A 57671-nucleotide genomic window follows, 5' to 3' on the forward strand; every position below is an offset into this window, starting at 1 on the left:
TTCGCGCTCGGCTTGGCTGGCGGTGTTGCCTTTCATTTCATAGACCAAGGCGGCTTCTAAATCGGCGGCGGTCAGCACTTCGCGAAAAATGACTTGGCCGCCGGCGTCGGTAATCGTGAAGGTAGCTTCGCCGCTGAGCAGGTTAGGCCCGCGCAACGCCAACATAAACAAGTCGGGCACGGACGGAGACGAAAACGGATGCCGACGCCGCACCACCTTCAGCGTGTCCGATTGGGCCGTGACTTTGGCGGCGCGCGCCGTATCGAGAGGCTCGGCTGCAGCCGTGTCGCTGGCCAAGGCGGGTTCCTGCGTCCGGGTTGCTTTAGGATTAGAGCAAGCAATTGGCAGAAGTAACAGCGGAAAAAACCGAAGAAAGCGCATACGCTAACAAGTTGGGTACGACCTGTTTCCTACGTAAGTACCTTGGTTGTCGTTGGGAAAGCGAACGGTGACAGTCCCGCTTACAAATATCCGTGCTGCCACACCAGCATGGCAATAAAAGCGGCGCTTAGGCACAGCGACGATACTTGATTCATGCGCATGGTATGGTCAAAATCAGCGGCGGCCGGGTCGTGCCACGCCTGCATGGCCCACCGCCCAAACAGCAGCGTGATCGGCCCGGTAGCGACCAGAAAGATCAGCAGGTTGCGCAGCTCGTCTCGGAAAGTGTACACTATTGCCAGCAACGCAGCCCCAAACAATAGTCCTACGGCCGCAAATACAAACGTGCCACGAATGCCCAATACCAAGCTCAGAGTACGATCGCCGCGTTTTCTATCTTCTTGATGCTGATATACTTGCGTAAGAGGGTAGGAGCCGCACAGAAACAGCGTGCTCACCAAAGCCAAGAGCAGATTATCGGTGGACAGCACTTCGGTAAGCCGCACGCCGGCCCCAATCTGCGTCATGACAAATGTGAAAGCGCCCTGAAATATCACCACAACCACGGTGCTCAGGAGCGGGTATTTCTTCAACCGGATGCCTTCGTAGCTGTAGGCTTTCGAAACCAGCAAATACACCGCCACCATCGCCGCGAAAAGCGGCGAAAGCCACCACGCCCCCACAATTGCCAGCGCATCGAACACCCACACCAAGTGTAGCAATTCTTGCGATACCTTGGGCGGTCGGCGCAGGCCGCCAATGCTGCCTTCATCGCGGTCGTAATAGGAGTTATAACCGTTGGAAGCGGGGTACGCCAGCAGGTGCAACACCACAAATACGCCCACCACCCGGCCCACATGCAGCGGCTCGCGCACAGCACTCAGGCCAAACCAGAAGATCGGCATCAGGTACACCGAAAAAGGAATGCGCAACAGGGGCAGCGCGCGACGATAGCCGGAAAGGATCATAAGCAAGCAGGAAGGCGCGTCGCCCGCGCCCGGCGTTGGCGGGCAAGGTACGGAACGAATTGGCCTAACGGCGCGCGCGCAAAGCGAGTTACGCAGACCTTGCTATTTTGGCCAGCCCACCAGATAAGTTACCTGCGAGCCCGTCCAGTGCCGCACTTTGCCGGTTTGCCACTGAAACGTCTGCTCCGGGTCGGCCCGGCGAGCCAAGGCCAGTAACTGCTCCGGCGAATACATCCGCAGAATGGATACGGTGCCGTCCCAGATCGTGCACAGCGGAATGAGCGGGATGATGTAGGTAAAGAACAGTCGACTCAGCCGAAAGGGCTTCATAAATGGCGTCGCCAGCAATTGCAGCACCGGCAGCACCGTCCAGGCCAGCAGGATTTCGTGCCAGTGCTTGCCGGCGCCTTCAAACGCCCCAAAACCGGCCCGTTTGCGCACCGCATCGGAGAGCATGGCTTCGGCTGCTGCGGGCTCAAAATGGTGAAAGGCCGAAAAGATGGTTCGAAAGCCGGTAAGCGACTCTGGCACCGCCAGCGCATTAACGGGCGTCGGCTCGTAGCCGATGATGCCCCAAGTGCGATGACGAATGTCCTGCCAGGCGGCGGGCTGCGGATACAGGTCGGTTAGGGTCACGCGCACCTTCGCCATGCCCGGCAGCCTGCGAAGGTCTTTTACCACTTCCTCGGTGCCGCCCCCCGCGCCGGCGCCTAACTCGATAATGCGTTGTTGATCAGTCTGTTGTAGGGCCTTGTGCAGCAGCGGCACAACGGGCTCGTAAATGTCCAGGTTACTGATCATGAAGCGCAGGTAGTCCATCATGCCCGCGCGGATGACAGTTGGAAACCACGGCAAATCTTCGAATTCGAATAGTTGGGCACGGAAGCGCATAGGCATAAGTCGATTTCGAGAGGGCGGAACAGCGAGCGCATCTACTACGGCCCGGCTGGCTATTCGGATGGCCGTAGTGCGCTCCAGACACCCAAAATCAGCGATATCTGGGAAGCCAGGCACTGAAATTCAGCAAGTGTATCTGTTGAATATGAAGTATCAGTGAATCAAGCGATTACCCCATGTTTTGCGAACTTTAAAGAAGTAAAATTCTGAGCACTAATGAAAATAGAGGAAGCAAATGCTTGCACGCACTGCAAAACTTTTACAGCTTTGCAGCACAAAGTGCTTTTAAGCAGATGAAGCCAGCCACCGATCCTTTAGCTCAACTCACCGAGATCCGCGCCATCATGGAGCGGTCTTCCCGTTTCATCTCGCTCAGCGGCCTGTCAGGAGTAGGAGCGGGGATAGTGGCTTTGGCCGGTGCCGCAGTGGGGTATTGGCGTTTGCGCACGCAGTACGGCGAAGGCGGCTACGTGCGCCTGTTGGAAGGCGCGCAGCAAGACCGTATCGCGACGTTGCCGTTTCTGCTGGGATTGGCCGCTGCGGTCATCGTAGTAGCTTTGGGAGTGGCAATTTATTTTACGCGCCGCCGGGCCAAGCAGGAAGGCGCGCCTTTGTGGAGCGCCTTGGGGCGACGTTTGGCACTTAGCTTAGCCATTCCGCTGGTGGCGGGGGGGCTGTTTTGCCTTCAACTGTATATGCACGGCGCGGCGGGCTTGGTGGTGCCCGCTATGCTGCTGTTTTATGGCTTGGCGCTTCTCAACGGCAGCAAATACACACTCGACGAAATCCGGTTGCTGGGCCTGACGGAAATAGCCTTGGGCTTGGTGGCAAGCTTGGTGCCCGGCTTAGGATTACTGTTCTTTGCGCTCGGTTTCGGCTTGGGCCACATTGGCTACGGGCTTCTTATGTACAATCGCTACGAGCGCGCCCCTCAATCGCTGTGAAGCACGTAATTCATACCCTCAACAAAGCTTTTGACAACCGCGTCCGACTCGGCGTGATGGCGGTGCTTATGGCCAACGATGCGGTAAGCTTCAACGAGCTCAAAGAAGCCCTCGACCTCACCGACGGCAACTTGGCCAGCCACGTTTCGGCCCTCGAAAAAGTTGGTTATGTGGACGTTAGCAAGCAGTTTGTTGGCAAGAAACCGAACACAACTTATACCGCCTCCAAAGAAGGCAAACAGGCTTTTCAGGAGCATCTAAACGCGCTCGAAAAATTGCTGAAAGGGAATAACTAAATTTTTTTGTGTTTTCACTTTGAAACACAAAGTTCTTTTGAAATATGAAAGTGATGTTGGTTGAATACGATCTTCCATAAATAACAATAAATCAATAAGATATGAACACTGATATTCAGCTGCCCATCACAATTGAAAGAACTGCACAGCGCGCCGTGGCTCCGCGCATTTCGCTCACAACGCTGCAAAAACTCCTGCTCCCAATCGGGGCGATAGCGTTTGACGTGTTGTTCTGGGAACATGCGGCGGGCCTCAATTTGGCGTTGTACACGTTGTTTGTGGTAGGGGGCGTGCTAGCGGGGCAGCCGCTGCACGCCGCGGTGTGGCGTTCTGGCTACTTCTGGTTTGCGCTGAGCGGCACGGTACTGAGCGCCGTGATGGTGGTAGTGTATGCCTCCGGCGCGGCCCAACTAGCGTGCGTAGCTTCGCTAGTTATTCTGTTGGGCTACGTCAACCAGCCGCACTTGAAGCTGGTCGTGTATGCGCTGCTCACGGCCATTGCCAATCTGGGGCATGCGGTGCCGGGGGTGCTGTCGTACCTGCGTCCGCCGCAGAATGTAGGCTCCAAGGCAGCGCGGACGTGGTTTTATGGGCGGCTATTGGTGCTGCCGGTGTTGGTGTTGGGGCTGTTCCATGTGTTGTTCTCGCTAGCCAATCCCAAATACAATGCCTTGTCAGCGAGGGCGTTGCAAATGCTCTCGGATTGGCTAAGCGAGATTTTTGTGCACATCTCGGTGCCGGAGCTGCTGTTCTGCCTACTGGGCTTGGTGCTTACGGCGGGGGCGCTGGTCGTAGTGCCCGTTCACCTCTTCGCCGACCACGAATCGCGCTTCGGAGAGTTTGTGCGGCGGCAGCGCAACCGGGTGGCTTCCTTCGCCGTGCGCCAGCCCGATTTTCGCACTCGTTCGTTTCGCCCCCTCGACCTGCGCAAAGAATACCTGATGGCGCTGGCCGTGCTGGCTTTGGTCAATGGGTTGCTGCTCATGGTCAACGCCATCGACATCAACTGGATCTGGTTTGGCTTTCAACCCGCCCCCAGCTTCGACCTGACGCAGTTTGTGCACGAAGGCACGTACGTGCTCATTCTGAGCATCTTGGTAGCCATGGCCATTGTGCTGTGGTTTTTCCGCCGCAACCTCAATTTCTACCATCCGGGCTTGCGTACGTTGCGCATCGGGGCCACTGTTTGGGTGGTGCAGAATGCGGTGCTGGCCATTTCGGTGGGGCTGCGAAACTACTATTACATTCTCCATACGGGGCTGGCTTACAAGCGCATCGGCGTGTACGGCTTCCTGCTACTAACTCTTTTCGGGCTCGCGACCATCTTGTTCAAGATCTGGCAACAACGGTCGGCGTACGCGCTGGTGCGCCTGAATGCGCTAGCCGCTTACGCGGTGTTGCTTCTGCTGGGCAGCGGCAACTGGGAAATCTGGATTGCGCGCTACAACCTGCAAAACCGCTTTGCCTGCGTCGATATTGGCTTCCTTCTCGACATGCCCGGCCGCGTGTTGCCCGAAGTGGTGGAGCGCCGCGCTGTGCTCAACAAAGTGCCCAAACTCACCTTCGAAGACGGCTACAATGGCTTTATCCCCTTAGAGCCTGAGCAGGCCCAGACCCGGCTCGACGCCACCGTTGCCGAATGGGTTCGCCATTACGAAGCCCACCGTCTGTACGATTGGCAAAGCTGGAATTACGCTGATTATCAGGCTTATCAACAACTCAAACGTCGCTAAAACTATGCTCATGTTAGTAAAAGTCAGCGCCACAGTATTGCTGCTGGTGCTCACGGTAGGCGTGTTGCTCGCGTTGGGTGCGCTACTCGGTTGGCAGCAACACGCCGCCACTTCCTCCGAACGAATCCAGCGGCTGTTGAGTGGCGTTTTGCCCACAGCCGGAGTGTTGCTGAGCTTATTGCTCGCGGCTTTTGTGTGGGTGGCGTTGTTGTGGAGCGCCCAAGGGCCGGAATATGTGCCAATCAGTTGGCAGTAGAATTGTGTACATATTGTGTTTATAAAATATTGATAATCAATTATTTATATATAAAAGTCATATTCGTGTCTAATCCTTCAGGTGCGGTGCCTTGATTACCGTTCGGTTGAGGCACCGCGTCTGTTACTTCACTAAGCGAATACGCACTCCATTGAGATCTATCTCACAGAAAATGAGACGTTTCCTTTTTAAGTTGCTGCTGCCTTTGCCCGTCATTCCGCCCATGTTTCTCTGGACGGCGGCCGCGCTGTTGTTCGTAAGCCTGAACCTGCTGTGGAGGCAGGAAATCTGGCCGCATACGCCCGGCGCCTCGCCCGTGCTCGAGGCTCTGTTGATAACTACGCTCGGCTGCCTCATCCCGCAAGGCATGTCCATCGCGTGGAGATGGCTTGCGGGGCATCCAGGACCCAGATGGATGAAGGCGCTGTTGCAAATCGGACTATTGCCACTGCTTATGGGTGCGGCGTTGCTGGCACTGGGCTGCTTGATTATGGCAGTAGTGGCGTGGTTGCAAGTGCTATAAAAGGGCTTTGCCGTACGGTTGAGCTATCGTGGTTCCAGCATAACAAATGCGGCTTTGGTAGGTATTTTTGAGCATCCTTTTCGGTCCTGATCGCGGGAGATTGTAGCTGAATACAAGCGTATTAAGTGTTTATAGCCGCCGGGCCGCGCCTAACTGGTATATTTGCGGCTCCGTAGCCAGCACCGCTGGCCGGGTTTGGTCCCAACGCGCTCCGAATGTCCGCTCCCAAAACGCCTCAACCAAACGACGCGCCCCGTCCACGGCGCCGCTGGCCCAACATTCTGACGCGTGCCATGTGGGGCGTCTTTGCCATTGGTGTGGGAATATTTTTGCTGTACCCCATTTTGGTAAGCACCAACTTTTTGTTCCTGTTCGGCAAGTCGCCGGGCCTCGACGAGCTGGAAAATCCCAAAGTGGAGCAGGCTTCCGAAGTATACACTTCCGACGGCGTCCTGATTGGCAAGTATTTCCGCGAAAACCGCTCGCCGGTGGCGCTCAGCAAAATGTCGCCGCTGCTAATCAAAGCGCTCATCGCTACCGAGGACGTGCGCTATTATAAGCATGCTGGCATCGACCCAACTGCCTTATTAGCAACATTTTACTACACGGCTCGCGGTGAAAAGCGCGGGGGCAGCACCATCACGCAGCAGCTGGCCAAAAACCTCTACAAAACCCGCCGCGGCGACCGCGGCGTACTGGGCCACATTCCGCTGGTAAATGTGATCGTGAGCAAAACCAAAGAGTGGCTCACGGCCGTGGAACTAGAGCGTCGCTACACCAAGGAGGAAATTCTGCGGATGTATCTCAACACCGTCGAGTACGGCTCCAACGCATTCGGCATTAAGGTAGCGGCCAAGACGTTTTTCAGCACCTCGCCCGATAGCCTCAAGCCCGAAGAAGCTGCCATGCTCATTGGCGTGCTTAACAATCCTACGGCTTTCAATCCGCGCTTTCATCCGGAAGCGGCCCTGAAACGCCGGAATGTGGTACTCGAACGGATGGGGCAAGCTAACGTTCTGAAAGCGAAGGCAGTAGATTCTTTGCAGAAAATGCCCATCGCGCTTCGTTACCAAGTCGAGAAGCACGTCGATGGACCGGATACGTATTTCCGCGGGGCCATTAGCTCTTTCGTAAACGACTGGTGTGAGCGCAACGGCTATGACATGTACCGCGACGGCCTGAAAATCTATACCAGCATCGACTCGCGGATGCAGCAGTACGCCGAAGAATCGGTGCAGCAGCGTATGAAACGGCTACAGCAAGAGTTTGACGCGTCGGTGCGTAACCGCGGCACCAAGCCTTGGATTGATGAAGACGGCAAGGAAATCCCCGACTTTATCGAAACCCAGATCAAGCGTACCGAGCAGTATAAAGAACTGGCGGAGCGCTACAAGGGCCAGCCAGCCCGCCTCGATTCGGCCCTGCACGCCAAGCACCCCATGAAGGTGTTTACGTGGAAGGGCGACGGCGATACAACTTTGGTTCTGTCGCCCCTCGATTCGCTGGCGTACTACAAGCGCTTCCTGCACGCGGGCATGATGACCATGGACCCGTACACGGGCTACATAAAAGCTTGGGTAGGAGGGCTTAACCACCGCTTCTTCCAGTACGACCATGTGCGGCAGGGCAAACGCCAGGCGGGCTCCACCTTCAAGCCCTTCGTGTACCTGACGGCTCTCGACAACGGCTATTCGCCCTGCGATCGCATCCGCGACGAGCGCGTGACCATTAAATACGTCGAAAATGGCCAGCCCATGGAGTGGAAGCCCGACAACGTAACGCGCGAATACACCGGCATCAACATGACGTTGCGCCACGCCATGGCCCGCTCCGTCAACTCCGTGACGGCGCAGCTTACCGAGCTCGTGGGCTGGGACAAAGTGGCCGATTACGCGCACAAAGTTGGCATCCGCAGCAAGCTTTTGCCCGTGCCCAGCATCGGCTTGGGCTCGGCCGGCGACGTGAGCGTATATGAAATGGTTGATGCCTACAGCACGTTTGCCAACAATGGTTTCCGGACGGAGCCGTTACTCGTAACGCGCATTGAAGATCGTAACGGTAACGTAATCAAGCAGTTCGATCCAAAGCAAAAGCGCGTCATCTCACCCGAAACGGCTTGGCTAATGACCTACATGCTGCGCGGCGGTATGGAAGAACCCGGCGGTACATCGCAGGCGCTTTGGGACTACAAACTCTGGAAGAATAACAACCAGATTGGTGGCAAAACGGGTACCACTTCCAACTACTCCGATGGTTGGTACATGGGCGTCACCAAGGACCTTGTAACCGGGGTGTGGGTAGGAGGGGAGGACCGCTCGATTCACTTTTTCCGTTCGCAGCAAGGCGAAGGCGGGCGCATGGCGCTGCCGGTGTTTGGGCTCTACATGGAAAAGCTGTACGCCGACGAAACGCTCGGCATTACAATGGGACCGTTTCCCAAATCGCCCGTCAAAATCACCAAAAAGTACGTTTGCTACACCGAAGTACCCCGTCCGCGTCGCGCCGAAGTCGTCGATTCAATCGTGACGGATAACCTGCTGGAGCGGATAAACAGCGGCGCTGTAGCAGTCCCGGATAGCTTGTGAGCTAGAAAGATAATTATTTGGCTACCAAGAGGTTACGGCTATTCGGGTTCCTCTTTATACAGCGCCTCAAGGGCCGGCTTCAAGTGCGGGTATTCGAATGTGAAGCCTTGGCGAAGCACCTTTTCGGCGCTTACCCGCTGCGAAGCCAGCACAATCTCACTCATTTCGCCCATCATCAGCTTGAGGCCAAACGCCGGCACTTTTGGCAAAACCAATGGCCGGTGTAGCACTTCGGCTAATGTTTCAGTGAACTCCTTATTAGTGATGGGGTTAGGCGCGACGGCGTTGTAAACGCCGTGCCACTGAGGTTCTTCCAGCATCTGGATCAGCAAACGGCAGAGGTCGTCGCGGTGAATCCACGACATATATTGCTTACCCGATCCCAGGGGCGCGCCGGCACCTAGTTTGGTAGGACGGGCAATTTGGGGGAGGGCGCCGCCCTCGGTGCTGAGCACAATGCCAATGCGGGCAATGACGGTGCGGATACCCAACTGCTCAATTTGTTGCGCTGCCAACTCCCATTGGTGCGCCACGTCGGCCAAGAAGTCGTCGGCGGGCGCTGGTGCCGTTTCTTCATTTACCAGCCTGTCATCCATGTCTCCGTAAATGCCTATGGCTGAGGCAGAAATGAAAGCAGTTACGTGGTGATCGGCTTTGGCTAGCTCCTGGGCCAGTAAGTTTGTGCCGCCCAAGCGGCTGGCCATGATATCGCGCTTGCGCTCGTCGGTCCATTTGCCTTCCGACACGCTGGACCCGGCTAGGTTGATGATGCAATCAGCGTAGCGCACCGCGGCTTCATCGATCGTGCCTTTGTTAAGATCCCAACGAAAGCTGCGGTAGCGGCCGGTGTTAGGCTGGCGGCTGAGCAAGGCCACTTCGTAGCCCGCATCGATGAGCATGTCGGCAAGGCGGGAGCCAATCAGGCCCGTGCCGCCGGTGATGAGAACTTTTCGAGACATGGTGTGTAGGCCAGTAGCGCTAACTACTGGGCTGGTAGCTGCTTAGGTGGGATAGGAAGTGCAAGCTAACAGCAATCGGCAAATTCCGATGAGCGTTACTTCCCAATTAATCGCAGAAACTCGCTGCGCAGCGTTTGGTCGGAGGCGAAAGCGCCCCCGTATTCGGCGGTGAGCGTACCGCTGCTGGTGTCATTCACGCCGCGGCTCATCACGCATAGGTGGTCGGCTTCGATCAGCACGGCTACGTCTTCGGTGCGCAATGCATTCTTCAGTTCCTCGGCAATCTGGCGCGTAAGCCGTTCTTGCACCTGTGGACGCCGGGCATAATATTGCACTACCCGGTTTAGTTTGGAAAGACCAACTACGTGTTCTCCCGGCAGATACGCAACGTGCGCCTTACCAATGATCGGCACAAAGTGGTGTTCGCAGCACGAAAACAGCGTGATGTCGCGCTCCACGAGCATTTGTTGGTAAGAATACCGGTTGTCGAACAGTTTTACATCGGGCCGGTGCTCGGGATTGAGCCCGCGAAACCACTCCTGCACGTACATTTTGGCCACGCGCCGGGGCGTACCGTTTAGGCTGTCGTCGTTGAGGTCAAGGCCGAGCAAGTCCATGATCTGCCGGAAGTGACCCGCAATGGCGTCGATCTTGGCCTCATCGGGCATATGAAAAGCATCGGAGCGAAGCGGGGTGCGCAAGTCGGCCGACAGGTGGGCATCGGCGACGAGGCCGTCCGCAGCAGAGGCTGCTGGTACGGGGTTATCCATGGTATTCTACAAAATTGCGGTCGGTCTCGTGCAGCGTGACCGACAGCTCCAGGTGAGGCTCTACATGAGCCCGTAGCCGGTTCCAGATCACGACGGCAATGTTTTCGGCCGTGGGGTTGAGGTGGCGAAATTCTTCGGTATCCAGGTTAAGGTTCCGATGATCAAAGGTATCCAGAATCTCGCGTTTGATGAGGTTACTCAGGCGTTTGAGGTCGTACACGTAGCCTGTCTCCGGGTCGATGGGGCCGCGTAGCCGGACCGTCAACTCGTAGTTATGTCCGTGGTAATGAGGATTATTGCACTTGCCAAAAACCTGTTGGTTTCGTTCCTCACTCCAAGCGGGGTTGTGCAGACGGTGGGCGGCGTTGAAGTGTTCTTTGCGGCAAACGGTGATTAGCATAGTCGTGTTTTAACAGGTAACCCAGGCTTTTGTTTGGGTAGGCCAACCTCGATAATAGGCTGATATAAAGAACATTTTGGAAGCGTTTCCGGAGAATTTAGTAGTTAAATTATATAGCTTATGAATTATTAAATAAAAGCATATAATCTTAAAAAAAAACAATCCTGCGAGGTCGGAGATGCGCTGAGTGTCGTTAAATTTGGTGAGTCGGATACAAAAAACGACCCCCACTTTTGAACCTGTAACCACTTTCTTACCAACACATTTCATTGCTTATGAAACGAAGCATACTCCTCTCCCTCCTGTTGATGTTCGTGCTGACGGTGACTGGCTATGCGCAGAAGTCTCCGGTTGATGAAACGGACATGGCTGTTAAAGGCATCCCGCGCAAAGGGCAACGCGTTACCATCCAGCTGGACAGCAAGCGCGTCGACGATTCCTGGTTGAAGCACCTCAACGAAAAGTTTGGCAACAAAGTAAAGGCCGACAAAGGCGTTTACAGCATGGATGGAGTCATCATCGAAGAGATCTCCAAAACGCCGGTGCGCGTGATCAGCAAAGTGGATGCTACGCCGACCGGTACGACCGTTTGGTGGTCGCTCGACCTTGGCAACGCCTACCTGAGCAAAGACGCTACGCCCGTACAGTGGAAATCGGCCGAGGGCTTCTTGAAGGATTTTGCTCGTAAGCTCTACCGCGAAGACTTGGCCATCCAGGTAGCGGAAGCTGAAAAAGCGCTGGTTTCTTCGCAAAACAACCACATGGCCGTAATTGCCAAGTCGGATGCCATCAAGAAGGACATCGAGAAAAACAAAGCAAAGAAGCAGGAGATCCAGCAGCAATTGGCTCAGAACGCAGCCGAATTGCTTCAGTATAACAACCAGATCGACATGAATCTGAAAGAGCAGGAAGCTGCCCGCGCCGACATTGTGAACATGCGCGTGGCTCTGGAAGCTGTGAAAGATCGCATGAACAAGATCGAGTAGTAGATAACTTATTGATTAATTGATATTTATAGAAAAGCCCCGCCAGTATTGGCGGGGCTTTTTGCTTTTGGGCTTCGGGTAGTAAGATTACTGCATAGCGGCTTTGATGCGCCGTTCGGCTTCTTTCTCGTCTTTCCAGCCCATGATATGCACCTCGCCGGAGCGGCCGCGGTGCTGAAACCACAACCGCAGTACTTCTTTGGCGGCCGGGTAACGGCGCGTAAGATCGGCCCACGTAGTGATATCAGGCAGAATGCGCTGGCTGGGTCGGGCGGGCACGGCCAATACGATTTGTTCCATCACGCCTACGTTGTCGAGCAGCACTAGACCCACTGGCTGTACATCCATGACCGTACCGCTGGGTTGGCTTTCGGCCAGTACCAAAATAGGAAGCGGCCTGGCTGCAACTCCCGGAGCAGGTTCGAGGCGTGTTCCCGGAATAAAGCCATAATTGCCGGGGAAGGGGAGGAATTCCACCATTCGATCGGTGCCAGCGCGCTGTACGGGCTTAAACTCTTTGGTTTTGGGGTCGTAAGCCTGCTCCTTGTTGGTGCCGGCCGGCACTTCGATTACGGCCTGCAACAGCTTCTTCTCCGGCGAGAACGTGGGTAGCTCGGCGTAATCGGTCCGGCAACCGATTACGCCGAGGCTACTGAGCACGACAAACACGAATCCACGAAAGTGCATACGTTCAGATAAGCTCCTATTTGCCTAGTTGTTCGTCCAGAATGCGCAACGGATTCAACTGATCGAATCGCACTGTAAAGCGAATGCGGTCGGTGAAATCTTTGCGGCTGCTGGGCAGGCCGTTTTCGTATTGCGAGCCCGCCACTGGGAAATAGAATTGCAGGATGTTTTTGAACACTGGAAACACAAAGCCGGCGTCGTAAAACAGGCGTTGCGAGCGGTCGCGGCCATTTGCCACTACGAAGCGCTCCTTGGCAGCGCCAAAATCCGCAAACACCGATAGGGGCGTCACGGGCAGATCGGCCTGTACATTCAACGTGCTGAGCCAGCGTGAGCTACCCACAGGCAGATAAGCCTTGAAGGCGCCGTCGCGGTCGTCGGTCTGGTGTGTTTGGGCCGTGAAGGCATCCGAAATCTGCTGCCGGTCTAGGAAGAACGTCTGACGCCGGTAATCAGGGCTACCGCTTAGGCCAATGATAAAGGGCTGATCATCAGATTTTTGTAGAAAGCGTCCGCCAAACAAGCGCACTTGCACGCGTTTCTTGGGCGAGTAGAACCGCTGATACGTAGCCGAAGCCCGCAGCAAACTAGCCTCGCGCGATGCAATGTCTTCGGAGAGGCTGGGTGTCAGGTGGTTAAACTCTACGCTCGCATTCCAGGTTTGCAAGGCATTACCGCCCCGCACCTGGTACTCCACTGTCTGAATGCTGGTGGTGGTGCGGGCTTGCTGGAGTTCGTTGGCATCTTGGCTATAAATGGAGGTATTAGCCAGCTTAAGCATATGCTGCGGCGCGTTATAAGCCGATTTGGGCAGCGAAAACGTGATGCTGGGCTCTATCTTCCGGTAGCGCTCGAAGCGCTGTACCAGCACCCCAGTTACGATCTGGCGGGCAAGGCTGGCAGGCAACACGTTGATGTTCAACATGCCAATGCCGTTCAGCTCGTTGCGGTTGAAGCTATACATTGGCATAGCCAAGTAGCTGATACGCTTGATGTTAAGCGGGCTGTTATAAAATGCAGCCCCCAACATAAACTTGTCAGAGGTATTGGCTCCCAGTACCGGCACCCAGTTAATGGTGGCACGGTCCCAGCGCTCCACGCTGCTCAAAGGCTTCAGGCGTAGCGGCCGGGCACCTCGGAACGTGCCGGTCAGGGCGCGGCGGTCGTCGCTACGGTTAAGTTGGGGCGTCAGATACATGGGGTCGATGACAACGGCTGCTACGCCTTCCCGCCGGAAGTCAAGCTGGGTTTCTTCGTCGGTCTCGGAGCGGCCAAGCAGCGGCGTCCATTGCGTTTCCAGCACCTTGCCCTGCGCATCGAGCGTGGCAACCGGCACGGCAAACGGCGCCGGCGAGTCGTTACGGATCAGTACTTTGACCTGCGAATTGGTAACGAGCAAATCGGATACGGCTGCGTTGTAGCGGTTGGTGGTTGCCAGCATGTCTTTGAAAAACCAATCCAGCTGCTGGCCGGTGCTCTGTTCAAATACCGCCTGCATATCCTCGGGATAGGGATGGCGGAACTGCCACTGCTCGTAATAGGCGTGCATCGCGTTGTCGAACTTTTCCTGCCCCAGAAAGCCCGCCAAGTACTTCAGCAGCATGGCCGTTTTGGTATACACGATGTCGGCGTAATTGAACGTGCCATACTCGGCCGACGCGACGCCCGCAACTGGTTGGTCGAGACCGCGGCTGGCGGATGCTTGGTACAGCACCTGATTCAAGGCATTGGCTTCCAGCCCGTCGATACCCAAGGCCGCAGAGGCTTTTGGCGAGCGCAGCAAGCCTTCGTACTGACCGGCCAAAGGGTTGTCGCGTTCCGCGACGCGGGCTTCTACGTAGGAGTTTACGCCTTCGTCCATCCACGGATTATCGCGCTCGTTGCTACCCAAAATGCCGTAAAACCAGTTGTGACCCACTTCGTGGACAATGGCATCGGGCTGGGTCACGGTGATCATGGGATATTCCATCCCCGAACCTGCACTCAAAGCGCCATCCACGGCCGTGGCCGATGAGTAAGGATATTCGCCGACCCATTGCGAGTAGTAGGTGAGGGCGTCGTTGACGTCTTGCAGGCCTTTAATCCAGCGCTGAGCGCCACTGTTGGTGAAAAGTGCCCAAGAGGCCACCTGCTTGCCCGAAGGCAGCGTGACGCCGCTCTTTAGCACGTTGAAGCGCTTATCGGCAAACCAGGCGAAGTCGTGCACCCGATCCTGCACGTAATGCAGGGTTTTGGTTTCGCTGGCCGAAGCCGGAAAAGACAGGTCGGTGCCGAAATCCTGCTGCGTTTTTTTCAGCGCAGTAGCAGCGGCAAGCTGATCAAGCCGTTGTTGCTCGTCGGGGTTTTGCAGCTTACCCGTAGCGCCAACCGTATAATTACTTGGTAATGTGATTCTTACGTCAAAAGAGCCATATTCGGAGAAAAATTCGCCTTGGTCGAGGTAAGGCATCTGGTGCCATCCTTTGCGATCGAATACCGCGGGCTTCGGATACCACTGCGTAACCTGATACGACTGCCCTACGTGCCCCATCCGTGAAAATGAGTCCGGCAGCTTCACCCGAAATGGCGTCGTGATGGTGGCTTTTTCGCCGGCAGCCAAAGGCTTGGGCAATATCAGCTTGGCAATATCCGGATTGTTGGGGTCAAACTCCAGTTTCGCCGTTTGGCCATCTACTTGAAAATCAAGCTGATCGATGAAGCCGCGCTGATCGGGTTTGGCAAACTGAAAATCGAGCTTGCCGTTGCGGAGCTGTTGCTTGGCAAAAGCAGTAGTGTTGTCACGGTAAGCATTGGGCCACAGGTGAAACCAGATGAAGGTCAGCTTGCTGGGCGAGTTGTTGGTGTATTGAAGCTCCTCTTTGCCCGTCAACACATGTTGTTGGTCGTCCAGGGATACATCAATGGAATAATTGACTTGTTGTTGCCAGGGCGTGGCAGCGCTGCGGGTTTGAGCGAGGGTTGCGAGGGGCAAAACCGCTAGCCAGCAGCCAGCAAGTAGTTTTTTCATAAAGGCCAAATAGAGTAAAAGAAAGATCGTGCGGCGAAAGTACGTTTTCGGGCCCGAAAAGCTGCCTGCTCACAACCCCTGTCCGGCGGCACTCGTTACCTCAAGCTCATCACACCCCGAACACTAACCGCATATTCCCATGGAAAAGACAGATGTTCAGCACCAAGTGCACCTCGACTCAACGGCCAGCCTACTTGCCGGCGATTTGCAGGAGGAAAGCACCAAAGCCGGTCTCGATAATATTTTGCAACGTTGGATCGAAGACGTAAAAGAGGCCGATAACCCCGAGCTGCACCAGATTGTAATCGACCTGCAGCAGCTGAAAGCGCACCTTGGCTCAGGCACGTACGATAACCGCCTGATTGGGCAACTGCTTGGTCGCTTAGGGGAAAACACCATCAAATCGGCTGTCTTCGCGACTGGCAACACTCAGCCCCGCGTCGAAAGCTTGGGCGAAGCGCTGCTGAAAGCAGCTAAAGCGATACAAAGCCCCGGTTCTGCACCCGAGGATGATCTGAAAAATTCAAACCAGGCGAGCTAACTGCCTGATAGAGTTGAACTTATTAGACAACAAAAAGCCGACCTTCGCAAGAAGGTCGGCTTTTTGTTGTTCGGAGAGAGTGCAGCTTAGCGCTTCTCTTTGATACGAGCCGCTTTACCCGACAGACCGCGCAGGTAAAACAAACGAGCACGACGTACTTTGCCGCGACGAATTACCTCAATCTTGTCGATGTTTGGCGACAGCATAGGGAAAATCCGCTCAGTACCGATCTGGTTCGATACTTTACGCACGGTGAAAGTTTCGCCGTTTGAATTAGAATTTTTGCGCTGGATCACCACGCCTTGGAACTGCTGAATGCGTTCCTTGTTGCCCTCGCGGATTTTTACGTGGACGTTGATGGTGTCGCCGGCGGCGAATGCTGGGAAGCTGGCGCGGCGCTCCTGGGATTCCTGCTGGATAAAATCGAGTAATACGCTCATGGCTGGAAGAACTAAAAAGGACGGCGCCGCCGCCCGAGGGGTTTCTGGGTAAAAGAGGCGCAAATATAGCGGTCTGTTTTTTACATTGCAAGCGCCGCTGCTCAAATGAGTCATCAAGGGAAGACTTCGATGACAAATCGCTTGCTGAAAACAAGCAGCTATAGCACGTCTTTTCGCTCAACTAATTTGCAAGGTGAGGGATATTGCTTACTCACCGAGCAAGTCGGGGCGGCGCAGCCGGGTACGCTCTAGGGCCTGCTCGTGCCGCCAGACCTCAATTTGCGGAGTATTACCTGATAGAAGAATATCGGGTACTTTTTCGCCTCGCCACTCGGCCGGCCTGGTATAGACGGGAGGCGCAAGCAAATTGTCCTGAAAGGAATCACTTAAAGCCGACTCTTCATTGCCAAGTACGCCCGGCAGCAGTCGCACCACCGCATCCACGAGCACAGCAGCACCAAGTTCGCCGCCACTTAGTACGTAATCGCCGATGCTAATTTCGTGTGTGATGTAGGCCTTGCGAATTCGCTCGTCGATGCCTTTGTAATGACCACAGAGGATTAGCAGATTCTGCGCCAATGACCACCGATTGATCAGCGGCTGACGCAGCGTTTCGCCATCTGGCGTCATGTAGATTACAGCCTCGTATGCGCGTTCGGCCAGTAGCTCATCGAGGCAAGCAGCAATAGGCTCGACGCGCAACACCATGCCGGCGCCGCCACCAAAGACGTAATCATCAATCTGCCCGTGCTTGTTGATGGCGAAACGCCGAAGATCATGTAAATGAATCTCGGCCAAGCCTTTGTCCTGAGCGCGTTTTACAATAGAATGCGCGAACGGACTTATCAACAAATCGGGCTGGCACGTTACGATGTCGATGCGCATGAAAGCTTATGCTTGAGCCGGAGATTCGTCGTCGGGGCCAACGAACTCGTCGGGTTCGTCGCGCTCGCGGGAAGCAGGGCTGAGGTAGATGTCGAGTAAGCCTTCCGGCAAGTTCACGTAGATCTTCTTCTCGTCCTCATCAGCGTGCGAAATCAGTTCGTCCACCACCGGAATCAGTACTTCCTTGCCCTTGTACCGCATGGCCATCAGATCTTGCTGCGGCAACTCGTAGAAAGCTTCGACAATGCCCAACTCGCCAAGTTGTTCATCCACAACCACATAGCCAATCACGTCGTGGAAGTAGAACTGATCTTCGCCCAAAGCCGGCAGTTCTTCCAAGGCCCGATACAGGTTCGCATTGCGCAACGGCTCAGCGGCCTCAATCGTGTCGATGCCCTGAAGCTTAAGCAAGGCCCTGTCGTCCGTCTGAGGCTGCACGCGCTCCACCCCAAACGAAGTTAGCTTGCCTGGAGCAGTAGGCAGTTCCAAGAACACAGACTTCATCTTGCGGTAAGTGTCCAGCTCATCCACGTCCAGAAACGCGACCATAAGGCCTTTCAGGCCGTGTGGCTTCACAATGGAGCCGAGCAGATAGCAGTCGTCGAGTGTCATGACAAGAGAATGATTTAGGAAATGCAGGAGAGGATACAGGGAAAAACGAGAAAGAGTTTAGAAGGTGCTCGATCAGAAAAAATCTGAGCGAAACATCTCCTAAACTCTTTACCTCAAACCTTCGAAGCGAAATTAAGCGCCGGCTTCTTCGGTCGTAGCGTCGGCTGTAGCAGCGTCGGCAGTTTCGCCTTCTTCGGCAGCAGGGGCTGCAGCCGGAGTGTTCTTCAAGCGGATGGCTTCAGCGCGAGCTTCCCGAACTTTAGTTTCGGCAGCCAGCTGTTGCTTACGCGTTTCCTCTTTGGCAGTGCCCAACGAGCTGCGCTTGGTTTCGATTTTGGCGTCTTTTTGCTCCTTCCAATCGATAAAGCGCTGATCAGCAATATCTTGCGAAATAGCGCCTTTGATTACACCCAGTTGGAGGTGCTTGCGATACAGTACGCCCCGGTAAGAGAGCATGGCCCGTACCGTGTCGGTAGGCTGGGCACCCTTCATGATCCAATCGAAAGCCTTTTCGCTATCGAAGTTGATCGAGGCAGGGTTGGTGTTGGGGTTGTAGGTACCGATTTTCTCGATGAAACGGCCGTCGCGAGGCGAGCGGGAGTCAGCTACAACGATGTCGAATTGAGCGGCCTTTTTGCGGCCGCGGCGGGCGAGGCGGATTTTAACTGCCATGAACCTGAGGGGTTAGCGACGGAACCCGTCCGTCTGGTTGAAAGTGAGGCGCAAAGGTACGCAATTCCCGCAAAAAAACAGATGTATACACCTAATAATTAGTCCGACTAGTCAAGCAACAAAAAAGGCTGCCCCAGGATGGGACAGCCTTTTTTTATCGTATCGAGGCACTTACGCCGCCATGCGGGCTGCGGCTTTCTGCTTTCGCTTGATTTTGATGACACCTACTTTATCCAAGCTCCAGATGAACACATAGGTAGGGTCAAACTCCCACCATTTCACGCCAAAATTGACGCGCATGGGCAATTTGTGGTGGTTGTTTTGAAATAATTCGCCGAAAGCCAGGAAATCCAGGGCCAGTGTATTCTTCGATTTGTCGTGGTTGTCGAAGTTCTGATAGCCGTATTTATGACCGCCCCAATTGACGATAGCACCGTGCAGAGGCCCCATCAGAAAATGAATTGGGAGGAGCAAGTATTGCCACCAGGCGGTAGCGAAGTTGATGTAAAACAGCACATAAGCCGTGCCCCAGCCAATGCGCGAATACCACTTGTCGCCGAAACTCTCTACCGCATTCCACACCGGATAATCGCCTTCAAAACGCTCTGCTGCAGCGTAATTATGGTTCAGAACATCGTTGTAGATATTCTTGGTTTTCCACATCATCGAAAAAGCATTCGACGAGAAGTGCGGCGAGTGCGGGTCCATCTCGGTGTCGGAATAGGCGTGGTGCATGCGGTGCAGCAACGCATAGGCCCGTGGCGAAAGAAAGGAGGAACCCTGACAGATGTACGTGAACAGGAAGAAAAACTTCTCCCAGAACTTGTTCATGGTGAACATCCTATGGGCTGCATAACGATGCAGGTAAAACGTCTGGGTGAACAGCGACAGGTAATAGTGGGCAATGAAGAAAACGAGAATGGCCATATACCAAAAAAAGGTTGGAAGCGATGTCGGGAAGCCGCATGCAGCTGCCCGCAGAAGCGTAATGGAGCAGCTTTAGTTCAGATTACTTTTACAAACCTACGGCCAGACTCGCGGGGCGTCAATAAATGGCCAGAAAAGGCCAAAATCTTATTCAGCTTACCCTTGATGGCTATTCTGACTGAACTGTTCACTCAGGATTGTCCTTAAACGAAAAGCCTCCAGATAAGGAGGCTTTTGGTAGTATAAAGTTGAGGCTTAGCGATATACACTATTGCGCATAAAACGCTTTGGCAGCTTCCCAGTGTGCTACTTCAGGCACCGGAGCTTCAATGCAGAGCTTCTCTTTCGTAACGGGATGTTCCAATTCTAACCGCCGGGCATGCAAGGCGATGCTTACATCCGGGAGGGGAGCCAGAAAACCATATTTCACATCGCCCACAATGGGCGTACCTAGCCCAGTGGCGAGCTGCACCCGAATCTGGTGGGGACGACCCGTAATAGGGTTTACCTGAAGGAGTTGGCGGTTGCCAGCTTGCCCTAAAAGTTCATAGCTCAACTCGGAACGTAAGCCTTGTGGGTGCAGCTTTGGGTAAGCTTTCGTGACGTTGCGGATAGGGTCTTTCACCAACCAGTGCACCAGTTGGCCGCTTTCCGGCTCGGGCCGCTTCCCCACCAAGGCCCAGTAGGTTTTGTGCACCTTGTTGTCGCGGAACATCTCGTTGAGCCGGCTCAAGGCTTTGCTGGTTTTGGCCAGCACCACAATACCGCTTACCGGTCGATCGATGCGGTGGACAACGCCCACGAACGCCGCGCCGGGCTTCTTGTACTTGAAACGCAGATACTCGGCCGCTTTGGTCGAAAGGGGCTCATCGCCCGTCGAATCGCCCTGCACGAGCAAGCCGGCTGGCTTGTTGATGATGAGTAAGTGATTGTCTTCGAACAGAATCTCTTTCTGATCTGACCACAGATTTGGACGATTCACGCAGTAAAACTAAAATCCCAATTGATTATCAAATAATTGATAATCAATTGTTTATATACTAATAAGCTTCTTCTCTGCTGGGGAAGTCGCGGTCTTTTACATCCTTGATGTAGCTGCGAACAGCTTCGCTCATGGTTTCGTGCAGTTCGGCGTAACGACGCAGGAAACGTGGCTTAAATTCCTTCGTGATGCCCAGCATGTCGTGTACCACCAGCACTTGGCCATCCACATCCGGGCCGGCTCCGATGCCAATTACGGGAATCGTCAGCTGTTCAGCTACTTGTTTGGCCAATGCCGACGGAATCTTTTCCAGTACAATCGCAAAGCAACCCAGTTCCTGCAACAGTTGCGCGTCTTCCAGCAGCTTTTGCGCTTCGGCCTCTTCTTTGGCCCGCACGGTGTACGTGCCGAATTTGTAAATGCTCTGGGGCGTCAGGCCCAGGTGGCCCATCACCGGAATGCCCGCCGTGAGGATGCGGGTAATGGACTCCTTAATTTCGGCGCCGCCTTCGAGCTTGATGCCGTGCCCACCCGATTCCTTCATGATACGGATGGCCGAGCGCAGGGCTTCAGAAGAATTACCCTGATAAGAGCCAAACGGCATATCGACTACCACAAACGCCCGCTTTACGGCACGCACCACCGATTGGGCGTGGTAAATCATCTGGTCGAGCGTGATGGGCAGCGTAGTTTCGTGGCCGGCCATCACGTTGGAAGCCGAATCGCCGACCAGCAGCACGTCGATGCCGGCGCCGTCGAGAATAGAAGCCATCGAGAAGTCGTAGGCCGTGAGCATCGAGATTTTTTCGCCGCGCTGCTTCATGGCGAGCAGCTGGTGGGTGGTCACGAGCTTGACTTCTTTGTGCTGCGACATAATGTTGAGGAGCTTATAATTCTGGGGAGGAGAAAAGGCAGAGCGTTCTAAAAATTAAAACGGAGGCCAAAGCTGGCAATTTTCTGGCAAAACGTCCCGGCGGTACCTCCCAACGTGCCCTTTCCAGAAGTGAAAAACGCCCGCCAGCCTAGCGATTCAGGAAAGAGCGGTTGCGGTTCAGCTTCAGGTCTTGCAGCAACGACGACTTGGCCGCGATGGTAATGTTATAGCCCTGGGTATAGCCAAACGGCCGCCAGTTGCCGCTGATCTGCCAGCAATGGAGATCCTGGTAAAAGTCTAAGGACGTGATCGTTACTTGGCTATTCTTGAAGTCGTAGCCGCTGCTGTAGCCTAGGCGCAGGCGCTCCGTAAGCTTTACCGAGCCGCTCAGGTTGAGCGAGGCCGAACTAAAAGGCGTGGGCCGCAACTGCCCTACCCGCGATACCTTAGGGCCGGGATCGGTGTAACTTGCTGCAAAAGAAGCGCTTAGCTCCCAGGGGAGTTCAAAGTCTATGTAGTCCTCGTAAGGATTGACAGGATTGGGATTGCCCAAGGCCGGATCGTTGGTGGGTGCCACTGCCCGCGGAACGCTGCTTTTCTTGCCGCCCTGCGCCGAATTGAACTGGTAGCTGAGCGAAAAGTTGGCGTTGGCCAGCCGCGCCAGCCGGCGTTTCGACTGATCGAACAGGTACTTGTTGATCACGCGGCCCGTAGAGTCACGCTGGTAGAAGTCGAAGGTTGCGTTGAGCAACACGTTAAGCTTACGAGCTATCTGGGTGCGGAAGTTGGCCGACAAGGGTTGCAGGTTGAGCGAGTCAGCTGCAAAGTTATAACCCGTACTAAAGTCGAGTCCGTCGATAAGGCTTCGCTTCTCAAAAGGCGTGGTACCAGTCGTATCATTTTTGGTACGCACCTTCATTTCTACCTGATTTTGCAGGCTAAAGCTCACCTGACTAACCTTCGTGCCACTAGGCGCGCCGTACGGGAAGTTGTTGTAGAAAGAGAAGCTACGCGGGTTCAGGATTCGACCGCTGGCAATGTCGAGTTGATTGTACAAGTTGCCGTTGGCGTCGCGGATGTTGCCAAGATTAAACTCCTGGGTATAGAAGTTCTTGTTCTTCAAGAAGTTAGGGGCAAACTGGTAGCTCACGCTCGGCGTGATCTTGTGCCGGATGGCTTCGATCTTTTTGCCTTTCACCTGCATAATGCCGTAAATATTGGTGCCCAGGTTCAGGCCGCCCGAGTAGCTGTACACGCGGTTGAAGCCCCGGATAGTGTCAATCTGGATTGCGTTGGCTGTGGGCACATACTTGTAATCCAGTCGTTTGAAGTACCACGTTTCCCCATAGTTGATGGATGGTTGCAGGTTGAAATGCTTCAGGAACGTGTAGCTGCCAATCGAAATCTGAAACTGATGCTGAATGCCGGTTTGCGAGTTGCGCAACAGCGGGGCTAAGTTGTTGAGCTTCACCGGGATGCGAGTGGCTTCGCGTGAGCCGCCGATTACCGGAATGGCGCCCCCGTCCAGCACCCGGGCGGGCAAGGAGTTTGAGAGCCGGTTCTGGGCCGTAAGTGTGTACGAAACCGCGAGCTGATCGTAAAGCGGATTCGCTTTCAACCCTACCAGCTCGTAGAGGTATTGCCGGGCCACGCCCACCGTCACGTCGGGCAGGGTAAAGTCCATGGTGCCCGTAGACGTGTTCTGGCTCTGGCTAGCCTGCACCGAATAGTTGATGGGCAGGTTGCGCAGCTGCTTCTGGTAGCTGACCGTGGAGCTAAACGCGGGCGTCAGGTAGGTCTTGAGGTTGGCGTTGTTCTGGATATTAAAATCTGAGCTACCGGCTTGCACGCTGGCCGAGAAGCGTCCGCCTCCGGGACGGGGAGTGGGGGAGTGGCTCCAGGTAAGCCAGAACGTTTTGGGGTTCACCGGCTTCCGATAAGCCGGATTAGTATTCTCAGTGTTAGTGGCTAAAATCTGGTTGGCAGGGCGTTGACTGTAACTCAGGTTGAACCGGCCGTTGTAGGTGTAGCGCTTGATGTACTGCACCTCCCCAGTCAGGGCAAAACCCCCAAACGACTCAGCGTTGCCGGAGTAGATGTCGCCGGTCAGGCGTACGCCAATGTATTCATTAGCAGCCCAGTAGTAGCCACCGTTGCGCAAGAAGAAGCCGCGGTCAGAAGTCTGGCCAAAAGTTGGGATGATCAGGCCGGAAGAGCGGTTTTTACCCGGGGTGGGGAAGTAGCCAAACAGAAAACCCAGCGGCAACGGAATATCACCAATCACCAAATTGAAAGGCCCACTGGCCACCAACTTCTTGGGAATCACCTTCATCCGACTCATGTTGATGTAGAAGTGCGGATGTTCCAGGTTACACGTGGTGTAGCGACCGTGCAAGCCGTAAATTTCGTTTAGCTGGTTTTTCTTCACGACTTCGGCGTGCACGTAGCCTTCGCCCTGCTGCGTTACGGCGTCCTGAAGCTTGCCTTTTTTGGTTTTGAAGTTGTAGCGCAACGGACCGGTAGCGAAGGTTTCGCCGCCGTTCTTAAACACCGGCTTATCGCGGATTTTGCCCGTTGAGTCCGGGGCTCCTTCGGCGCTGAGCACGTTGGTTTTATAATCGACCGTAATCTGGGCTGCTTTTAAGGAGATATCGCCGTAGTCGATGTTCGACTTGCTGTAGAGCTTCGCAATGCGGTTTTGCACGTCGAACTGAATAGAGTCCTTTGCGGCATATTTTACCGTAGTTTCGATGTCGCCCTTGCGGCGCGCTGAAATTTGCAGCGAGTCGTTGGTGCGAGCCGTATCGGACAAAACTGCCAAGCGGGAAGTGCGCGACGAATCGGGGTTGGCAGGCAACGCGGGGTGCCCATCCACGTTCAGCCGCGGCGTGGGAATGGTCTTGGCCTTGGGCTGTTGCTGGCCCATGACGGCGTTGCCGGCTGTAAGCCAAAGCAATAGCAACGTCAGGAGCGGGAGGCGCAACGGACCGGCGAAAAGACGAAAAATAGCAAAGCTTGACAGCGCGGGCAGGGCCACGTAGTTTTATTCGTTTATTTTGTGGCGGTTTGCAAAGGTAGCGGGTCGCTGCCCCAACTAACGAACTCCGTGCGGAATATTGTCACTCTTTGTGTGGCGGGCCTGTTATTTATTTCCGGTCCGTCGGTGGCTGTGGCGCCGGGCGCTCCGGTTCTGCCCCCTACCAAATTTCATTTGCGTACCGTTGTGCTTGATGCCGGGCACGGCGGGAAGGACCGTGGGTGCGCCGGCGTAAGCGCCCGCGAAGCCAACGTGTCGCTCAAAATTATTCTCGAACTGGGCCACCTGATCGAAGAGAATATGCCTGATGTGCGCGTGGTGTATACCCGCAAAACCGATGTGTTTGTGGAACTGGCTGACCGCTCGGGCATTGCCAATCGCCACAACGCCGACCTGTTTATTAGTGTGCACTGCAACGCTGGGCCTTCGGCGGCCTATGGCACGGAGGTCTGGACGATGGGCTTGCACAAGACGGAGGCCAACCTGGCCGTGGCCAAACGTGAAAACGCAGTTATTCTGCAGGAAGACAACTATAAAGAACGCTACAACGGCTTCGACCCCAATTCTCCCCAAAGCCAGATTCTGTTTTCGCTCTATCAGAGCGCGCACGTAACCAACAGCCTGCGCTTCGCCCAAAAAGTAGAGCGCCAGTTCCGGACCAACGTGGGCCGACACTCGCGCGGCGTGAAACAGGCCGGTTTTCTGGTCCTCTGGAAATCCACGATGCCCTCCGTTCTCATCGAAGCGGGCTTCTTAACCAACCGCAACGAAGAGCGTTACCTCAACGATAAGTCCGGCCAGTCGTATATGGCATCAGGTATCTACCGGGCCTTCCGGGATTATAAAAGTGAACTCGAAGCCATGAACGAGGAATAACCCTGGTTCAGCTTGATTTCGGCCCGTATCTGATTCTACTCTACTCACTCATTCGCTGACCCAACGTGTCGAAAGAAGTCAAAGTGGCCCTACTGGGCATCGCGGCAATCGCTGCCTTATTTATCGGATTTAACTTTCTGAAAGGCAGCAACATACTATCTTCCAACCATACGTACTACGCCAAGTACGACAACGTGGACGGACTCACTGTCGGCAACCCAGTCATCTTGAACGGCATCAAAGTCGGGCAGGTGAAAAACATGGAATTGCTTCCTGCCGAGCGCAACCGCGTACGCGTGGCTGTGGAATTGGACAAAAACGTGGTAGTGGGCGACTCAACTGTCGCCAGCTTGTCGGGCTCGTTGCTGGGCAGCAAGACCATCACGCTGTTTCTGGGCAAAAACTCTAAAGTATTTGACGGCGGTCAAGAGTTGAAGTCCTACACAGTAGCCAGCATCACGGATGCGTTTCAGGCGCGGGCTTTACCGGTGCTGGGTACGGTCGATTCAACTCTGATTAAGGTTAATGGTTTCCTGAACAAGGATGCCAAAGTAAGTCTGCAAGCCACGTTGCAGAATGCGCAAGGTTCTACAGAAGCCCTTAAGAATCTGTTGCTTATGAACCAGCGCAACATCAACCAGATCACGACCAACATGGCCGAGCTCACCCATACCTTGGCCGTAACCTCACGCAAGCTCGACCGCATCACGGTGAACTTTAGCCAGCTTAGCGATTCGCTGAAAGCGGCGCCCGTTGGTCCGGCTTTGCGCAAGCTCAACTCCACTATGGGAGAGGCACAGTCGGCCATGAAATCGCTCAACCAGACCCTTACTAGCCCCAAAGGCTCGCTCGGCAAGCTTATCAACGACGATTCGCTCTATACCAATCTCAACGCGACTGCTTCCAGCTCCAACGCGTTATTGGTCGATTTGAAGGCCAACCCAAAGCGTTACGTGCACTTCTCGGTGTTCGGGGGCGGTGGCAAGGACAAGACGAAGAAGGAAACCACGCAGAAACCGAACGGCGAAATCGAGACCGAAACCAAAAAGGTAGAAGCCGCACCGAAAGTCACGATTCAGGTCGACAGTACGGCCAAGCCCGAGAAATAAGCTGTGTACCAATTTTAAGTACCTTTGAAATCCGCCTTCGGGCGGATTTTTTTGTGCCTGCCCCACCCAGTTTTTTGTTCTCAAATTACCCTTCCCACCCGCATGGACCTCGAATTCAACAAAAACGAAGACCAATTAAAACAGCTCACCTACCAGCTTAGCCAACGCTACAAAAAAGTAGCCTTGGGCGGTGGGGAGAAGCGCATCGAAGCCCACAAAGCCAAAGGCAAGCTCACAGCGCGCGAACGCATTGATTACCTAATAGATAAAGGAACGCAAACGCTGGAGATCGGCGCTTTTGCCGGCGAAGGCATGTACAAAGAACACGGCGGCTGCCCATCCGGTGGTGTGGTGGTAGTGATGGGCTATGTAAAAGGCCGTCAGTGCATTATCGTGGCCAACGACGCTACCGTGAAAGCCGGGGCCTGGTTTCCGATTACGGCTAAGAAAAACCTGCGGGCGCAGGAAATCAGCATCGAGAACCGCCTGCCAATCATCTATTTAGTCGATTCGGCGGGCGTGTACTTGCCGATGCAGGACGAGATTTTTCCGGACAAAGAGCACTTCGGCCGCATCTTCCGCAACAACGCCGTGATGAGCAGTATGGGCATCGTGCAGCTGGCCGCCATCATGGGCCCGTGTGTGGCCGGTGGCGCGTATTTGCCCATCATGTCCGACGAGGCGATGATTGTGGACCAAACCGGCTCGGTCTTTCTGGCGGGCTCGTACCTCGTAAAATCGGCTATTGGGGAAACCATTGATAATGAGACACTTGGTGGAGCCTCTACGCATTCCGAAATTTCGGGCGTAACGGACTACAAATTCCAGAACGACGAAGAGTGCCTCGACCATATTCGTAACATCTTCGACAAGATGGGCGAAGGGCCGAAAGCCGGATTCAACTGCGCCGCGCCTGCATTGCCTGCCTCAACGCCCGAAGAAATCTACGGTTTGCTGCCTTCTGACCGCGCCAAGCCTTATGATATGATGGAGATCATCAACCGGCTCGTCGACAACTCGGAGTTTGAGCCCTACAAAGACCTTTATGGTCAGACGCTCATCTGCGGGCTGGCGCGCATTGATGGCTGGGCTGTGGGCATTGTCGCCAACCAGCGCAAAATCGTGAAATCGAAGAAAACGGGCATGCAGATGGGCGGCGTAATCTACTCCGACTCCGCCGACAAGGCCGCTCGTTTCATCATGAACTGCAACCAGAAGCGCATTCCGCTGGTGTTTTTGCACGATGTGTCGGGCTTCATGGTGGGTTCGCAGAGCGAGCAGGGCGGCATCATCAAGGACGGCGCCAAGATGGTGAATGCCATGGCTAACTCCGTGGTGCCGAAGTTTTCGGTGATCATCGGCAATAGCTACGGCGCCGGCAACTACGCCATGTGCGGCAAAGCCTACGACCCGCGCCTGATCGTGGCGTGGCCCACCGCCCAACTCGCCGTCATGAGTGGCGCCGCCGCCGCCAACACGCTGCTACAGATTCAGGTGGCCAGCCTCAAAGCGAAAGGCGAGGTCATCCCGCCGGAAGCCGAAAAGGCACTGCTCGACAAGATCAAAGCGAGTTACGAGGAGCAATTGTCGCCGTATTATGCAGCCGCTCGCCTATGGGTGGACGCTATCATTGACCCGCTGGAAACGCGAAAGGTTATTTCCATGGGCATTGAAGCTGCTAACAATGCGCCCATTGAGAAGGCATATAATGTGGGCGTGATTCAGGTGTGATGAGATTAAACTTATTACTCGGTCTGATTTTAGTTTGGATAAGCGCTTGTTCATCCACACCAGAATCTCCACTTAAGAAGACTAGTAACAAGTCGTCAGTTCCACCTCCGCCTCCACCTCCGGATGGGATTTGGGATAAAGTAGATTCAGTAGCGGCTACTGAAGAAACATATGTATATGTTGAATCACAGTTGGTTAGAAAAGTTGCTAACAATAATAACATGCCTTGTTGCTATCGTTTTAGATCTTTTTTTGAAGATATACAGACGATTGGCATTCGAAAAAACCACGGTAGTTCAGTATTCTTCTTTTCGCGGTTCAACAATCCTATGCACCGCAATGAAAAGACAGGAAAAATGGAAGATATCTGGATAGACGATGAGTGGCAGGACATTCTCTTTTTCCAGATTTTAGATAGTTGTAAGGCTTTCCACTATGTAAATAATGAGTTACTAGAATGCAAGTTGACAAGTGAAGTAAGCAGTATGGGCGGCTTAGTAAATGATTCAAGAAGTAACTATCAGATAAAGGAGGGCTTTTTGCATGGCCAGAGGCTTAATGACTCAACTTGGCACATTAAACTCAAAGCTTCTTATCCGGTAACAGTTGATGACTCTACTTGGGAAGTTGAAATAAAACTTGATAATAACTTTCGCGTCGGTAAAAAGGACACTCTTACTTGGAGATATTCTTGTGAAAACACGAAGTGAATCGCAGTTGTATCAATTTATAAATCAAATAGTTAGAGCGGTTCTGTAAATATTTTTGGCCTGTCTGCATTAGTTGTAGCGGGCTGCTTTTTTGTTTATCCTGTCCAGTTGACAAAACCAACAGTAGCTATAAACTCTCATGTTAAAGTTAACCCGCACCACCTCCGACAACCCCCATTTCCGGCAGCTAGTAGCGCTATTGGATCAAGACTTAAGCATCCGCGACGGTGCTGACCACGCTTTCTACGCCCAGTTCAATAAGATCGACAAGCTCAACCACGTCGTAGTCGCGTACAGCAATGACGAGCCTGTGGCCTGTGGCGCCTTCAAAGAGTTTAGCCCAGAGTTGGTCGAGATTAAGCGGATGTTTGTGCAGCCTACGCAACGCGGGCAAGGAGTAGCACAAGCCGTGCTGACGGAGTTGGAGCAGTGGGCCAAGGAGCTACAATACGCCGGTTGCGTTCTAGAAACCGGTAAGAAACAGCCCGAAGCCATTCGCCTCTACCAGAAAAGCGGATATGCCCTGATTCCGAACTACGGCCAGTACATCGGCGTGGAGAACAGCGTGTGCATGCAGAAAGAGCTGGCATAACGGCGCGGGCGGCCTACCCTGACCGCCTGCGCCTTGCTTTCCGCCGTATAGGCTTCAGATAGCAACCTGAAGACGATGGCGAAGAAAACCGTATCCGAAATTATAGTAGATACCCTGATTGCTGCCGGCGTGAAGCGCGTGTACGGCGTCGTGGGCGACTCCCTCAACGGCATCACCGACGTGATCCGGGCGCGGGAAGGCATTGAGTGGATTCATGTACGCAACGAGGAAGCCGGCGCGTTTGCCGCCGGAGCCGAAGCGCACGTAACGGGTTCGCTGGCAGTTTGTGCCGGTAGTTGCGGTCCTGGTAACACCCACTTGCTCAATGGGTTATATGATTGTCATCGGAGCAAGGTGCCGGTGCTGGCAATCGCCGCCCAGATTCCGAGTGTGGAAATTGGGAGTCAGTATTTTCAGGAAACGCATCCCGAACTGACTTTTAAAGAGTGCAGCGATTATTGCGAACTGATTGGGCACCCCGACCAAGCCGTGCGTACTACCGAAATCGCCATTCGAACGGCTTTGGGCAAGCGTGGGGTAGCGGTGCTGGTGGTGCCGGGTGATATCAGCCATCAGTCGGCGGAAGCACCGGAGCCGCAATTGCCCTCGTGGCGCAGCGCTACGCTGTACCCTGCGGCAGAGGACGTGCAAGCCGCCGCCGACTTGCTCAATAGCTGCGAAAAAATAACCATCATGGCCGGCGCCGGCTGTGCCGCAGCCCACGCGGAACTGCTGCAAGTAGCCGAGGCGTTGGGGGCGCCCATTGTGCACGCGTTGCGGGGCAAAGAGTCTGTTGAAGGCAATAATCCGTACGACGTCGGGATGAGTGGGCTGCTGGGGTTTACTTCCGGCTACGATGCCCTCATGGACTGCGACGCGATGTTGATGCTGGGCACCGATTTTCCGTATCGGCAATTTTTGCCGCAGGAAACCCGCGCAGTACAAGTTGATATTCGCGCCGAGCACATTGGTCGCCGCACCCGCGTAGAAGTGGGTTTGGTAGGCGATGTCGCGGCAACGCTACGAGCGCTTCTGCCGCAGCTTCAGCCCAAAACCGACCGCGCTCACCTCGAAAATGCGCTGGAAAACTACCGCGAAACCCGCAAAAGCCTCGATGAGTTAGCCACCGGCGAACCCGGCGATACGAGCATGCACCCGCAGTACGTCGCCCGCCTGCTCAACGAGCAAGCCGCCGAAGACGCTATTTTCACTTGCGACGTCGGTACGCCTACCATCTGGACGGCCCGTTACCTGCGCATGAACGGCAAGCGGCGACTGATCGGCTCGTTCAACCACGGCAGCATGGCCAACGCCATGCCGCAAGCGCTGGGCGCGCAGCTGGCTGCCCCCGGACGCCAAGTTATTGCGTTAGCTGGTGATGGCGGATTTGCCATGCTCATGGGCGAGCTGCTCACACTGCGCCAGCTGAAAGTGCCCGTCAAGATTGTGATCTTCAACAACGGCAGCCTCGCCTTCGTGGAGCTGGAAATGAAGGCGTCCGGCATTATTCAGTACGGTACTGAGCTGGACAACCCCAACTTCGCGGCCTTGGCCGAAGCCGCGGGCGTGCGGGGCATTCGCGTAACCGATCCGGCCGACTTGCCCGCCGCCTTGGCCGAAATGCTGGCCCACCCCGGCCCCGTGGTGTTGGATGCCGTGGTGAAGCGCACCGAGCTTTCGATGCCGCCGAGCATCCAGAAAGAACAAGTGCTGGGCTTCAGCCTGTACACGCTCAAAGCCATCATGAGCGGGCGGGGCGACGAAGTACTGGAGCTGGCGAAGACCAATTTGTTCCGCTGAACAGATTCGTCGGCAAACCCTTCCGATTGAACATTCTCTCGTGCCACACGTGTTAAATAAAGGCAACCGACGGTGGTGATCCCGCGTCGGTTGCTTTTATTTGCCCCTTCCGCTTGCTGCGCACTGCGCGGAGCCGCTTACCCACTACATGACCAACAAAGAAATCAAAGCCCTCATCTCACTGCTCGACGATCCGGAAATCGCGCCGCAGATTCATGAGCGTATCCAGACGCTGGGGGAAAGTATTATACCGTTTCTGGAAGAGTCGTGGGAGGAAAGCCTCGATCCGCAGCAGCAACAGCGCCTCGAAGACCTGATTCACCATTTGCAGTTTGAAGGCCTCCAGCAGCGCCTGCGCGTATGGCGCGATTCGGGCGGCGAAAACCTCTTGGAAGGCATGTGGCTGCTCAACTCCTTTCAGTATCCCGACGCCGATTTGCAGGCCCTGAACCGCGCCGTCGAGCAGCTGCGCTTCGAGGCCTGGACGCTGCTGCGCCCCGATATGCACCCCGCCGACCAAGTGCAGGCGCTCAACCACGTCATGTTTAAGGTGCACAAGTTCTCGGCCAACACGCAGAACTTTCATTCGCCGGCCAATTCTATGCTCCATCTGGTGTTGGAAACACGGCGTGGTAACCCCTTGACACTCTGTGTGATATATTTGTTGGTTGCGCAGCGCCTAAACCTGCCGATTTACGGCGTGAACTTGCCCAACCTGTTTGTGCTGATGTATCAGTCGCCGATCCCGAAAGTCGAGCCTTTTTACATCAACTGCTACAACCGTGGCCTAGTACTATCGCGCACCGACATCGAACACTACGTAGCGCAGCTCAACCTCACCTCCAACGACATCTTTTTCGAGCCGTGTTCGCACCTCGACATTGTGCGTCGGGCCCTGCGCAACCTGATGCTGAGCTTCGAGAAAATGCAAGAGCCCAGCAAAGCCATCGAGGTCGGCAAGCTGTTGGCTATTCTGACGGACGAAGCCGGCCCAACTACCGACACGGAGGAATCGGGTGAAGAATAAGGTTCGCATCGCCTATTGGGTCCTGCAAACGCCATATCAACAGAAACAAGAGCAGCACAAAAAAGCCAGCCCCGCGGGGCTGGCTTTTTTGCGAACGGGTATGGCTATTGACGCTTGGCTGCTGGAGCTGGGTTGTGGAGAGGTGAAAGGCCACTGCCCGGTGCGGCGTTTTTAATTTCGTTTGATAAGGCAGCCGGCAGCACGCTTGTCGGTGACGCCTACTGGGCGGCCTGCCAGCACATTATCCAGCGCCTGAGCTAAATAACGCTCTTTTACATAGCTTTCTACCTGCGCGTTGTCGTCGATGGCGCCTTTGTAGCGCACGGCAAACCCATCGCCGGCGGGCTGGAGCAGCACCACTTCGGGCGTTTTGGTGGCGCCCAACAGCGTGCTTACTTTCTGGCCCTCGTCGGTGAAATAACCCAGATTGTCTCCCGAGGTCTTTATCGTAATCGCCTTTGAATCAGTGGGTTCACTAGAGGATTCTAAGTTGATAGGCGTGTCGATAAACAAAAACTGCACGCCTTGTCCGCCGTATTCGGAGGCGAGCGTATTTAGCCGGCCTTGATAAAGCTTGGTGAAAGCGCAGTTTTGGTTGATAAACACCACCACCACTGCTTTTTTGGAAGCGTAGCTGCGCAGCGCCACCTCGGCGTTCGTGACGCTTTTCAGGGAGAAATCGCTTACGGTGCGGCTACCCTGCGCCCGCGCCGTGCCGATGGCAACAGTGCAAAAAAGCAAGGCAATGGCAGCCACTACTGAGATTCGGCGAAAGGACATGGAAGAGCAGGATTAAGCAGGAGGAAAGGAGTCGGTTTCGACGCAATACGTAAGCACGTATTGTTCGGTCAGGCGCTGGTAGTAGATCTGGTGTTGGCTGCGGAAGTTTTCGAGGAGCAGGTGCCCCGTCAATACACCTGCCTCCCGCAGCCCAAACGGGTCGAGCCGAATTTGCTCTTTGAACACCAGGCCCCGGCGACTGTGCAGCTTATAAAGCGTCTCTTTGGCACTCCAATAGAGACTGTATTTCGTTGCGTCGTCGCCAGCATCGGCTCGCTCGGTTTCCGATAGAAACCTGGGAGCCAACTGTTGCGCTTTGGTTCTAACTAATTCAATATCTGTGCCAACCCGCCCGCGCGGAGCTACTACTGCGGCCACCCACTCGCCCGAATGCGACAGCGACACGGCAAAATCCGGCTGGCCGTCGAAATGAGGGCGGCCGTTGGCATCGTTGCGCAGGAGCGCTGGGGGCAGATTAAGTTCTTGCGAGAGCGTGTGTGCCAGCGCCCGGCCGGCCCACCATTGCGTGGCCCGCGTTTCGTCGCGGCCTTCGGGTTGCAACTCGGCGTAGCGCTCGGGGTAGGGCAAAAGGGCCGCCAGTTCGGTTGAGGGCTCCGTCAGCTGCCAGAGGCCTAATACGGCTTGGTTGGGAAGCGGCGTGGCGGAGTGAAAGGGCATGAGGCAAAAAATAAATCAAGAAGCAGCGTGCCCGGTTGTAGTCGGGGCAAAGCACAAAACGGCTTGCTCGTCAAAACTGCCGTAATTTCGGCCCAAATCCTAACCCTACGGCATGCCTTCGCTTTTTCGTTTGCAGGTGCAAAAACTAGCCGCGCTCACCGGGCACCGCGACTGCGTGTACACCCTGGCCGGCGACCCCGATAAGGCCGCATTTTACTCGGCCGGCGCCGACGGCATGGTGGCCGTATGGGACATCGACAAGCCCGAACGCGACGGGGAATTGGTAGCCAAAGTCGAAAACTCGGTGTACGCCCTGCAGTATTTGCCCACGCGGAATCTGCTGCTGATCGGGCATAATTACCAGGGAATTCAGGCGATTGACTTGGCCGAAAAGAAGCTGGTTTTTGCCACTCCGCTGCCGCCCGTCGCCATCTTCGATCTGGCATACTCCGAGGCTCGGCAGCGCCTGTACGTGGCGCTCGGCGATGGCACGCTGGCCGTGCTGCGGGCCGCTGATTTCAAAGTCGAGAAATTGCTGCGCCTGTCGGATAAAAGCCTGCGTTGCTTGGCGTTGCACGAAGAGCGCAACGAGCTGGCCGTGGGCGGTAGCGACACGCTGGTACGCATCCTCGATGCCGATTCTTTGGCGCTGAAACACACTTTGGAAGGTGCCACCAACTCCGTTTTCACCGCCGCTTACTCACCCGATGGCCGCTACCTGCTCACAGCCGGCCGCGACGCACACTTACGAGTATGGGAAGTGGAAAGACAATATGCTGAATATCAGTATATTGTGGCGCACATGTTCACCATCAATCACATCGCCTTCAGCCCCGATGGCACCTACTTTGCCACCTGTAGCATGGATAAGTCCATTAAGCTTTGGGATGCCGAAACGTTCCGGCTGCTACGCGTGATCGACCGGGCACGGCACGCCGGGCACGGTACCTCCGTCAACAAGTTATTTTGGTCAGGACGCCAGAATCGGCTAGTTTCGTGTAGCGACGACCGCAGCCTTGCCGTGTGGGAGCTCCTGGTCGCACCCCCCGCCTTATGAAGATTACCGCCCTCGATATCCGGCAGAAGACCTTTGAAAAAGCCTTTCGCGGCCTCGACAAAGACGAAGTACAAGCCTTCCTGTTTACGCTCTCGCAACAATGGGAGCGCATGGGTGACGAAAACCGCGAACTGCGCCTCAAGCTCGACCACGCTACCCACGAAGTGCAAAAAATGCGCGAGGTAGAAACGTCGCTCTACCGCACGCTCAAGACCGCCGAAGACACCGGCAACAGCATCACCGAGCAGGCCCAGCGCGAAGCCGAGCTGCGCATCCGCGAAGCCCAACTCAAGGCCGAGCAGCTGCTTTCGGATGCCCGCCAGAAGGCCCGCGCCGTGGTGGAAGATGCCTACAAACAGGCCGAAAAGACCATTGCCGAAATGCAGGCCGAAGTCAATGGCTTAGGGCAGGAATGCCAACGCCTTGAAAATCAGATGGATGGCCTTGTGCGCGATTTGCAGCGTCTGGCTTCCGATACCCTCGATAAAGTAGAAAAAGCGAAAGCTCGACCAAAAGCTTCGGTTGCGTCTATCCTTTCCCGTGCGGCCAGCGTAAAGGTGAATAAACCCGATTCTTCACCCGAAACTGATTCCGCCATGTACGTAGGTTCTGCTTCCACATCCTCGGCCGCAGCCGTAGCCGGGGCTTCCGGCGCTGCTGTTAACGGCGGCGTGGCCCAACCCGAAGCCCGGCCCATCGGCCCGCAGCCGGGCCGCAATCCGCAGCCGGGGCAGGAGCCCAATCCGGGGGCACCCTCGCAAGTGCCCGGCCCCGAAATTCGGCCGAGTTCACCCGACGAAAACCCCGGCAAATCCGATCCTTCCCGCATTTACCAGCCCGAGCCTTCGCGCATTCCTGACCCGACGGGGCCCAGCATCGAGCCCACGGCGCCTGATATTCAGCCCATTGGCCCCGGTCAACCCGAAATAGCCCCGCCCGCACCGAGCCCTGGTTTTGCGGCCGCTGTGGCTACCGAAAAGTCGTTCTTCGACGAGATCTAATTGTACTTACCAGAAACCAACCGGCTGTCCTTCGTGCCTTAGAAGGACAGCCGGTTTTGTTTTGCAGAACCTTTGATACACTATGGAAATCGGCCAGATTGCGCTGGAGGGAATGGAGTTTTTTGCCTTCCACGGCTACTACGACGAAGAGCAGAAAATCGGCAATAAGTACGGCGTCGATCTCTACATCGAAACCGATCTGCACGCCGCCGGTGCTTCCGATAAGCTGCAAGCCACCGTGAACTACGAAGTGCTTTATAAAGTAGTGGCCGAAGAAATGCAGGCCAAAGCGCGCTTGCTCGAGCACCTCGGCCACCGCGTCATCGACCGCATTTTTAAAGAGTTTCCGCACGTGCACTCGGTGAGAGTGAGCGTATCGAAATTCAACCCGCCGCTGGGCGGCATTTGCCACCGGGCCCGCGTGACGCTGGAGCGGGCACAGCGTAAGTTTTAGTTTTGTAAAATATTGATAACCAAATAATTATGTTTAAAATAAGTCAATTTTAAACGGGTTTGTTTTTAACCGCTGCAAAAAGCCAGGCTAATTAGGTAGCCTGGCTTTTTGCGCTTTATAGCTGGGTTGGGCAGCGTCGAAAAAATATTTAGAAGTCGTTGTAACCAATGGTGAAATTGGCGGTACTCCCAGCAAAACCAACCCAAACGCCCCTTCTGACCCGTGCATAGCGTAAGCGACGAAACTCTAATGGCCCAGGTGCGCAGCGATGAGCTACGCTGCCTGACGCCGCTCTTCGAGCGCTACCACGGCCCGATTTTCAACTTTCTCTACCGCCTCACCAACGACCGCGATACCAGCGAAGACCTCGCCCAAAACGTGTTCTACCGCATTCTGAAATACCGCAACAGCTACCAGCCGCCGCAGCCGTTTCGGGCCTGGATCTACCAGCTGGCCCGCAACGTGCACGCCGATCACTGGCAGCGCCAACAGCAGATGCGCACCTCCGACATTGACGTGGTGGAGCGAACCGGCGCTTTCGGCAACGCGGCGTACGCTCAAATGGCTACCGTCGATCGGCAGCAAGGCTTGCAGGAGGCGCTGGCGCTGTTGCCACCCGCCCAGCGCGAAATCTTGGTGCTGCACCGCTACCAGGGCTTCGATTACGAAGAAATAGGAGAAATGCTCGGGTGCTCGGCGGGCGCGGCCAAGGTAAAAGCGCACCGGGCACTCCAGGCGTTGCGCAAAATATATTTCGCTTAACTCATTATGGACCAGTCCCTTCCTATAGATCCCTGTGCTGAGGTTGCCGACCAGTTGGTCGACTATGCCGAGCACAACCTGCCCGAAAAGGAGGCAGCGCGCATTGCCGCTCACGTGGCCCAATGCGCGGCCTGCCAGCAGGAAGTGGCCGAAATTCGGGCCCTAACGGCCGAATTTGAGGCCGTGGTGCCCGGAGTGCCCAGCACGAAGTTGCGCACCAATTTCCTGGCGATGCTGGCCGAAGAAGAAGCCACGTTGCAATCGGCGGCTCCAGCCCCAAAAGCCGAAGGGAAGCAGCGCTGGCTGACTTTCGACGCACCGGTTGCGTGGATGCGCATTGCGGCCAGCATCGCGCTGGTGGCGGCCGGTGTGCTGCTGGGCTTGCTGCTCGGGCCGGCTAAGAACGGCGCGCAGTTAGCCGCTTCCGAGGCCCCGGCTGATAAGTCGGAGCAGCTGGCGCAGGCTCTGAAGATTGTGCCGACGCCCGCCGTGTCGGCCAGCGACCGGATCCGGTTGGTGAGCCAGTCGCCGGGCAAAGTCGAGCCGGGCTCGCCGGCGGTGCAGGTGCTCATCAACACGCTCAACTTCGACCCCAACCCCAATGTGCGCTTGGCTGCCTGCGAGGCGCTGTTTCGCCTGCGTGCCGACCCGCGGGTCGGCGAGGCCTTCGTCCAGTCGTTGCCTATCCAAACTGATCCGAACGTGCAAATCACGCTCATCGAAATACTGGTGGAGCTGAATGAGCGGCGGGCAGTGCCGCAACTCGAACGGCTGGCCAAGCGCCGCGATGCCCTGCCCGTAGTGCGCAAGCAAGCCGAAGCAGGTATTGGGATATTGATCTGATAATCAAACACATATAAATAACAAGGTTTGCACTAGCCAGAAGCCGCGGTTCTGGCGCCGACCGCCTTTTGCTCAAAAAATAACCTCTCCCTCATATGAAAAAGTCCCTCATTCTGGCTGCGCTCGCGTTTCTGGCAGCCAGCACTTCCTTGCAAGCGCAGGAATACAAGACCAAGCTCAGCGGCAAAGACCGCAAAATCGTGATTGACATGCAGGGCGGCGACGTGACTGTGGAAGGCTACAACGGCGACGAAGTAGTCATCAGCAGCAAGGGCGACAACGCCTACGAAGAGCCCAACAAGCGCGCCGACGGGCTGCGGCCGGTGTATAACACGGCCATTGACAACACCAAGCTGGGCCTCGCGGTGACCAAAACCGATAACACCCTGCACATTGCCAAAGCCTCGCGCAACGATGCGGATTACGTTATTCGGGTGCCACGCCAGTCGAATTTGGTGTTTAAGCAAAACGGTTGGAACGGCGGCGACCTGACGGTGCAGAACCTCGATGGTAGCCTAGAAATAGCCATGACCGGCGACAATGCCAAGCTGATGAATGTGAGCGGCCCCGTGGTGGCCAACAGCGTGAGCGGCGACATTACCGTGCGCTACTCCACGATGCAATCGCAGCCTAGCTCGATCTCGGTAGTCAGCGGGGATCTTGACGTGACGATGCCGGCCAACACCAAAGCCAACCTGAGCCTGCGCTCGGTATCGGGCGAGATCTACACCGACTTCGACCTGGCGCCCAACAAAGGCGATCTGCACCGGATAGGCGGCCAAACCATCACGGGCAACATCAACGGGGGCGGAAGCGCTGTATCGCTCAAGACGGTTAGCGGCGACATATTCGTGCGCAAGGCGAAGTAACTGGTGTTTTTGCCAAAAATTTGTATCATTCACTAGGTCAACACTTTAGCTTTCACGTCATGTCGCGTTTCCTCTCTCTTATTTTCCTGGGGCTGCTGTTGAGCGTTGCCCAATTGGCTACGGCCCAAAAAGTGATTGAAAAGCAGGCGCCCGTGAAGGCCGGCCAGCGGGTATTCCTCAATCTGAAGCAGGCGACTAACATCCGGGTGCGGTCTGGCTCGGGCTCGGAGGTGACGGTGAAAGCCAGCGTGACCATCAACCAAGGCAAGCTCAACGATGCCCTGCTGCTGGCCGTGGACCGCACCGGCGAAGAAGTAACGGTCGCTTCGAGCTTCGACGAAGCGCTGTTGCAGACGGGCCAGCCCAGCGACTGCCCCGGCAACGGCGGCACCAACTGGAGCCAGAACAAAAACGGCAAAAGCTACTCGGTGTGCAGCGACATCCAGTTTGAGGTGACTGTGCCGGCCGGTGTTGCGTTGCGCATCAACACCATCAGCGGCAACATCGAAATAAACGGCGTTACGGCGCCCATCGAGGCCAAATCCATCAGTGGCTTCGTCGATGTAAGCTGGCCAGCGAGTCAACACGCGGAAGTCGCCCTCAAAACCATCACCGGCGAAGTATACACCGACCAGGAAATTGCCTTTGTCAACCGCAAGGAAAACCCCGGTCCGGTGGGCTACCAAGTGCGCGGTACGCTAGGCGGCAGCGGCCCGCTGGTAAAGCTCGAATCCATCAGCAACGACATTTACTTCCGGAAGCGGAAGTAGCGGCGAAGGGCGTTGGGCCTTCCGGGCCGATGCTGCGGGCGTCGAGAGGTGCTTAACCTAAGGAAAACGAATCGTAAACTAAATGTTACCTTTATATAAATAATTGATTATCAATATCTTATATAATAAGCAAAAAAATCATTTGGGAAACACTTGCATCTACGATAAGCTTCGTATATGTTTGGTATACGAAAGTCTTCGTATACCATAACCTCATCATTATGAGCAAGTCACCTCCCCCCAAGCCAACCGAATCTGAGCTGGAGATTTTGCAGGTATTGTGGCAGCACGGCCCCAACACCGTCCGTTTTGTAAACGACCAGTTGAGCCAAAAGCGCGATGTGGGCTACACCACCACCTTGAAGCTGCTGCAACTCATGCTCGAAAAGAACCTCGTGCACCGCGAAGACGACTCCCGGACCCACGTGTACCGCGCCGCGGTGAAGGAAGAAGAGACGCAAGGGGTTCTGCTAGACCGCTTTGTAGAAGCCACGTTTGGCGGCTCGGCTATGAAGCTCGTGATGCAGGCGCTCGGCAACCGCAGTACTTCTAAGGAAGAGCTGGACCAAATCCGCTCGCTGCTGAACGAAATCGAAAAGCAAAAAGACGAAGAGTAATGAACTGGCTCGAACATTTTTTGTCGCCGGCATTGGTGCGCGCCTTGGGCTGGACACTGGTGCACTCTATTTGGCAGGGTGCCGTGGTGGCGCTGGCCCTGGCGGGGTTGCTGCTGCTGTTGCGTCGGCACAGCGCACAGGTGCGTTATGCCACGGCCGCTGCGGCCCTGGTTACGTTGCTGAGCCTGGCCGTCGTGACCTTCGGGCGGCATTATTATGTCGCGCTGCGCCAAGATGCCGTGGCCGCCTCGGTGGCCGCCGCTGCCAAGGCCGAGCCAGTCGCTAGCACTTCGCAAGCCTTCACCCAAGCAACGGCCGCGGCACCCATAACGGCTGCTTCGGCTGCCGAAACCCCGACTACGGGCATTCGGGCGTGGCTAAACTATTTCGACCAGAATATCCCCGTGATGGTAGCGGCTTGGCTGCTGGGCTTGCTGGCCATGATGCTGCGCTTACTGGGCGGCCTGGCTTACGTGCAGCGGCTGCGGCATTACCGCGTACAGCCGCTCGCCCCGGAGTGGACGGCCCGCATTGCGGTACTGGCCGAGCAGGCCGGCGTACGGCAGCCCATTGCGCTGCTGGAGTCGGCGCTGGTGAAGGTACCACTGGTGGTAGGGCATTTGCGGCCGGTTATTTTGCTGCCTTTCGGTACCGTAACGGGCCTGAGCCAGAGCTACATGGAAGCCATTCTGGCCCACGAGCTGGCGCACATTGCCCGCCGCGACTACCTGATGAACCTGTTGCAGTCGATTGCCGAGATTCTGTTTTTCTACCACCCAGCCGTGTGGTTCGTAACGGCTTGCATGCGTACCGAGCGTGAAAACTGCTGCGACGATGCCGCCACGGCCCTGGTCGGTGGCGATCCGTTGCGGTTGGCGCGGGCCTTGGCCGCCCTAGCCGAATTAGGGCTTGAGCGTACGCCCGCTGCGCGGCTCGCGCTCTCGGCAGTAGGCCCCGATGGGTCGTTGCTGGGTCGGATTCGGCGGCTGGTGCAGGGCCGTAGCGCCCCGACTTTCTCCGAAGGCTTTATGGCGGCTTGCGTCGTGCTTTGCGGGCTGGTACTGCTGACCACGGCCGTGGCCATGGCTGACCCTCGACCGCTATTGACTAAAACCGGTACTCTGGGCAAGCTCAGCAACCTTCCGTTAGGCCAAAAGCTCGCAGAGGAATGCACTGACCTGCCGCTTGTTGCTACGTCGCTCGCACCATTGGCCCAGACGGAGCCGCTGGCGCCGGTTGCTGCCGCGTCTCAACAGGATGGTGATAATGACGGCGATAAAGACAAAAACAAAAAGCGCAAACGCACCGAGCGCGTGGTAGTTGTGAATGGCTCGCGCCGGTCGGGTGGCACGGTGGTCATCGAGAAAGATAAGAAAGGCCGCATCACGGATATGTTCGTCGACGGTGAGCGCGTGGAAGGCGTAGCGTCTGGCTCAAAAAGCAAGACCACCCTTAGCAAAATCAAAGACGACAAAGGCGGCAAGCGGGTAGAAGTGGTGAAGGTGGTGCCCAACGGCAGCTTCTGGTCGAAGGACGGCGACAACTTCACGTATTTCTACGACCCCAACTTCAAGCGCAACTTCACCTTCCGCATTCCGGCCGGCGACCAAGCCGAAATCGAGCGGTCGGTGCGCCGGGCTCAGGCCAATGCCGACGCCGCCACGCGTCGGAGCCTGCAGAACCTGCGCCTGAACCAATCCTTCACCTACAGCTTCCCCGGCGACCAAACGCCGGAGGATGCCAACGAACTGGCCCGCCGCGCCTTGCGCCAAGCCGACGAGGCCCTGCGCCGAGCCGAGCAAGCCGAGAAATCGGAAGAAACCCGCGCTCGACTGCGCGAGGAGCGTGAGCGCATCCGCGAAAAACAGGAAGAGCTGCGCGAGCGGTTGCGGGAAGAGGAAGAATCTCGCCGCGACAGCGACGAAGCCCGCCGCGAAGTGGACGATGAGCGTCGCCGCACCATAGATGAAAGCCGCCTCGCTATCGAAGAAAGACGGCGCGAGCTGGAAGAAAAACGGCGCGATATGGAGGAAATGCGTCGTGACCGCGAAGCGGAGCGGGCTGAGCGCGAGCGCCATCGGGCCGACGAAGAGCAGAAGCTCAAGCAGGAGTTGGTCAAAGACAAATTGATCACCGACACCCGCAATTACGAGTTGACGCTCACGGCCAGCGAAATGACGGTGAACGGCAAAAAACAGCCCGAAAGCATCCATCAGAAATACCTGAAGCTCTACGAAGCACGCACCGGCCACAAGATGACCGGCTCGTCGATGTGGCGGGCGCGCGAAAACAACGACAGCCGCTCGTCGGAAACTCCGCCCACCCCGCCGAAAGCTCCGCAAGCGCCCAAGGCTCCTCGGCCACCTCGTACTCCTCGGTCCTCGGGCTCTCAGGTAACGCCGCCCACGCCGCCTGCTCTCGAAGCTCCCGCTGCGCCTGCAGCGCCTCCGGCTCCAACGCCTCCTACGGGTGATGTAATTATCAATCGGCCAGCTACTTATACGGTAGAGGTGGTAAACTCGGAAGTGCTGAACAAGCTGAACGAGCACGTAGCGCTGGTGCAGCTGACGTCCAGCAGCCAAAGCCAGACGCTGGAAAATCTCAGGCAGTATCGTCGGCTGGTGAAATCGAACGCAATTAAAACCAGTTGCCCAGACCAAAACCCAAGCAACGAATAAGCTTTTCGTTGGCGAAAAACCGGCTTTCTATCCAGGGAAGCCGGTTTTTTTATTCTTTCTAGTCGGCAAGGCAACCCTTTGCGGGCTGGGTTCATCTATTGCCTTATCTGAATATTGTTTTTGATGAGGAACCGCGGCAGAGTAGGGAAGTGAAGTTTGAGCCCGTAGGTAAAGATTTGATAATCAATTGTTTGTAAGTTTTATCCCTAGCTGTTCTGCCGCGATGCGTGCGTGCCTGCTTTTCCTCTGCGGACTTCTCTGGTCTGCCACCGTGGCTACGGCCCAAACTTCTCCGGCGTCGGCTACTACCACGGCGTCGGCCATGGCGCCCAAGCGGCAGCTAACGGCCCTGCGCATTACGCAGCCCATCAAAATCGACGGTGCGCTCGACGAAGCCGCGTGGCAGGAAGCGCCCGTGGCTACCAAATTCATTCAGGAAAAACCAAATCCTGGCCTGCCCGAAAAGCTGCCTACCGAGGTGCGCGTGCTCTACGACGATGCCGCCTTATACATCGGGGCTGTGCTGCACGATGTGTCGCCCGATTCTATCATGCAGGAGCTAAGCCAGCGCGATAATCTGGAGAATACCGACTTCTTTGGGGTGTTCATCGATACCTACCACGATCGGCTGAATGGGTATGGCTTTCTTATTACGCCCGGCGGTGTGCAGCTCGACTCGCGCTACTCGCCCGCCGGGGGCGAAGATTTTGGCTGGAATGCCGTGTGGGAAAGCCGCACGAGTCTGCGCGGCACCGACTGGATCGCCGAAATTCGCATTCCGTACTCGGCCATTCGCTTCAGCAAAGCCCCCGAGCAGCTGTGGGGCCTCAATTTTATGCGCCAGCGCAAGCGCGACAACCAGCGCTTCTTCTGGAACGAGGTGCGGCCCGCCGTCGATGGCTTCGTGAACCAATGGGGCGACCTGACGGGCGTGCGCGACATCAAGCCGCCGTTGCGCCTCTCGCTCACGCCCTACGTGTCAGCCTACGTCAACCATTATCCCTACCACCAGCAAGGCGTGCGCAACACGGACATGTCGTTCAACGGGGGCGCCGACATCAAGTACGGCATCAACGAAAGCTTCACCTTGGATGCCACGCTGGTGCCCGATTTTGGCCAAACTCAAAGCGACAACGTGGTCCTGAACCTTTCGCCCTTCGAGGTGCAGTACAACGAAAACCGCACGTTTTTCACCGAAGGCACCGAGCTGTTCAACAAAGGTGGCTTGTTTTATTCGCGCAGGGTAGGGGCCCAGCCGATGGGCTTTTACGACGCGGAAGGGCAGTTGCGGAAGGGCGAGCGCGTGGTCAGCAACCCCGGTGTTTCACGGCTCATTAACGCCACCAAGGTTTCGGGCCGCACGAGCAAAGGCTTGGGCATTGGGGTCTTCAATGCCGTGTCGAAGGAGATGTTTGCCACGGTGCGCGACAGCCTCAGCGGCGACGAACGCCAGGTGATGACCCAGCCGCTGAGCAACTACAACATCGTGGTGCTGGACCAGTCGCTGAAAAACAACTCCTATGTGAGTTTGATTAACACCAATGTCACGCGTGCGGGGCAGGTGTACGATGCCAACGTGACGGGCGGCTTGTTTCGCATTGCCAACAAAAAGAACTCTTACGCCGTCGATGGGCAGGTAGTGTATTCGCGGCGGCGCGGGCAGGCATTTGCCAGCGAAGCCCCCATCGACAACAAAAATGGCTACAAATACTTGGTGGGCGTGGCCAAAATTGCCGGCAACTTCACCTGGCGCCTGAGCCAAAGCATCACTTCTAATACCTACGACCCCAACGATTTGGGCCTCCTGTTCAGCAACAACGCCATCACGCAGGTCGCCGACTTTTCGTACAACAAATACAAGCCGTTCTGGAAGGTCAACAACATGTACACCTACTGGGGCGTAAGTCAGTCGTTGCTCTACAAACCAACTCGCTACCAAGATCTTAGCGTTTATGGCGGCGGCAATACCACGTTCACCAAGTCCTTTATTACGGTGGGTTTCAACGTGGATGCTTCGCCGGCTACGCACGACTTCTACGAACCGCGCGTCGAGCCGCTGGGGCGCTACTTTGTGCGCAAACCGGCCAACGTGGGCGCCAACGCCTTCATCTCCTCAGATTACCGCAAAAAGATAGCCTACGATGTTTCCGCCGCGATTCGTGGGTACGCCCACGACGGCAGCCGCCACGGCCGCGATGGCTACGGCCTGAGTTTTTCGCCGCGCTACCGTGTGAGCAATCAGCTCACGTTTCGCTACAACTTCGACTGGCAGATGCAGCGCAACCAGATCGGATTTGCCGGGGGCCTCAACGGCGACGAGCCCCTGGATAGGGTTTTTTATGACCGGGGCGATATCATGCTGGGGCGCCGACGGGTAGTGACGGTAACCAACACACTATCTGGCTCTTATACCTTCAACAACCGCATGTCACTTACCATCCGGACGCGCCACTACGTGAGCACGGTGCACTACCGCGACTTCACCCGCCTGCTCGACGACGGCAAAGAAGAAAGCATAGACTACCGCCGCAACCGCGACACCAGCTTCAACGCCTTCAACGTGGACGCCGTGTATGCGTGGTGGTTTGCGCCGGGCTCGCAGGTCAGCATCGTCTGGAAAAACGCCGGCTCGTCGTCCCTGATCGCTGATGAGGCCACACCGCAGTATTTCCGTAATCTCAATAATACGGTCAATACGCCACACAATAACTCTTTGTCAATCAAGGTGTTGTATTATATCGATTATTTGATGCTGAAGCCCAAGCGCGGCTAGAGCGACCGGTAGTCTATCCGTAAACCCGTTCGGGCGTAAGCTCGTCTAACTGCATTTATACTCGCATTTATGGCTCAACGCATCGCCCACGTAACGCTAGTAGTGCGCAACTACGACGAAGCAATTGCCTTCTACACGCAAAAGCTAGGGTTTGAGGTGGTGGAAGATGTCGCGCAAGGCGACGGCAAACGCTGGGTCGTGATTGCGCCCGCCAATTCGCCTTCTACCAGCCTGCTGCTAGCCCAAGCCGCCTCCGACGAACAGCTTCAAGCAGTGGGCAACCAAGCCGGCGGCCGCGTATTTCTGTTTCTGCACACCAGCACGTTCTGGGACGACTACCACCGCATGAAGGCGCAGGGGGTGACGTTTCTGGAAGAGCCGCGGCAAGAACCCTACGGGGATGTGGTAGTATTTCAGGACTGCTACGGCAACAAATGGGATTTGCTCGGCCCAAAACCCGCCTAAATAAGCAGCCTACCTAATCATAATAAATCCTCAACCGGTCGTGCTGAGCTGTACTCTGCACGACCGGTTGAGGGTTTTTGGTGCGCTGTTTTTAACTGAGCCCTAGCAACTCTTCGGCCGCCCCGAATGCTGATTTACGACCGTCCATGACTTGCTGACGTAGGCTAGGAAGCTGTTGCTGGACAGCGGGTTGCGCATAGAAGCGTTCTTCCAGCGCCTGCCGGACCGTTTCGTAGAGCCAATGCAGGTTTTGCTCTTGCCGGTGCTTCTGGAAATATCCGTTTTGTTGGGTGTGTTGCACGTACTTCTCCACCACTTGCCACACTTCGGGCACACCCGCGCCGGTAAGCGCCGAGCTGGTCGTCACCTTGGGGCTCCAGCCGGAAGGCCCTAGCGGAAACAGGTGCAGGGCACTGCGGTATTCGCCTTTGGCGCGGCGGGCAGGCATTTCGTTGCTGCCATCGGCTTTGGTAATGACCACTGCATCAGCCATTTCCATAATGCCTTTTTTGATGCCTTGTAGCTCGTCGCCGGCACCGGCCAGCATGAGCAGCAGGAAAAAATCGACCATGCCGTGCACGGCTGTTTCGCTCTGGCCCACACCCACCGTCTCGACGAAAATTACGTCGTGGCCTGCGGCTTCGCAGAGCAACATTGCCTCGCGGGTGCTGCGCGCGACGCCGCCCAAGCTGCGGCCGGCCGGCGAGGGCCGAATAAAAGCCCGCTCGTGGGCGGCTAGCTGGTTCATGCGCGTTTTATCGCCCAGAATGCTGCCGCCGCTGCGTTGGCTGCTTGGGTCGATGGCAAGCACCGCCAAACGCTTGCCCAGTTGTCCCACAAGGTGCAAGCCCAACGCTTCGATAAAGGTGCTTTTGCCCACTCCCGGCACGCCCGTGATGCCCACGCGCACCGAGCGGCCGGTGTGCGGCAACACCTGGTCGAGCACTTGCTGCGCCAGTGCCTGATCGGAAGGGAGCGTGCTTTCGACGAGCGTAATGGCGCGGCTCAGCAAGATGCGATTGCCGGCCAAAATGCCATCGGCGTACTGATCAACGGAGAAGCGTTTGGGCATGAAAACGAGCGTGAGCAGCAGGCACCGTTGTTTAGGCAGGAAAGGAACGGGTTGCGTGCGGTGCAAGCTAAAGCTTGCGCTACATTTTTCCGGGTTCGCGGATGAAATTAGGCAAGCCCAGCTTGCTGCGCCGGCCTCCCAGGTTGAGGCCATTGTCTACGTAAGTACACGCCGCACCGGCCGCATTGGGATTTTGAATGACCGCCAGATACGGGTTGTCTTCGCGCGCCACGTAGATTTTGCCATCCGGAGCGAGTTGCAGCGAGCCTACCTTCCGGTTTTTAGAGCTGCCGATGGCTGTCACTTTCTTAGTTGCCAAGTCGATCTGCCAGATCTGAGCGTTGCCGCCACCGGTACCGTTGCTGGTGCCGTAGAGCTTGGTGCCGTCGGGCGAAAACTCGACGCCATACGCTTCTTCATAAGGCCCAAAGGAGCGCGGCTTGCTGACCACACCCGTATTGGTGTCAAAATCAAACACTTCGAACTTGTTGCTTTCGCGCCAGATGGCAGCGGCCAGCTTGGTGCCGTCGGGCGAAAACTTCATGCAGCCGATGGCATTGCGGCCCGGCCCGGCGTGCATGGTGCCCACGTTGCTCATGATGGGTTTGGCCGCTACGCCATCGGCCGTGACGAGGTAGGACACAAAAGCGTTCGAGTTCCACCGGTGGCCCACCACCCACACATCACGTCCGTTTTTGTGGCGCACGGCGGCCAGCTTTTCGGCTACTGGTGTGATTAGCAAGAGGTTAGCGCGCGGCACGTCGCCGAGGCCGTTGTCGCGGGTCATGTCCACTACCGAGTAGCGCATGCCGCCGCTCCGGCCCTGAAAGTCGGTGGTGAACACGTAAAAGATGTTGCCGCTGCCCGGATCGGGAACGATCACGGCGCCTTGCGTGCTTTCGGGGCCGCCCATGATCTTGCGGCCGTTGGGCATGGGTTGGTGCTGGCGGTTGAAAATGGTGCCTCCGTTGGTGTAAAACAGCAGCTGACCGCGGCTATTGGTGGCCACGGCGCAGTTTTCATAGCTTACCATTTTGCCATCCAGCAGCGGGGTAGGGGCGCCGTTGGCGAAGCTCAGGCCGGCTTGCCCGCCAAAATACCAGATGGATTGCTCGCGCTGGGCATGTACAGCCGCTGGCAGCGCCAGCCAAAGCAGCAACAGAAGAAAGGAAATTCGTTTCATAAGCTCAGAATTGGGCGGCAAATTAAGCAACAGCGCCAATGCCGGGATAAAACGGAATTTCGTGCCAGATTGGTGTAAACATCGGGACATGGGCCTTCTCCAAGGAATCAAATCTTCCACTTCCCGGCCAGCAACGGCACAACGAGCGGCCGAATGATGCGGTAGCTTAAGCCCCACAGCCGGTATTCGCCCACGCGGTAGAAAGCAATCTGCTGAGGATCAGGCCAGTTTGGAAACTGCACCAGCTCTTCGCCGTGCGTAGCCGGGTCAGCAAGGTGCCGGACTGATACTTCCAGCACTTCCGCGATTTCGTGCTCCATCCAGCGCCACGCCTCGGCCGGGCGAGTGATGCGCCCCAAAAAGGGCGTTACGCGAAACCCCGACGCGTTCGTCGAAACGGCAGGAAGTTGCGTGAGCACCTCTACCGAAGTAGGCGGCAGGTGAATTTCTTCTTCGGTTTCGCGTAACGCCGTGGCTAGCAATGAATTGTCTTCCGGGTCGCGTTTGCCACCGGGGAAGGCAAGTTGCCCGCCGTGTACGCCAAAGTCGCCGCGCCGCACAAGCACCAACTGCAAATCACCGGCTGCGTCGCGGTACACAGGCACCAAAACGGCCGCTTCCCGAAAAGTGGTGTAAATGGTTGACAAAGGAAAGCTGAGTTCAGATTTTTAAACGTAATATACTAATTATCAGTAAGTTGCGGTAAGGTGCTTTCAAATAAGCAAGTTTTCACTCAAAAGCATATAGCCCCGTAGGCTGTACCAGAACCTTTGGCAAGTCATGGTGTTTTTCAAAATATTGATAACCAGGTTGTAAGCTTTGCCAAAAATAATGGTGGGCATGGTGTTGATACGTAGTCAAATTCTCATCGCGTAACTCAAACGGGAAAATGTGCACGGGGATCGTCGCCTGGCCAGCATTGCGGGCTTCTACGGCCAGCACATATACCTCTTCAATCAAGGCATCGGTAATGGGCAGACAGCCAATGGTTTGGTCGGAGCCATGGATGAAAATATCGCCGCCGGGGTCGGAGCCGCTTAGGAGCATGTCGGAATTGTTTGGGTAGTCAAGCCCCAGCGACAGATGGTACAAACTGTTGGGGTTGAAGCGGTTGACTGAATAAAATCCTTCGGGTACCTGGCCATCGCCGGCGCAGCGCTTGGGCCCTAAGGTGCCTGAGGTGCCCGCAATAAAGTACGTGCGCAACAGTTGAAGCTGAGCGTCACCGCGGTTGCGGCCCCACACTTCCAGCCGCCGCCCGATTTTGAAGGCGCGCACGAAAATTTCCAACTCCGAGGCCCTGATGCCATGCGAAACCAGAAGCCGTTGCAACTCTGGCCATTTGGCGGCGTACGCGGCCCGCACCCGCGGATATTGCAATTGTTGCTCCCGAAACGAAGGCGCGCTCGAACGGGCGCCCAGAGTTGCCAACAGGCCCAGGGCCAGCAGAAAATAACGCATAGAAGAGGTGTTGCCGCAGCATTCCCAGCCTGCAAAATACAGCGGGTGCCGCAGCCAAGCCCGAACGCTGTGCAGTATTAAAATAGTATAATATTCTATATCGTAATTTTTTGAGCGCCAACGCACGTGGCTACGCTGCAAAATGAGCCGAGTGTATCTTTAAGCGTTCCTCTAACTATTGCCTTTGAACCAGCACTACGACGTCGTTATTATTGGGGCGGGACCAGCGGGCACGGCTTGCGCTTTGGCCCTGCAAGGCAGCGGTTTGCGCGTGGCGCTGGTAGACCGGAAGCAATTTCCGCGCGATAAAATCTGCGGCGATGCTATTCCGAGTCCGGCCCTGAAAGCCATCCGGCAGCTTTCGCAGGCTTGGTACGACGAGCTGTTTGAACTGACCACCAAAGCCGAAACGCGCAACAGCCGCCTGGTAGCCCCCAACGGCACCGAAATCGTGGTGCAGTGGAAAGCACGTACGTTCAACAGCCCCCGCCTGCACTTCGACCAGCACCTGCTTTCGATGGTAAAACGCCACACAAAGACCGAAGTGCTGGAAAATTTCGGCGTTAAGCGTCTGGAAATCAGTGCGCAGCAAGCCACAGTTTTTCCTTCTGCCCAAGCCGCGCCGCTGACGGCCGCACTCGTGATTGGGTGCGACGGAGCTAACTCCGTGGTGGCGCGCCAGCTCACCAACCGTACGCTCGACCGGACGCGGCAGTGCGCGGCAGTGCGGGCGTATTTTACGGGCCTAAGCGAGTCGGATGAGCAAACCAGCGAGTTCTTTTTCCTCGACGAATACCGCTCCGGCTACTTCTGGATTTTTCCGGTGGGGCAGGGTGTGTTCAACGTAGGTTTCGGCATGCTTTCGGCCCAAATAGCGGCCCGCAAGCTGGATTTGAAGCAGGTACTTCGGCACCTGACCCAAACGCATCCGCGGCTGGCGACCCGTTTTGCACAAGCCAAGCAACTCTCCGATATTCAAGGGTTTGGCCTACCGTTGGGCGGGGTGCAACGCCCTATTTCGGGCGCGCGTTTTCTGCTGGCCGGCGATGCCGCCGCGCTCATCGATCCGCTGCAAGGCCACGGCATCGACAAAGCAGTCCAGAGCGGAATTCTGGCCGCTCAACAAGCTGTGCGCTGCTTTCAAACGCACGATTTCAGTGCCGCGCAGTTGTTTGAATATGATCGCCAAGTGCAGACGCACATCGGCAAGAAGCTAGCGCGCAGCTACCACCTTATGCACTTTCTATCGGCGAAGGCGTGGCTGGTAAATGGTGCCTTTCGCTTCGGACGGCACCCGTTAATTAAAAACCTGCTTCTGAAAGCCGTGGGGTAACTAGTTGATTAATAAATACTTGCAAAAACGGCTTTTCCTGCCACTTCGCGCCACCGATTGCGTAAAGACACAAGGTGCACTTCTAATCTGAGCCTTAATGTATATTGCTTTCGTTCGCAGTCTGTTGTTGGCCAGTGGGTTGCTGCTGCCGTTGGTCGGTTTGGCGCAGGCCGGCAGCGATACCAGCTTGGCCGAAACCCTAAAAGCCAATCGCTGGCAAAAGCGGGTGCTGCTACTCTGCGCGGCTTCTTCCGATCAGCCAGCCCTGAAGCAACAACAAACATTGTTGGCGCAGGATAAAGCAGGCTTGCAGGAGCGCGACATGCTCGTGCTTGATCTCGTAACCACCGAAATGAGCACGGCCGACAAACAGTTTCTGCGCCAGAAATTAGGCATAGCAGAAGCTCCTTTTACGGCCGTGCTCATTGGCAAAGACGGGGGCATCAAGCGCAAAGACACCGCGCCGATTACGCCGCAGCGCCTCTTTGGCACCATCGACACCATGCCGATGCGGCGCCAAGAGGCAAAGGGGAAGAAGCCGTAGCCGCTAGCCGATGCTGCGAATCACGCCGCCATCGACGCGCACCGAGGCGCCGTTGGTAGCCGAGGCCAGCGGGCTGGCCAAGTACACAACCATGCTGGCCACTTCCTCAGTCGTCGCGAAACGCTGGAGCAGCGACGAGGGCCGTGCATTCTGAAAAAACTCGGTTTCGGCCTCTTCCGGCGACTTGCCCTCCGTCGACATTTTTTGCAAAAACTCCTGCACCCCTTCCGAAGCGGTGGGACCGGGCAGCACTGAGTTTACCGTCACGCCAGTGCCCTTGGTGAGCTCAGCTAGGCCGCGTGCCACGCCCAGTTGCGCCGTTTTGGTAGTCCCGTAATGAATCATTTCGGCCGGAATCTGGAGGCCCGATTCGCTGGAAATGAACAGCACACGGCCCCAGTTTTTGCGCAGCATCAGCGGAAAATACTGGCGCGAGAGCCGCACGCCGCTCATCACGTTCACTTCGAAGAAGCGCATCCACTCCTCGTCGGTAATTTCAGCGAACGGCTTGGGCTCGAAAATGCCGACGTTGTTTACCAAAATATCTACTTCAGGCACCTCTCGCAGCAAGTGCTGCACTTCGTCGGCGTGGCCAAAATCCACGGCTACACCGCGCACCTTCGCGCCGCTTACTTGCGCCGAAATGCTGCGAATGGCTTCCTGAATGCGGCCCTCTGTGCGGCCCGTAATGATTACTTCGGCACCTTCGGCGGCCAACTGTTGTGCAATGGCGAGCCCGATGCCCGCTGTGGAGCCCGTAACCAGGGCAATTTTATTGGTGAGTTGCAGATCCATGAGACGTACTTAGCTAGTTGACTTAGCTAAACCCCAAAGTGGCAAATTTGTCTGCGGACCGGAAACTCGTTATTCGGTAAGCGATTGATTGTTTGATAATTATATAGGTTAATTACCCGCGCCTTGCTTTCCACTTGTTACAATTTGCCTAACGCCTTCACGTGCACTGATGGGCGTGTAGCCGAAGCGTTTTTCAAACTTGCTGCTGTCGAAAAAGTAATCCTGGCTGTATTGATAAGCCATTTCGCGCAACTCGCGCATCACGGGCACAAACAGGCCCAGCAGGCTCATCAGCCACAGCGGCACCACCCGAAACCGGGGCGCGACGTGCATTTCCTGCGCAAACATTTCTACCCACTGCCGGCCCGTAATGGGGGCTTTGTCGGTGGGCAGGTGCCAGACTTGGTTGTAGGCGTCGGGTGTGTTGCCCAGCAGCGCGGTGGCTTTGGCGGCATCCAGCACGTTGGTCCAGTTATGGATTTTGTCGGCATTGGCCAGCCAGTCGGCCCGTTTGCCCTTGCTCAGATTTTTGTAGACCGTTTCCACAAGCACACTGTTTTTCAGGCCCAGAAAGTCGGCCGAGCGGGCGATAAGGGCCTGCACTTGGCCGCTTTGCGCTGCGGAAAGTAGCATTTGCGCTATCTGGGCCCTGATTTCGCCTTTTTTGCTGGTGGGCCGTACGGGCGTTTCTTCGGTCATGTGCGCAATGTAGGCGCGGTCGTACATGTACACGTTGTCGAAGAACACGAGCTTAGCTTGGTGCTTCTGGCAGGCATCCAGCACGTTGCGCATGGTAGCTGGCCATTTGGCGCGCCACACCCTCCGGTTGTATTCATAGCCGACGGTAAGGTACACGACGTCCGAGCCTGCCACTGCCCGCTCGACCTGCGCCGCATTGGTAAGGTCGGCCGAAAACAGCTCGTCGGTTGGGTTGACGGCTACGGGCTTTCGCCCCACCAACCGCACCCGGTCAGTGTAATGCCGGAGTTCGCGGGCGAGCTCGGTGCCGATGGCACCCCCGGCACCTAAGATGGTTTGCATGGCCATGGAGTTTGGGTAACAAATAGGCGAGCTTTTTCGGCCTATATAGCGAAAACTAACTGTTTGCCGATGCACAACAGTAGTTCGGATAGAATACGCTGAGGTTGGGCGCAATTAACGGCATTTAGTACAATCGCTTCGTTGCTTTGTACAGCAAATAAGTCAGGGCAACGCACCTGACGCGCCATCTTACCGTCCTGTTTTCGCCCTTCTCACACTTTTATGCACGCTACATTCTTTGCTCGTCTCACCACTTTATGGTTGGTAACTATATTGCTTTTCAGTATAAGTGCTTATGCAACAACGCCTTGTGCTCGAGCTCAATACAAAGGCCATCGGTTTGTGCACCGCCCGTATTATAAACTGTACAAACACAGTAAGCCCCGCACGTTTTTGAGCTTTGGTAAGTAAGCCCAAAGCGCAGAAACGGCGCGTCGGCTCGCTACTAAGCTGAAAATTGGCTTAGCAGATGCGGGACGACGCGCCGTTTCTGCGTCAACTCTTTTTGAGCAGGAAGTACGCGTAGCGTTCGCCGAGCTCGACTGCCTGCTGGCGCTCCAGGGTGACGAGCTGCGGGGTGAAGCCGCACTGCTCGGCGTTCTGCCAGAACTCCTCGATGCGGTAGGTGGTCATGTGCGGCAGGTTCTGCGCGTAACCCCACCGGTGCGGCTGACTGGCCGATGTGCCATCGTCGTAACGGATCTGAATAAACGCCAAGCCGTCGTTGGTCAGCAACTTGCTTGCGATGTTCAACACCCGGCTGCCGTATTCCTTGGTGGGGAAAATCTCAAATACATAGGTAGAAAAAAACAAGTCACACGCCTTGGGAATGTGCTCTAGCGCGTGTTCGGGCTGGTCGGCCTCAAACTGGACGGGGACGAAGGCCTCGCAGGCCAGGGCCTGGAGCTGGCGGTGGCACTCGCGCAGGCTGGCGGCGGTGATGTCCACGCCGTAGTAGCGGGCCGCGCCGGGGGCGAAGTGCACGGCGTTGGCCCCGCCGCCGCAGCCCCAGTCGACGATGCGGCGGGGCGTGCGCAGGTAGGCCGGGCCGGCCAGGCGGGCGAACTGGGCCAGGTTGTGGCGGCCCATGGCCAGCCAGCGCGCGTCGTCGCCGGCAAACACCCCGTTGCCCCGCCAATGCGCGTTGCCAGGAATGCACGAGCGGTCGGTGCGATTCCAGTAACGCTGCGAATCCGCAATGAGCTTACTTTCAGGATCGTATAAGTGGAGGTTTTCGCGTATTACTCGTTCGCCAGAGCGGTATACATGAGCAATCACGTTACGAAGTTGCGCAACCATAGCCATGACAAATACAGGCTGGATAAGTCGACTAAAAATGTTTAGTAAGGCCTTAGGGAACCGCCTATCTATCGAGGCAGGCGTAGTAGGAATGCAGTAAATATTTGATATCGCAAATATTTAGGAGCTCAACCCGGCTTGGGGAGCAAGAGCAACTAATGTATAAAATTTATTATAAGAAATCACGGTAAAATTATCTGCCGAAATAAATTTTTACCCTGCTTCTTTTTTACCGTGCATTTCGCCAGCCCAACCAACGAAATGCAGTTATCCTTACAACGCGCAGAGCCCACCTGTACTTTGCAATGGCTTGACTATCAATGCATTGTAAAGTACAGGTGGGCTACGTACTACGGACTCAGTCTTTTTTGAGCAGGAAGTACGCGTAGCGTTCGCCGAGCTCGACTGCCTGCTGGCGCTCCAGGGTGACGAGCTGCGGGGTGAAGCCGCACTGCTCGGCGTTCTGCCAGAACTCCTCGATGCGGTAGGTGGTCATGTGCGGCAGGTTCTGCGCGTAGCCCCACCGGTGCGCTTTGCTCTTGCTGCTCTGATCTTTGTACTTGATCTGGATAAAAGCTAACCCGTTAGTATCGAGCAGTTTGTAAGCGATATCCAGAATGCGTTTCCCATAGTCCTTGCTTGGAAACAGCTCAAATACATAGGTAGAAAAGAAGAGGTCGCAGGGCTCAGTAATCAAGGCGAGTGTGCGTTCGGGCTGGTCGGCCTCAAACTGGACGGGGACGAAGGCCTCGCAGGCCAAGGCCTGGAGCTGGCGGTGGCACTCGCGCAGGCTGGCGGCGGTGATGTCCACGCCGTAGTAGCGGGCCGCGCCGGGGGCGAAGTGCACGGCGTTGGCCCCGCCGCCGCAGCCCCAGTCGACGATGCGGCGGGGCGTGCGCAGGTAGGCCGGGCCGGCCAGGCGGGCGAACTGGGCCAGGTTGTGGCGGCCCATGGCCAGCCAGCGCGCGTCGTCGCCGGCAAACACCCCGTTGCCCCGCCAATGCGCGTTGCCCGCCACGTAGTCGCGGTCGGTGCTGTTCCAGTAGCGCTGCGAATCCGCAATTAATTTGTCTTCCGACTCATAAATTCGGAGGTTTTCGCGGATCAGGCGCTCACTTGATCGATAGGCACGCGCAATAATACTACGTAATGATAAAGGCATGAACTGGCTGAGAAGGCGCTTAGGAGCGTTGCCTAGGGATTTAGAAAACGCGCTAAGATCTGAGTTGGAGTATGAAGGCCACATGAAGAGTATCGAATGCTGAAGCGCCCTCTGGGCTATACACACGTAGTTGTCTTTTGCTGATTGAAAGATATGGCAAATAAGTTATAATAAATCACGAAATAATATATTGACTTGGACTATGTCATTCGCTCCTCCAACATACGTGCCCGATATATTGGGCGAAGGGTTTGAACAACACTCCATTGCGCAACCCAATGATTATGAAGGGCCTGTGCGCTGCACGGTTGTTCGGAGACGAAACCCGCGAGCCGCTGCCAACCGGGCGGTGCTGTATTTGCACGGCTTTACCGATTATTTTTTTCAGCGGGAGCTGGCCGAGCAGTGGCTGGCCCACGGATTTCAATTCTATGCCCTGGATCTGCGCAAATACGGCCGCTCGCTGCTGCCGCACCAGCGCCCAAACAACGTCCGCGACCTGCGCGAATATTTTCCCGATCTGGACGCTGCCCTCGACCTGGTTCGGGCGGAAGGCAACCAGACCGTTGTGCTCAATGCGCACTCAACCGGGGGCCTGATTGCCGCGCTCTATGCCGATGCCGGGGCGCACCGCACGGCATTGGCGGCGCTGGTGCTTAATAGTCCGTTTTTCGAAATGAACCTGCCGTGGCTCGTCCGCCGGGTTGCCCTGCCGTTGCTTACGCGGGTGGGCGCAGTATTCCCTAATCTGACGCCGCGGGCCTCGTTGGGGCGCGGCTACGGCGAAAGCCTGCACCGGCAGTTTCGCGGCGAGTGGGACTACAACCTGGCGTGGAAGCCGGTAGAAGTATTTCCGGTCAATGCCGGGTGGTTGCGCGCCATTCGCAAGGGGCATCGGCAAGTGGCGCGGGGCCTGAGCGTGGCGCAGCCCGTGTTGGTGCTGCACTCCGACCGCACGCTCCGCCGCTACCGCCCCTTCAACGACGATTTTTTCCGGACCGATGGCGTGCTGAACGTGCAGCACATCCGGAAGCTGGCGCCGCGCCTGGGCCCACGCGTGACGGTGCGGGCCATCGAAGGCGGCATGCACGACCTGATCTTGTCGCGCGAACCGGTGCGTAGCGAAGCCTACCGCCAGATTTTCGAATGGCTAGCCACGGTTTTGCCGCCCGCAGAGTGAAATACTTCTATTATGTAAATATTTGATTATTAGATATTTAAATTGTTCAACACTGGCTTGTTGAACAAGTGCCGACGCAAGTGGTTGGCACTGCAACCGCAACAAAAGCCTGTAGCTCAGCGCCCGACTCTTCTGGCGCAATTCCCGTATGGATGGTAAATCGTCCGCCAAACTGCTTTTTTCCGATGTCCTTTTACTCCACTCAACCCGAAGACCTGTTGTTTGATGCCGCTCGCAAAGGCGATGTGGCGTATTTGCAGCAGCTGGTCGCCAACAACACCAACGTCAACATCCAGAACAGCAAGGGCTTTACGCCGCTGATTGTGGCCGCCTACGATGGTCACCTGGAAGCCACGCAACTGTTGCTCGACGCCGGCGCCGACCCCAACGTGCAGGACGTCGCTGGCAACAACGCGCTCATGGGCGTGTGCTTTAAGGGTTATCCCGAAATCGCGCAGTTGCTGATCGAGCGTGGCGCAGACCTGAATTTGCAAAACGGCAACGGCGGCACGGCCCTCATGTTTGCCACCCTGTTTGGGCGCAACAACTTGGTAAAAGTCATGCTCGATGCTGGCGCCGATACCACCATCCGCGACGTGCGCGGCCTTACGGCCCACGACTTGGCCATTCAGCAAGGCAACGAAGAA

56 protein-coding genes (2 of these 56 cut by a window edge) are annotated in these 57671 nt (G+C 56.1%); 30 read left to right on the forward strand and 26 right to left on the reverse strand.

Annotated features, from left to right (window positions below):
* From FHG12_RS12940 to FHG12_RS12950, 3 genes are all read right to left on the reverse strand, one after another.
* Positions 1–381 carry the 5' portion of a hypothetical protein gene (locus tag FHG12_RS12940; protein ID WP_139516127.1) on the reverse strand. 237 nt of this gene lie to the left of the window's left edge, so only the first 381 of its 618 coding nucleotides appear in the window; the start codon lies at positions 379–381; its stop codon lies beyond the left edge, outside the window.
* A gap of 80 nt (positions 382–461) precedes the next feature.
* Positions 462–1349 (reverse strand): UbiA family prenyltransferase, encoded by an 888-nt coding sequence (locus FHG12_RS12945; RefSeq protein WP_139516128.1) that lies wholly within the window; start codon positions 1347–1349, stop codon positions 462–464.
* A gap of 102 nt (positions 1350–1451) precedes the next feature.
* On the reverse strand, positions 1452–2363 hold the full coding sequence (locus FHG12_RS12950; RefSeq protein ID WP_139516129.1) for a class I SAM-dependent methyltransferase: 912 nt from the start codon (positions 2361–2363) through the stop codon (positions 1452–1454).
* Between the two features lie 176 nt (positions 2364–2539).
* On the opposite strand from FHG12_RS12950, the gene FHG12_RS12955 reads away from it, so the two are divergent.
* From FHG12_RS12955 to FHG12_RS12980, 6 genes are all read left to right on the forward strand, one after another.
* Complete coding sequence (locus tag FHG12_RS12955; protein ID WP_139516130.1) at positions 2540–3190, forward strand: hypothetical protein; 651 nt, start codon at positions 2540–2542, stop codon at positions 3188–3190.
* Positions 3187–3486 (forward strand): winged helix-turn-helix domain-containing protein, encoded by a 300-nt coding sequence (locus FHG12_RS12960; protein WP_139516131.1) that lies wholly within the window; start codon positions 3187–3189, stop codon positions 3484–3486. Before FHG12_RS12955 ends, FHG12_RS12960 begins: the two co-directional genes overlap by 4 nt.
* A gap of 101 nt (positions 3487–3587) precedes the next feature.
* Positions 3588–5219 carry a DUF4153 domain-containing protein gene (locus FHG12_RS12965; RefSeq protein WP_139516132.1) on the forward strand — a complete coding sequence of 544 codons (1632 nt, stop codon included), beginning with the start codon at positions 3588–3590 and terminating at the stop codon, positions 5217–5219.
* 10 nt (positions 5220–5229) lie between these two features.
* Complete coding sequence (locus FHG12_RS12970) at positions 5230–5475, forward strand: hypothetical protein (protein WP_165699393.1); 246 nt, start codon at positions 5230–5232, stop codon at positions 5473–5475.
* 172 nt (positions 5476–5647) lie between these two features.
* On the forward strand, positions 5648–5998 hold the full coding sequence (locus FHG12_RS12975) for a hypothetical protein (RefSeq protein WP_139516134.1): 351 nt from the start codon (positions 5648–5650) through the stop codon (positions 5996–5998).
* A 215-nt stretch (positions 5999–6213) separates the two neighbouring features.
* Complete coding sequence (locus tag FHG12_RS12980) at positions 6214–8583, forward strand: transglycosylase domain-containing protein (RefSeq protein WP_230471113.1); 2370 nt, start codon at positions 6214–6216, stop codon at positions 8581–8583.
* 38 nt (positions 8584–8621) lie between these two features.
* Here FHG12_RS12980 and FHG12_RS12985 read toward each other — a convergent pair whose 3' ends face one another.
* The 3 genes from FHG12_RS12985 to FHG12_RS12995 all read right to left on the reverse strand — a co-directional run bounded on the left by FHG12_RS12985 (position 8622) and on the right by FHG12_RS12995 (position 10712).
* Entirely contained in the window at positions 8622–9542 is a 921-nt protein-coding gene (locus FHG12_RS12985; RefSeq protein ID WP_139516135.1) for a TIGR01777 family oxidoreductase, read from the reverse strand.
* A 95-nt stretch (positions 9543–9637) separates the two neighbouring features.
* Complete coding sequence (gene folE / locus FHG12_RS12990) at positions 9638–10312, reverse strand: GTP cyclohydrolase I FolE (protein ID WP_139516136.1); 675 nt, start codon at positions 10310–10312, stop codon at positions 9638–9640.
* Positions 10305–10712 (reverse strand): 6-pyruvoyl trahydropterin synthase family protein, encoded by a 408-nt coding sequence (locus FHG12_RS12995; protein WP_139516137.1) that lies wholly within the window; start codon positions 10710–10712, stop codon positions 10305–10307. The genes folE and FHG12_RS12995 overlap by 8 nt, the downstream gene beginning before the upstream one ends.
* Before the next feature lie 275 nt (positions 10713–10987).
* Here FHG12_RS12995 and FHG12_RS13000 point away from each other — a divergent pair, with 275 nt between their 5' ends.
* Entirely contained in the window at positions 10988–11698 is a 711-nt protein-coding gene (locus FHG12_RS13000; protein WP_139516138.1) for a DNA repair ATPase, read from the forward strand.
* A gap of 87 nt (positions 11699–11785) precedes the next feature.
* Here FHG12_RS13000 and FHG12_RS13005 read toward each other — a convergent pair whose 3' ends face one another.
* Both FHG12_RS13005 and FHG12_RS13010 read right to left on the reverse strand, forming a co-directional pair.
* Positions 11786–12385, reverse strand: coding sequence for an inorganic diphosphatase (locus tag FHG12_RS13005; protein WP_139516139.1), 600 nt, complete (start codon positions 12383–12385; stop codon positions 11786–11788).
* Between the two features lie 16 nt (positions 12386–12401).
* Positions 12402–15392: a M1 family metallopeptidase gene (locus tag FHG12_RS13010; RefSeq protein WP_139516140.1), complete on the reverse strand. Its 2991-nt coding sequence runs from the start codon at positions 15390–15392 to the stop codon at positions 12402–12404.
* 139 nt (positions 15393–15531) lie between these two features.
* Here FHG12_RS13010 and FHG12_RS13015 point away from each other — a divergent pair, with 139 nt between their 5' ends.
* Entirely contained in the window at positions 15532–15933 is a 402-nt protein-coding gene (locus tag FHG12_RS13015; protein WP_139516141.1) for a hypothetical protein, read from the forward strand.
* An 86-nt stretch (positions 15934–16019) separates the two neighbouring features.
* On the opposite strand, the gene rplS is transcribed toward FHG12_RS13015, so the two are convergent.
* From rplS to FHG12_RS13055, 8 genes are all read right to left on the reverse strand, one after another.
* On the reverse strand, positions 16020–16373 hold the full coding sequence (gene rplS, locus FHG12_RS13020) for a 50S ribosomal protein L19 (RefSeq protein WP_139516142.1): 354 nt from the start codon (positions 16371–16373) through the stop codon (positions 16020–16022).
* A 207-nt stretch (positions 16374–16580) separates the two neighbouring features.
* Positions 16581–17258: a tRNA (guanosine(37)-N1)-methyltransferase TrmD gene (gene trmD / locus FHG12_RS13025; protein WP_139516143.1), complete on the reverse strand. Its 678-nt coding sequence runs from the start codon at positions 17256–17258 to the stop codon at positions 16581–16583.
* 6 nt (positions 17259–17264) lie between these two features.
* On the reverse strand, positions 17265–17870 hold the full coding sequence (gene rimM, locus FHG12_RS13030; RefSeq protein ID WP_139516144.1) for a ribosome maturation factor RimM: 606 nt from the start codon (positions 17868–17870) through the stop codon (positions 17265–17267).
* A gap of 132 nt (positions 17871–18002) precedes the next feature.
* Positions 18003–18542, reverse strand: coding sequence for a 30S ribosomal protein S16 (locus FHG12_RS13035; protein WP_139516145.1), 540 nt, complete (start codon positions 18540–18542; stop codon positions 18003–18005).
* Positions 18543–18713: 171 nt separating this feature from the next.
* Positions 18714–19469: an acyl-CoA desaturase gene (locus tag FHG12_RS13040; RefSeq protein WP_139516146.1), complete on the reverse strand. Its 756-nt coding sequence runs from the start codon at positions 19467–19469 to the stop codon at positions 18714–18716.
* Between the two features lie 268 nt (positions 19470–19737).
* Complete coding sequence (locus tag FHG12_RS13045; RefSeq protein ID WP_139516147.1) at positions 19738–20451, reverse strand: RluA family pseudouridine synthase; 714 nt, start codon at positions 20449–20451, stop codon at positions 19738–19740.
* Positions 20452–20509: 58 nt separating this feature from the next.
* Positions 20510–21325, reverse strand: coding sequence for a 3-methyl-2-oxobutanoate hydroxymethyltransferase (panB, locus tag FHG12_RS13050; protein WP_139516148.1), 816 nt, complete (start codon positions 21323–21325; stop codon positions 20510–20512).
* Positions 21326–21473: 148 nt separating this feature from the next.
* On the reverse strand, positions 21474–24308 hold the full coding sequence (locus FHG12_RS13055; protein WP_139516149.1) for a putative LPS assembly protein LptD: 2835 nt from the start codon (positions 24306–24308) through the stop codon (positions 21474–21476).
* Between the two features lie 180 nt (positions 24309–24488).
* Between FHG12_RS13055 and FHG12_RS13060 the strand changes: the two genes are divergently transcribed.
* The 7 genes from FHG12_RS13060 (at position 24489) to FHG12_RS13090 (ending at position 32207) form a co-directional block, all read left to right on the forward strand.
* Positions 24489–25238, forward strand: coding sequence for an N-acetylmuramoyl-L-alanine amidase family protein (locus FHG12_RS13060; RefSeq protein ID WP_230471373.1), 750 nt, complete (start codon positions 24489–24491; stop codon positions 25236–25238).
* Positions 25239–25303: 65 nt separating this feature from the next.
* On the forward strand, positions 25304–26347 hold the full coding sequence (locus FHG12_RS13065) for an MlaD family protein (protein ID WP_139516151.1): 1044 nt from the start codon (positions 25304–25306) through the stop codon (positions 26345–26347).
* A 102-nt stretch (positions 26348–26449) separates the two neighbouring features.
* Positions 26450–28078, forward strand: coding sequence for an acyl-CoA carboxylase subunit beta (locus FHG12_RS13070; protein ID WP_139516152.1), 1629 nt, complete (start codon positions 26450–26452; stop codon positions 28076–28078).
* Entirely contained in the window at positions 28078–28788 is a 711-nt protein-coding gene (locus tag FHG12_RS13075) for a hypothetical protein (protein WP_139516153.1), read from the forward strand. The genes FHG12_RS13070 and FHG12_RS13075 overlap by 1 nt, the downstream gene beginning before the upstream one ends.
* Before the next feature lie 139 nt (positions 28789–28927).
* On the forward strand, positions 28928–29380 hold the full coding sequence (locus tag FHG12_RS13080; RefSeq protein WP_139516154.1) for a GNAT family N-acetyltransferase: 453 nt from the start codon (positions 28928–28930) through the stop codon (positions 29378–29380).
* Between the two features lie 75 nt (positions 29381–29455).
* Positions 29456–31180, forward strand: coding sequence for a ubiquinone-dependent pyruvate dehydrogenase (gene poxB / locus FHG12_RS13085; RefSeq protein WP_139516155.1), 1725 nt, complete (start codon positions 29456–29458; stop codon positions 31178–31180).
* 148 nt (positions 31181–31328) lie between these two features.
* Positions 31329–32207, forward strand: a complete 879-nt coding sequence (locus FHG12_RS13090) for a transglutaminase-like domain-containing protein (protein ID WP_139517801.1) — start codon at positions 31329–31331, stop codon at positions 32205–32207.
* A 171-nt stretch (positions 32208–32378) separates the two neighbouring features.
* Here FHG12_RS13090 and FHG12_RS13095 read toward each other — a convergent pair whose 3' ends face one another.
* Together FHG12_RS13095 and FHG12_RS13100 are read right to left on the reverse strand one after the other, a co-directional pair.
* Complete coding sequence (locus FHG12_RS13095; protein ID WP_139516156.1) at positions 32379–32987, reverse strand: redoxin domain-containing protein; 609 nt, start codon at positions 32985–32987, stop codon at positions 32379–32381.
* Between the two features lie 12 nt (positions 32988–32999).
* Positions 33000–33665 (reverse strand): 4'-phosphopantetheinyl transferase superfamily protein, encoded by a 666-nt coding sequence (locus tag FHG12_RS13100; protein ID WP_139516157.1) that lies wholly within the window; start codon positions 33663–33665, stop codon positions 33000–33002.
* A gap of 112 nt (positions 33666–33777) precedes the next feature.
* On the opposite strand from FHG12_RS13100, the gene FHG12_RS13105 reads away from it, so the two are divergent.
* The 11 genes from FHG12_RS13105 to FHG12_RS13155 all read left to right on the forward strand — a co-directional run bounded on the left by FHG12_RS13105 (position 33778) and on the right by FHG12_RS13155 (position 45954).
* Positions 33778–34722: a WD40 repeat domain-containing protein gene (locus FHG12_RS13105; protein WP_139516158.1), complete on the forward strand. Its 945-nt coding sequence runs from the start codon at positions 33778–33780 to the stop codon at positions 34720–34722.
* Positions 34719–35723, forward strand: coding sequence for a DivIVA domain-containing protein (locus FHG12_RS13110; RefSeq protein WP_139516159.1), 1005 nt, complete (start codon positions 34719–34721; stop codon positions 35721–35723). The genes FHG12_RS13105 and FHG12_RS13110 overlap by 4 nt, the downstream gene beginning before the upstream one ends.
* Before the next feature lie 88 nt (positions 35724–35811).
* Entirely contained in the window at positions 35812–36177 is a 366-nt protein-coding gene (folB, locus tag FHG12_RS13115; RefSeq protein ID WP_139517802.1) for a dihydroneopterin aldolase, read from the forward strand.
* Between the two features lie 222 nt (positions 36178–36399).
* Positions 36400–36939, forward strand: coding sequence for an RNA polymerase sigma factor (locus FHG12_RS13120; protein WP_139516160.1), 540 nt, complete (start codon positions 36400–36402; stop codon positions 36937–36939).
* Between the two features lie 6 nt (positions 36940–36945).
* A complete protein-coding gene (locus FHG12_RS13125; RefSeq protein ID WP_139516161.1) occupies positions 36946–37782 on the forward strand; it encodes a HEAT repeat domain-containing protein in 837 nt (278 codons plus the stop codon).
* Between the two features lie 95 nt (positions 37783–37877).
* Positions 37878–38651 carry a DUF4097 family beta strand repeat-containing protein gene (locus FHG12_RS13130; protein ID WP_139516162.1) on the forward strand — a complete coding sequence of 258 codons (774 nt, stop codon included), beginning with the start codon at positions 37878–37880 and terminating at the stop codon, positions 38649–38651.
* A 59-nt stretch (positions 38652–38710) separates the two neighbouring features.
* On the forward strand, positions 38711–39421 hold the full coding sequence (locus tag FHG12_RS13135; protein WP_139516163.1) for a DUF4097 family beta strand repeat-containing protein: 711 nt from the start codon (positions 38711–38713) through the stop codon (positions 39419–39421).
* Between the two features lie 221 nt (positions 39422–39642).
* Entirely contained in the window at positions 39643–40038 is a 396-nt protein-coding gene (locus FHG12_RS13140; RefSeq protein WP_139516164.1) for a BlaI/MecI/CopY family transcriptional regulator, read from the forward strand.
* Positions 40038–42716, forward strand: coding sequence for a M56 family metallopeptidase (locus FHG12_RS13145; RefSeq protein ID WP_139516165.1), 2679 nt, complete (start codon positions 40038–40040; stop codon positions 42714–42716). The genes FHG12_RS13140 and FHG12_RS13145 overlap by 1 nt, the downstream gene beginning before the upstream one ends.
* Positions 42717–42939: 223 nt before the next feature.
* Positions 42940–45489, forward strand: a complete 2550-nt coding sequence (locus tag FHG12_RS13150) for a DUF5916 domain-containing protein (protein ID WP_139516166.1) — start codon at positions 42940–42942, stop codon at positions 45487–45489.
* Positions 45490–45558: 69 nt separating this feature from the next.
* The gene (locus FHG12_RS13155; RefSeq protein ID WP_230471114.1) at positions 45559–45954 is read left to right on the forward strand and encodes a VOC family protein; all 396 of its coding nucleotides are present in this window, start codon (positions 45559–45561) and stop codon (positions 45952–45954) included.
* Between the two features lie 91 nt (positions 45955–46045).
* Here FHG12_RS13155 and meaB read toward each other — a convergent pair whose 3' ends face one another.
* The 4 genes from meaB to FHG12_RS13175 all read right to left on the reverse strand — a co-directional run bounded on the left by meaB (position 46046) and on the right by FHG12_RS13175 (position 49670).
* Positions 46046–47026: a methylmalonyl Co-A mutase-associated GTPase MeaB gene (gene meaB, locus FHG12_RS13160; RefSeq protein WP_139516168.1), complete on the reverse strand. Its 981-nt coding sequence runs from the start codon at positions 47024–47026 to the stop codon at positions 46046–46048.
* A gap of 79 nt (positions 47027–47105) precedes the next feature.
* The gene (locus FHG12_RS13165) at positions 47106–48209 is read right to left on the reverse strand and encodes a WD40 repeat domain-containing protein (RefSeq protein ID WP_139516169.1); all 1104 of its coding nucleotides are present in this window, start codon (positions 48207–48209) and stop codon (positions 47106–47108) included.
* A gap of 107 nt (positions 48210–48316) precedes the next feature.
* Entirely contained in the window at positions 48317–48856 is a 540-nt protein-coding gene (locus tag FHG12_RS13170) for an NUDIX hydrolase (RefSeq protein WP_139516170.1), read from the reverse strand.
* Positions 48857–48938: 82 nt separating this feature from the next.
* A complete protein-coding gene (locus tag FHG12_RS13175) occupies positions 48939–49670 on the reverse strand; it encodes a L,D-transpeptidase family protein (RefSeq protein WP_230471115.1) in 732 nt (243 codons plus the stop codon).
* Between the two features lie 184 nt (positions 49671–49854).
* Between FHG12_RS13175 and FHG12_RS13180 the strand changes: the two genes are divergently transcribed.
* Both FHG12_RS13180 and FHG12_RS13185 read left to right on the forward strand, forming a co-directional pair.
* Positions 49855–51003: an NAD(P)/FAD-dependent oxidoreductase gene (locus FHG12_RS13180; protein ID WP_165699395.1), complete on the forward strand. Its 1149-nt coding sequence runs from the start codon at positions 49855–49857 to the stop codon at positions 51001–51003.
* Between the two features lie 97 nt (positions 51004–51100).
* On the forward strand, positions 51101–51547 hold the full coding sequence (locus FHG12_RS13185; protein WP_139516172.1) for a DUF4174 domain-containing protein: 447 nt from the start codon (positions 51101–51103) through the stop codon (positions 51545–51547).
* A gap of 3 nt (positions 51548–51550) precedes the next feature.
* On the opposite strand, the gene FHG12_RS13190 is transcribed toward FHG12_RS13185, so the two are convergent.
* From FHG12_RS13190 to FHG12_RS13205, 4 genes are all read right to left on the reverse strand, one after another.
* The gene (locus FHG12_RS13190; RefSeq protein WP_139516173.1) at positions 51551–52342 is read right to left on the reverse strand and encodes an SDR family NAD(P)-dependent oxidoreductase; all 792 of its coding nucleotides are present in this window, start codon (positions 52340–52342) and stop codon (positions 51551–51553) included.
* A gap of 108 nt (positions 52343–52450) precedes the next feature.
* The gene (locus tag FHG12_RS13195; RefSeq protein WP_139516174.1) at positions 52451–53383 is read right to left on the reverse strand and encodes an NAD-dependent epimerase/dehydratase family protein; all 933 of its coding nucleotides are present in this window, start codon (positions 53381–53383) and stop codon (positions 52451–52453) included.
* Between the two features lie 495 nt (positions 53384–53878).
* Positions 53879–54661, reverse strand: a complete 783-nt coding sequence (locus FHG12_RS13200; RefSeq protein ID WP_165699396.1) for a class I SAM-dependent methyltransferase — start codon at positions 54659–54661, stop codon at positions 53879–53881.
* A gap of 379 nt (positions 54662–55040) precedes the next feature.
* Positions 55041–55844, reverse strand: a complete 804-nt coding sequence (locus FHG12_RS13205) for a class I SAM-dependent methyltransferase (protein ID WP_165699397.1) — start codon at positions 55842–55844, stop codon at positions 55041–55043.
* A 202-nt stretch (positions 55845–56046) separates the two neighbouring features.
* Between FHG12_RS13205 and FHG12_RS13210 the strand changes: the two genes are divergently transcribed.
* Together FHG12_RS13210 and FHG12_RS13215 are read left to right on the forward strand one after the other, a co-directional pair.
* The gene (locus FHG12_RS13210) at positions 56047–57024 is read left to right on the forward strand and encodes an alpha/beta hydrolase (RefSeq protein WP_139516177.1); all 978 of its coding nucleotides are present in this window, start codon (positions 56047–56049) and stop codon (positions 57022–57024) included.
* 185 nt (positions 57025–57209) lie between these two features.
* Positions 57210–57671: the 5' portion of an ankyrin repeat domain-containing protein gene (locus tag FHG12_RS13215; protein WP_139516178.1), read on the forward strand. It continues 33 nt past the right edge of the window; only the first 462 of its 495 coding nucleotides appear in the window; it begins with the start codon at positions 57210–57212; its stop codon lies beyond the right edge, outside the window.

The organism is Hymenobacter jejuensis (genome assembly GCF_006337165.1).
Classification (GTDB): domain Bacteria; phylum Bacteroidota; class Bacteroidia; order Cytophagales; family Hymenobacteraceae; genus Hymenobacter; species Hymenobacter jejuensis.

Bases quoted from the DNA above. Each gene is read 5' to 3' on its own strand.
- FHG12_RS12945 (WP_139516128.1), bottom strand. From the start codon at position 1,349: ATGATCCTTTCCGGCTATCGTCGCGCGCTGCCCCTGTTGCGCATTCCT.
- FHG12_RS12955 (WP_139516130.1), top strand. From the start codon at position 2,540: ATGAAGCCAGCCACCGATCCTTTAGCTCAACTCACCGAGATCCGCGCC.
- FHG12_RS12965 (WP_139516132.1), top strand. From the start codon at position 3,588: ATGAACACTGATATTCAGCTGCCCATCACAATTGAAAGAACTGCACAG.
- FHG12_RS12970 (WP_165699393.1), top strand. From the start codon at position 5,230: ATGTTAGTAAAAGTCAGCGCCACAGTATTGCTGCTGGTGCTCACGGTA.
- FHG12_RS12975 (WP_139516134.1), top strand. From the start codon at position 5,648: ATGAGACGTTTCCTTTTTAAGTTGCTGCTGCCTTTGCCCGTCATTCCG.
- FHG12_RS12980 (WP_230471113.1), top strand. From the start codon at position 6,214: ATGTCCGCTCCCAAAACGCCTCAACCAAACGACGCGCCCCGTCCACGG.
- FHG12_RS12985 (WP_139516135.1), bottom strand. From the start codon at position 9,542: ATGTCTCGAAAAGTTCTCATCACCGGCGGCACGGGCCTGATTGGCTCC.
- folE (WP_139516136.1), bottom strand. From the start codon at position 10,312: ATGGATAACCCCGTACCAGCAGCCTCTGCTGCGGACGGCCTCGTCGCC.
- FHG12_RS12995 (WP_139516137.1), bottom strand. From the start codon at position 10,712: ATGCTAATCACCGTTTGCCGCAAAGAACACTTCAACGCCGCCCACCGT.
- FHG12_RS13000 (WP_139516138.1), top strand. From the start codon at position 10,988: ATGAAACGAAGCATACTCCTCTCCCTCCTGTTGATGTTCGTGCTGACG.
- FHG12_RS13005 (WP_139516139.1), bottom strand. From the start codon at position 12,385: ATGCACTTTCGTGGATTCGTGTTTGTCGTGCTCAGTAGCCTCGGCGTA.
- FHG12_RS13010 (WP_139516140.1), bottom strand. From the start codon at position 15,392: ATGAAAAAACTACTTGCTGGCTGCTGGCTAGCGGTTTTGCCCCTCGCA.
- FHG12_RS13015 (WP_139516141.1), top strand. From the start codon at position 15,532: ATGGAAAAGACAGATGTTCAGCACCAAGTGCACCTCGACTCAACGGCC.
- rplS (WP_139516142.1), bottom strand. From the start codon at position 16,373: ATGAGCGTATTACTCGATTTTATCCAGCAGGAATCCCAGGAGCGCCGC.
- trmD (WP_139516143.1), bottom strand. From the start codon at position 17,258: ATGCGCATCGACATCGTAACGTGCCAGCCCGATTTGTTGATAAGTCCG.
- rimM (WP_139516144.1), bottom strand. From the start codon at position 17,870: ATGACACTCGACGACTGCTATCTGCTCGGCTCCATTGTGAAGCCACAC.
- FHG12_RS13035 (WP_139516145.1), bottom strand. From the start codon at position 18,542: ATGGCAGTTAAAATCCGCCTCGCCCGCCGCGGCCGCAAAAAGGCCGCT.
- FHG12_RS13040 (WP_139516146.1), bottom strand. From the start codon at position 19,469: ATGGCCATTCTCGTTTTCTTCATTGCCCACTATTACCTGTCGCTGTTC.
- panB (WP_139516148.1), bottom strand. From the start codon at position 21,325: ATGTCGCAGCACAAAGAAGTCAAGCTCGTGACCACCCACCAGCTGCTC.
- FHG12_RS13070 (WP_139516152.1), top strand. From the start codon at position 26,450: ATGGACCTCGAATTCAACAAAAACGAAGACCAATTAAAACAGCTCACC.
- FHG12_RS13075 (WP_139516153.1), top strand. From the start codon at position 28,078: ATGAGATTAAACTTATTACTCGGTCTGATTTTAGTTTGGATAAGCGCT.
- FHG12_RS13080 (WP_139516154.1), top strand. From the start codon at position 28,928: ATGTTAAAGTTAACCCGCACCACCTCCGACAACCCCCATTTCCGGCAG.
- poxB (WP_139516155.1), top strand. From the start codon at position 29,456: ATGGCGAAGAAAACCGTATCCGAAATTATAGTAGATACCCTGATTGCT.
- FHG12_RS13090 (WP_139517801.1), top strand. From the start codon at position 31,329: ATGACCAACAAAGAAATCAAAGCCCTCATCTCACTGCTCGACGATCCG.
- FHG12_RS13095 (WP_139516156.1), bottom strand. From the start codon at position 32,987: ATGTCCTTTCGCCGAATCTCAGTAGTGGCTGCCATTGCCTTGCTTTTT.
- FHG12_RS13100 (WP_139516157.1), bottom strand. From the start codon at position 33,665: ATGCCCTTTCACTCCGCCACGCCGCTTCCCAACCAAGCCGTATTAGGC.
- FHG12_RS13105 (WP_139516158.1), top strand. From the start codon at position 33,778: ATGCCTTCGCTTTTTCGTTTGCAGGTGCAAAAACTAGCCGCGCTCACC.
- FHG12_RS13110 (WP_139516159.1), top strand. From the start codon at position 34,719: ATGAAGATTACCGCCCTCGATATCCGGCAGAAGACCTTTGAAAAAGCC.
- FHG12_RS13125 (WP_139516161.1), top strand. From the start codon at position 36,946: ATGGACCAGTCCCTTCCTATAGATCCCTGTGCTGAGGTTGCCGACCAG.
- FHG12_RS13130 (WP_139516162.1), top strand. From the start codon at position 37,878: ATGAAAAAGTCCCTCATTCTGGCTGCGCTCGCGTTTCTGGCAGCCAGC.
- FHG12_RS13135 (WP_139516163.1), top strand. From the start codon at position 38,711: ATGTCGCGTTTCCTCTCTCTTATTTTCCTGGGGCTGCTGTTGAGCGTT.
- FHG12_RS13140 (WP_139516164.1), top strand. From the start codon at position 39,643: ATGAGCAAGTCACCTCCCCCCAAGCCAACCGAATCTGAGCTGGAGATT.
- FHG12_RS13145 (WP_139516165.1), top strand. From the start codon at position 40,038: ATGAACTGGCTCGAACATTTTTTGTCGCCGGCATTGGTGCGCGCCTTG.
- FHG12_RS13150 (WP_139516166.1), top strand. From the start codon at position 42,940: ATGCGTGCGTGCCTGCTTTTCCTCTGCGGACTTCTCTGGTCTGCCACC.
- FHG12_RS13155 (WP_230471114.1), top strand. From the start codon at position 45,559: ATGGCTCAACGCATCGCCCACGTAACGCTAGTAGTGCGCAACTACGAC.
- meaB (WP_139516168.1), bottom strand. From the start codon at position 47,026: ATGCCCAAACGCTTCTCCGTTGATCAGTACGCCGATGGCATTTTGGCC.
- FHG12_RS13165 (WP_139516169.1), bottom strand. From the start codon at position 48,209: ATGAAACGAATTTCCTTTCTTCTGTTGCTGCTTTGGCTGGCGCTGCCA.
- FHG12_RS13175 (WP_230471115.1), bottom strand. From the start codon at position 49,670: ATGCGTTATTTTCTGCTGGCCCTGGGCCTGTTGGCAACTCTGGGCGCC.
- FHG12_RS13185 (WP_139516172.1), top strand. From the start codon at position 51,101: ATGTATATTGCTTTCGTTCGCAGTCTGTTGTTGGCCAGTGGGTTGCTG.
- FHG12_RS13190 (WP_139516173.1), bottom strand. From the start codon at position 52,342: ATGGATCTGCAACTCACCAATAAAATTGCCCTGGTTACGGGCTCCACA.
- FHG12_RS13195 (WP_139516174.1), bottom strand. From the start codon at position 53,383: ATGCAAACCATCTTAGGTGCCGGGGGTGCCATCGGCACCGAGCTCGCC.
- FHG12_RS13205 (WP_165699397.1), bottom strand. From the start codon at position 55,844: ATGCCTTTATCATTACGTAGTATTATTGCGCGTGCCTATCGATCAAGT.
- FHG12_RS13210 (WP_139516177.1), top strand. From the start codon at position 56,047: ATGTCATTCGCTCCTCCAACATACGTGCCCGATATATTGGGCGAAGGG.